The organism is Nannocystis sp. (assembly GCF_016714285.1).
In the GTDB taxonomy this organism is placed as follows: Bacteria; Myxococcota_A; Polyangia; order Nannocystales; family Nannocystaceae; genus Nannocystis.
Genome location: NZ_JADJNN010000039.1, coordinates 1 through 57671, shown reverse-complemented (window position 1 = coordinate 57671; position 57671 = coordinate 1). Strand labels below are relative to the sequence as shown.

At 71.5% G+C, this 57671-nt stretch carries 41 protein-coding genes and 1 riboswitch (1 of these 42 running past the window's edge); of the genes, 17 read left to right on the top strand and 24 right to left on the bottom strand.

All coding sequences use genetic code 11. The features are described from left to right. The 11 genes in view from pilM to IPJ59_RS35755 are tightly spaced (at most 42 nt apart) and all read right to left on the bottom strand, a layout consistent with a single transcriptional unit that may run on beyond the window. On the bottom strand, positions 1-254 hold the 5' end (the start) of the coding sequence (pilM, locus tag IPJ59_RS35805) for a pilus assembly protein PilM (protein ID WP_293260295.1). The gene continues 1507 nt to the left of window position 1, outside the view; only the first 254 of its 1761 coding nucleotides appear in the window; its start codon is at positions 252-254; the stop codon falls past the left edge of the window. 6 nt (positions 255-260) lie between these two features. Beyond that, positions 261-1592 (bottom strand): type II secretion system minor pseudopilin, encoded by a 1332-nt coding sequence (locus IPJ59_RS35800; RefSeq protein WP_293260292.1) that lies wholly within the window; start codon positions 1590-1592, stop codon positions 261-263. Between the two features lie 7 nt (positions 1593-1599). After that, positions 1600-2313 carry a prepilin-type N-terminal cleavage/methylation domain-containing protein gene (locus tag IPJ59_RS35795; protein WP_293275678.1) on the bottom strand — a complete coding sequence of 238 codons (714 nt, stop codon included), beginning with the start codon at positions 2311-2313 and terminating at the stop codon, positions 1600-1602. Further along, positions 2310-3053: a type IV pilus modification PilV family protein gene (locus IPJ59_RS35790; protein WP_293260286.1), complete on the bottom strand. Its 744-nt coding sequence runs from the start codon at positions 3051-3053 to the stop codon at positions 2310-2312. Before IPJ59_RS35790 ends, IPJ59_RS35795 begins: the two co-directional genes overlap by 4 nt. After that, positions 3053-4015, bottom strand: coding sequence for a pilus assembly FimT family protein (locus IPJ59_RS35785; protein ID WP_293260283.1), 963 nt, complete (start codon positions 4013-4015; stop codon positions 3053-3055). Before IPJ59_RS35785 ends, IPJ59_RS35790 begins: the two co-directional genes overlap by 1 nt. Positions 4016-4036: 21 nt before the next feature. Then, positions 4037-4486, bottom strand: a complete 450-nt coding sequence (locus IPJ59_RS35780) for a type II secretion system protein GspG (RefSeq protein WP_293260280.1) — start codon at positions 4484-4486, stop codon at positions 4037-4039. Positions 4487-4515: 29 nt separating this feature from the next. Further along, positions 4516-5760: a type II secretion system inner membrane protein GspF gene (gene gspF / locus IPJ59_RS35775; RefSeq protein WP_293260277.1), complete on the bottom strand. Its 1245-nt coding sequence runs from the start codon at positions 5758-5760 to the stop codon at positions 4516-4518. A gap of 4 nt (positions 5761-5764) precedes the next feature. Further along, entirely contained in the window at positions 5765-7597 is a 1833-nt protein-coding gene (locus IPJ59_RS35770; RefSeq protein WP_293275677.1) for a GspE/PulE family protein, read from the bottom strand. A 42-nt stretch (positions 7598-7639) separates the two neighbouring features. Then, positions 7640-10036, bottom strand: coding sequence for a type II secretion system secretin GspD (gene gspD, locus IPJ59_RS35765; RefSeq protein ID WP_293260271.1), 2397 nt, complete (start codon positions 10034-10036; stop codon positions 7640-7642). Then, positions 10033-11097: a type II secretion system protein GspC gene (gene gspC / locus IPJ59_RS35760; protein ID WP_293260268.1), complete on the bottom strand. Its 1065-nt coding sequence runs from the start codon at positions 11095-11097 to the stop codon at positions 10033-10035. The genes gspD and gspC overlap by 4 nt, the downstream gene beginning before the upstream one ends. 19 nt (positions 11098-11116) lie before the next feature. Continuing rightward, entirely contained in the window at positions 11117-12535 is a 1419-nt protein-coding gene (locus IPJ59_RS35755) for a sigma-54-dependent transcriptional regulator (RefSeq protein WP_293260265.1), read from the bottom strand. Between the two features lie 290 nt (positions 12536-12825). Between IPJ59_RS35755 and IPJ59_RS35750 the strand changes: the two genes are divergently transcribed. Further along, entirely contained in the window at positions 12826-13290 is a 465-nt protein-coding gene (locus tag IPJ59_RS35750; RefSeq protein ID WP_293275676.1) for a hypothetical protein, read from the top strand. 127 nt (positions 13291-13417) lie between these two features. Here IPJ59_RS35750 and IPJ59_RS35745 read toward each other — a convergent pair whose 3' ends face one another. The 3 genes from IPJ59_RS35745 to IPJ59_RS35735 form a co-directional block, all read right to left on the bottom strand. Next, complete coding sequence (locus tag IPJ59_RS35745; protein ID WP_293260259.1) at positions 13418-14311, bottom strand: hypothetical protein; 894 nt, start codon at positions 14309-14311, stop codon at positions 13418-13420. Positions 14312-14313: 2 nt separating this feature from the next. Continuing rightward, positions 14314-16230 (bottom strand): acyl-CoA dehydrogenase family protein, encoded by a 1917-nt coding sequence (locus IPJ59_RS35740; RefSeq protein ID WP_293275675.1) that lies wholly within the window; start codon positions 16228-16230, stop codon positions 14314-14316. Between the two features lie 325 nt (positions 16231-16555). Beyond that, on the bottom strand, positions 16556-17674 hold the full coding sequence (locus IPJ59_RS35735; RefSeq protein ID WP_293275674.1) for an alpha/beta hydrolase: 1119 nt from the start codon (positions 17672-17674) through the stop codon (positions 16556-16558). Positions 17675-17757: 83 nt separating this feature from the next. Here IPJ59_RS35735 and IPJ59_RS35730 point away from each other — a divergent pair, with 83 nt between their 5' ends. Next, positions 17758-19440, top strand: coding sequence for an NAD(P)H-binding protein (locus IPJ59_RS35730; protein ID WP_293275673.1), 1683 nt, complete (start codon positions 17758-17760; stop codon positions 19438-19440). Between the two features lie 127 nt (positions 19441-19567). Here the strand turns inward: IPJ59_RS35730 and IPJ59_RS35725 are convergent, their stop codons facing one another. From IPJ59_RS35725 to IPJ59_RS35715, 3 genes are all read right to left on the bottom strand, one after another. Further along, complete coding sequence (locus IPJ59_RS35725; protein WP_293275672.1) at positions 19568-21535, bottom strand: hypothetical protein; 1968 nt, start codon at positions 21533-21535, stop codon at positions 19568-19570. 37 nt (positions 21536-21572) lie between these two features. Then, entirely contained in the window at positions 21573-22637 is a 1065-nt protein-coding gene (locus tag IPJ59_RS35720; RefSeq protein ID WP_293275671.1) for a hypothetical protein, read from the bottom strand. 229 nt (positions 22638-22866) lie between these two features. Beyond that, positions 22867-25863 carry a WD40 repeat domain-containing serine/threonine protein kinase gene (locus tag IPJ59_RS35715; RefSeq protein ID WP_293275670.1) on the bottom strand — a complete coding sequence of 999 codons (2997 nt, stop codon included), beginning with the start codon at positions 25861-25863 and terminating at the stop codon, positions 22867-22869. A gap of 172 nt (positions 25864-26035) precedes the next feature. On the opposite strand from IPJ59_RS35715, the gene IPJ59_RS35710 reads away from it, so the two are divergent. The 3 genes from IPJ59_RS35710 to rsgA all read left to right on the top strand — a co-directional run bounded on the left by IPJ59_RS35710 (position 26036) and on the right by rsgA (position 29602). After that, positions 26036-26725: an RNA polymerase sigma factor gene (locus IPJ59_RS35710; protein WP_293260234.1), complete on the top strand. Its 690-nt coding sequence runs from the start codon at positions 26036-26038 to the stop codon at positions 26723-26725. Positions 26726-26928: 203 nt separating this feature from the next. Continuing rightward, positions 26929-28419, top strand: coding sequence for a WG repeat-containing protein (locus tag IPJ59_RS35705; RefSeq protein WP_293275669.1), 1491 nt, complete (start codon positions 26929-26931; stop codon positions 28417-28419). Positions 28420-28477: 58 nt separating this feature from the next. Then, positions 28478-29602: a ribosome small subunit-dependent GTPase A gene (rsgA, locus tag IPJ59_RS35700; RefSeq protein WP_293260228.1), complete on the top strand. Its 1125-nt coding sequence runs from the start codon at positions 28478-28480 to the stop codon at positions 29600-29602. A gap of 4 nt (positions 29603-29606) precedes the next feature. On the opposite strand, the gene IPJ59_RS35695 is transcribed toward rsgA, so the two are convergent. Continuing rightward, on the bottom strand, positions 29607-30677 hold the full coding sequence (locus IPJ59_RS35695) for a hypothetical protein (RefSeq protein WP_293275668.1): 1071 nt from the start codon (positions 30675-30677) through the stop codon (positions 29607-29609). A 74-nt stretch (positions 30678-30751) separates the two neighbouring features. Here IPJ59_RS35695 and IPJ59_RS35690 point away from each other — a divergent pair, with 74 nt between their 5' ends. The 3 genes from IPJ59_RS35690 to IPJ59_RS35680 all read left to right on the top strand — a co-directional run bounded on the left by IPJ59_RS35690 (position 30752) and on the right by IPJ59_RS35680 (position 34314). Continuing rightward, positions 30752-31582, top strand: a complete 831-nt coding sequence (locus tag IPJ59_RS35690) for a Uma2 family endonuclease (RefSeq protein WP_293275667.1) — start codon at positions 30752-30754, stop codon at positions 31580-31582. 149 nt (positions 31583-31731) lie between these two features. After that, entirely contained in the window at positions 31732-33624 is a 1893-nt protein-coding gene (locus IPJ59_RS35685) for an AAA family ATPase (RefSeq protein ID WP_293275666.1), read from the top strand. Positions 33625-33684: 60 nt separating this feature from the next. Next, positions 33685-34314, top strand: coding sequence for an RNA polymerase sigma factor (locus IPJ59_RS35680; protein ID WP_293275665.1), 630 nt, complete (start codon positions 33685-33687; stop codon positions 34312-34314). A gap of 112 nt (positions 34315-34426) precedes the next feature. Here the strand turns inward: IPJ59_RS35680 and IPJ59_RS35675 are convergent, their stop codons facing one another. Continuing rightward, positions 34427-35383, bottom strand: coding sequence for a hypothetical protein (locus tag IPJ59_RS35675; protein WP_293275664.1), 957 nt, complete (start codon positions 35381-35383; stop codon positions 34427-34429). Between the two features lie 59 nt (positions 35384-35442). On the opposite strand from IPJ59_RS35675, the gene IPJ59_RS35670 reads away from it, so the two are divergent. Further along, positions 35443-39012, top strand: a complete 3570-nt coding sequence (locus IPJ59_RS35670) for a WD40 repeat domain-containing serine/threonine protein kinase (protein WP_293275663.1) — start codon at positions 35443-35445, stop codon at positions 39010-39012. Positions 39013-39110: 98 nt separating this feature from the next. Here the strand turns inward: IPJ59_RS35670 and IPJ59_RS35665 are convergent, their stop codons facing one another. Next, positions 39111-39950 (bottom strand): hypothetical protein, encoded by an 840-nt coding sequence (locus IPJ59_RS35665; RefSeq protein ID WP_293275662.1) that lies wholly within the window; start codon positions 39948-39950, stop codon positions 39111-39113. A 143-nt stretch (positions 39951-40093) separates the two neighbouring features. On the opposite strand from IPJ59_RS35665, the gene IPJ59_RS35660 reads away from it, so the two are divergent. Together IPJ59_RS35660 and IPJ59_RS35655 are read left to right on the top strand one after the other, a co-directional pair. After that, the gene (locus tag IPJ59_RS35660) at positions 40094-41179 is read left to right on the top strand and encodes a hypothetical protein (RefSeq protein WP_293275661.1); all 1086 of its coding nucleotides are present in this window, start codon (positions 40094-40096) and stop codon (positions 41177-41179) included. Between the two features lie 50 nt (positions 41180-41229). Further along, the gene (locus IPJ59_RS35655; RefSeq protein ID WP_293275660.1) at positions 41230-42549 is read left to right on the top strand and encodes a vWA domain-containing protein; all 1320 of its coding nucleotides are present in this window, start codon (positions 41230-41232) and stop codon (positions 42547-42549) included. A gap of 78 nt (positions 42550-42627) precedes the next feature. Here the strand turns inward: IPJ59_RS35655 and IPJ59_RS35650 are convergent, their stop codons facing one another. The 3 genes from IPJ59_RS35650 to IPJ59_RS35640 all read right to left on the bottom strand — a co-directional run bounded on the left by IPJ59_RS35650 (position 42628) and on the right by IPJ59_RS35640 (position 45964). Beyond that, positions 42628-44397, bottom strand: a complete 1770-nt coding sequence (locus tag IPJ59_RS35650; protein ID WP_293275659.1) for an ATP-binding protein — start codon at positions 44395-44397, stop codon at positions 42628-42630. Between the two features lies 1 nt (position 44398). Further along, positions 44399-45109 (bottom strand): response regulator, encoded by a 711-nt coding sequence (locus IPJ59_RS35645; RefSeq protein ID WP_293260189.1) that lies wholly within the window; start codon positions 45107-45109, stop codon positions 44399-44401. A 192-nt stretch (positions 45110-45301) separates the two neighbouring features. Next, positions 45302-45964, bottom strand: coding sequence for a hypothetical protein (locus tag IPJ59_RS35640; RefSeq protein ID WP_293275658.1), 663 nt, complete (start codon positions 45962-45964; stop codon positions 45302-45304). Between the two features lie 67 nt (positions 45965-46031). Here IPJ59_RS35640 and IPJ59_RS35635 point away from each other — a divergent pair, with 67 nt between their 5' ends. Continuing rightward, on the top strand, positions 46032-46262 hold the full coding sequence (locus tag IPJ59_RS35635; RefSeq protein ID WP_293275657.1) for a hypothetical protein: 231 nt from the start codon (positions 46032-46034) through the stop codon (positions 46260-46262). A 140-nt stretch (positions 46263-46402) separates the two neighbouring features. Further along, positions 46403-47677 carry a sigma 54-interacting transcriptional regulator gene (locus IPJ59_RS35630; protein ID WP_293275656.1) on the top strand — a complete coding sequence of 425 codons (1275 nt, stop codon included), beginning with the start codon at positions 46403-46405 and terminating at the stop codon, positions 47675-47677. A 105-nt stretch (positions 47678-47782) separates the two neighbouring features. Here IPJ59_RS35630 and IPJ59_RS35625 read toward each other — a convergent pair whose 3' ends face one another. Next, positions 47783-49336 carry a DUF4215 domain-containing protein gene (locus IPJ59_RS35625; RefSeq protein WP_293260177.1) on the bottom strand — a complete coding sequence of 518 codons (1554 nt, stop codon included), beginning with the start codon at positions 49334-49336 and terminating at the stop codon, positions 47783-47785. A gap of 377 nt (positions 49337-49713) precedes the next feature. Then, positions 49714-49810: riboswitch (TPP riboswitch) on the top strand. Between IPJ59_RS35625 and thiC the strand changes: the two genes are divergently transcribed. The 4 genes from thiC to IPJ59_RS35605 all read left to right on the top strand — a co-directional run bounded on the left by thiC (position 49799) and on the right by IPJ59_RS35605 (position 57248). Then, on the top strand, positions 49799-51568 hold the full coding sequence (gene thiC, locus IPJ59_RS35620) for a phosphomethylpyrimidine synthase ThiC (protein WP_293275655.1): 1770 nt from the start codon (positions 49799-49801) through the stop codon (positions 51566-51568). It overlaps the preceding riboswitch by 12 nt. Before the next feature lie 71 nt (positions 51569-51639). Continuing rightward, positions 51640-54021: a sulfatase-like hydrolase/transferase gene (locus tag IPJ59_RS35615; protein ID WP_293275654.1), complete on the top strand. Its 2382-nt coding sequence runs from the start codon at positions 51640-51642 to the stop codon at positions 54019-54021. Between the two features lie 340 nt (positions 54022-54361). Further along, positions 54362-55528 (top strand): hypothetical protein, encoded by a 1167-nt coding sequence (locus IPJ59_RS35610; RefSeq protein WP_293275653.1) that lies wholly within the window; start codon positions 54362-54364, stop codon positions 55526-55528. 535 nt (positions 55529-56063) lie between these two features. After that, the gene (locus tag IPJ59_RS35605; RefSeq protein ID WP_293275652.1) at positions 56064-57248 is read left to right on the top strand and encodes a glycine-rich protein; all 1185 of its coding nucleotides are present in this window, start codon (positions 56064-56066) and stop codon (positions 57246-57248) included. Positions 57249-57671: the final 423 nt, after the last annotated feature.

The following is a 57671-nucleotide window of genomic DNA, read 5'->3' as shown; positions in this document are numbered from 1 at the left end:
GGGAACTTCAGCACGCGGAAGCTGGCCGCCGAGCCCGGCAGCACCACGCCGACGCGATAGTGGTTCCAGCCGCGCCGGCGCAGCAGGGCCAGCCCCTGCTCGAGCGCCGCGCTCACGCCGTCATCGCCGGCCGCCCGCGCGGGCACCGGCTCGACGGCGACCTCGAGCACCTGCGTCGCGCGCAAGCCAGCGCTGACGAGCACTGCTTTGACCTCATGTGTGCCGAGGTCGAGACCGACGTACTTCTGGGCCATGGGCTGCTAGTCCTCGCGGTAGTAGATCCACGCGCCCGTGCCCTTGGACTGGCTGCGCGCGTACTGCATGTCGTAAACGGTGGTGAGGCGCTTCTTGACCGCGCCGGCCTCGGCGATGATCTCGACGCGGTAGACCCGCTCGGGAGCGACGCTGGCGATGTCCTGCACGCCGCCCAGGGTCTCACCCTCCTTCTCCTCGCTGTTGAGGCGGATCTGGATGCCCTCGGGGATCTTCGGCATGTTGGCGTTGCGCAGCGAGGCGGCGTTGGTCGCCCCGCCCATCGCCGCAAGCGGGCTGATGAACTTGTCCGGCTTCTCGACCAGCTCCTCGAAAGCCTTGAGGTCGGCGAACAGCGCGAACTCCCGCTGGTCGACCACGTAGCGGGCCAGGGGCAGCGTCTTCATCAGGAAATTCTCGCCCTCGGTCTTCCACTTGTCGGCGGCGTCGACCGAGTAGCGCAGCACGAGCGCGATCTGATCGGCGCTGGCGAAGTTGATGTTGACCTTGCAGCTGCCGTACACCGTGAGGTCGGCGCCGAAGGCCATCATGATGTCGTCGTCGACGCCCTCGACCAGGTTCAGCTCCTCGACCGAGTCGAGCCGGGCGTCGCGCGGCTGGTACGGGTCGTAGATCTCGGTGTAGCGGTAGCGTTCCTGCGTGGAGCTTGTGGCCAGCTTGATGACGTCGTAGTTCTTGCGGTCATCGTCGATGTAATCGACCATCGCCTGCAGGATCTGCTTGCGACTGTAGCGCTGGCCGTCGCCCTTCTCTTCGTCGAAGAGAGGATCGTAGAGCGTGGGCATCAGCATCGACTCGAGGGTCTGCACCGTGCGGGCCTGCGAGCTGTCCTTGCCCTGACCGGCCTGCGCGAGGCAATTGATGTTGACCTTCCCGCTCTCGGCCTCCATCCGGATCTCGAAGCTGCCGCTGTCGATCGCCAGGTCCTTGAAGGTGCTGTTGTCGAGACCGGCGAGTCCGGCGATGCCCTCGTGGCCGTCCTTCGACCCGAACGCCGACATCAAGTAGGGCGCGACCTGGGTGATGTCCCAGGTGCCGAGCATCTGGCGAAACTGCTTCTGGTTGAAGACCATCCGCTGCAGCTCGAAGAGCAGCAGCGAGAGGCGCATGCCGCCGCGCTCGAGGTTACGGGCGGCGACCTCGTCGCGCAGGTTGATCGCGGCCTGCCAGTCGACTCGGGTCGTGTAGCTGAAGGCCGCCGTGAAGGGCATCAGCACCGCGAGGCAGGCGAGCACCATCAAGATGGCGATGCCATGCTCGCGGCTGCTGCCGCGTCGCTTGCGCTTGCCATCGGTCTTGGTGGTAACGGTGCTGCTCATGGTCGGCTCACTTGGAGAAGTCGAGCTTCTCCTGCATGAACAGCAGGGTCTGGACGGTGTACTTGATCTCGCGCTCGCTGGTCGCGTCCCAGATGCCGAGCGTGATCTTGACGCGCTCGGGCAGGCGATCGGGCTGCATGTCCTGCTTTACGGTGCGCCACTCGTCGACCCAGTCGTTCTTCTTGTTGTCCCAGTACTTCAGGTCGAAGGACTTGATGTCCTCGCAGAAGATGTAGGCCGGGAACAGCTCGATCATCTTGTCCGGCGTGTCGCCCGTGAGGCGACGGGTCTCGCGGCGAAACAGGTGGGTGCGACCGGGGTTTTGCGGATCGCGATCGACGAAGTACTGGATCACCGACTGGTCGCTCTCGTTGGCGTCCTTGCGCATGCGGACGTGTGAGAAGGAAGAGAAGGTGACGCTGTCGAGCGTGAACTGGTCGCGGCCGTCGAACAGCGTGAAGTGGCGGTCCTCGTCGGGCGGGCGGTTGAACGACAGATAGGCCATCGAGAGCTCGGCGGACATGCGGCTCATGCTGTTGCGAATGAGCGCGTAGCGGACCTGCAGCTGCTCCGCGTGCCGCATGCTCTGGGCCGTCGAGCGGAAGCTGGTCCACACCGACGCGGTCATCATCGTCATCACCGCGACCGCGACCAGGATCTCGATCAAGGTCAGGCCGCGACTCCGACGACGACTGCGGAGGGCGCGAGCGGACGACGTCATCGCTGCACCCCCATCGCCCCGCCCCGGCCTGCCGCGCCGCCCATGCTCGGCGGGCTCATCGGGCCGCCAGCTGAGCTGCCGCCGGTCGCATCCTGCTTCCCCGCGGCGCCACCCTTGCCGTCGCCGCCCTTACCGTCCCCGCCCTCATCGCCCTCTTTTGCCTCGCCGCCGAGGCCGGGCAAGGTCTTGAGCTTCTCGGGGTCGGCCCAGAAGGTGTAGATCGTGTACTCGTTCTGCAGGCTGCCGTCCTTCCAGAACACGGTGCACTTGACCTTGCGGATCGATCGCTCGATCGCCTGCTTGATCATCGGCCAGACCATGGCCAGCGCGCCGAAGGCCTTGTCGCCCGCGGACTTGTAGTAGACGCTGCTCTCGCCCTGCTTGGCGCGATCGGAGTCGTCCTTGGCCGCGCGCAGCTTGCTGTAGTCGGGGATCTCGAGGAAGTCGACCACGCACTTGTAGCGGATCTCGCCCCAGCCCTGCTGGGCGAAGTTCCCCTCGTAGATCTTGTCCTCGAGCACCCAGCCGCCCTCCTTGCGCATCACGTACTCGACCTCGATCAGCTGGTACTCGGCCAGGAAGGCGATCGCGGTGACGTGTTGCGCGTAGCGGGTAGCGCGGATGCTGGCCATCTGCGAGGCCATCAGCGACGTCATCGACAGCGCCAGGATCGCCATCGCCACCATCACCTCGAGCAGGGTGAGCCCGCGATCCCTGTGGCGACCGTACACAACGGGCATCAGAAGCTCCTCCGCGACTGCCGGCGCCCGAGGTCGTCCTTAATCGCGGTGGGGTCGTCGGCGAGGGTCAAGTTGACCTTGCCCTCCTTGACCTCCACGCGGCCGGTCAACGGCTTCACGACGATGGTGAACGCGTTCGTCGGATTGTCGATCTCCTCGATCTGGATATGGGCGAGTTGCGTGTGGCCCTGCGGGAAGAAGTAGATGCTCGCCTCGCCCTTGACGATCGGCTTCACGTCATCGGCAGTCTGAACGCTGACGACCTTGATCTGCTTGGGCAGCTTGAACGGCTTCTTCAGATCGGAGAGGCTGTTGTCATCGTCGAACGCGCCGAAGATCGGCGGCTTGCGCCGCGGCACAGCCTTGGTCTGCACCGCGTACTTGTCGATGATGCCACCGGCCGCCGGCTTGCTCGGCGTGCCCGCCTTGGTCGGCGCGGCGCCAGCTGGCCCAGCCCCGGGTGCTCCCGGTGCGGCCTTCTGTGCCCCTGACGGCGCACCGATCGGCGTGGCCGTGTTCTTGCCGCCAGAGGGCCCCTTGACCGCCGCGAGCACGCGCGCCTGGATCGAACGGTTGTAGTTCTCCTCGGCCCGGCGGTCGCGCTCGTCCCTCTCCTTCTCGCGCGAGGGATCGACGACCTTGATACGACCGTAACGATCGGTCGCAGGCAGGTACATGCGATCGGCGCCCCGCTGCATGGAGAACGCGCCGTCATCGAGGTTAATAAGGAGGCGGTAGTAGCTGCCGGTGACACGAGCCTTGTTGAAGGCGAAGCGGATCGTGTTGGCGAGCTGGTTGGTCGCGCGTGACACCTCGGCCTGGCGCCCGGCGCCGAGGCCGGTCGCCACGCCGCCGATCAGCAGGGCGCTGATGGCGAGCACGATCAGCACCTCGACGAGCGTCATGCCGCGGCTGCGGCGACGACGTTCGGAGATGAGCTGATGGGCGCAAAGTGAGAGCATGCGGACCTACGATCTAGCGAATCACTTGCCGTCCTTCTTCTTGTCTTCCTTGTCCTTGGCCGACTCCCAGCTGACGATGTCGTCGCCACCGCCAGGCTTCTTGTCAGGGCCGTTGGAGCTGACGTCGACCGGCCCGTGCTCGCCCGGGCAGGTGATGATGAACTCTTCGCCCCACGGGTCCTTCTGGACGCGTGCGACCACACCGGCGGCCTTGAGGTCCTGCATGCTCTTCGGGCACTTGTCGTTCTTCTGCAGCAGGTACTGCTCGGAAGCCTTCTGCACGCCGATCACGTCGTTCGCAGCGGTGTCGACCTTGGCGCCCTTGAAGGCGTTGAAGGCGACGACGCTGACACCGCCGACGATGAGCCCGATGATCGCCAGCACGACGAGGATCTCGATGAGGGTCATGCCGCGGCTGCGGCGGCGGCGCGCGAGCGCCTGGAGGAGTTGAGTGCGGGTGAGGGTGGTCATGGTCTGTTCCTGCTTGCTGCGAGGGCGTCCTACTGCTGCCCAGCCATCTCGTTGAGCATCATGATCGGCTGCATAATGGAGAATACGATGAAGCCGACGCTGCCGCCCATGGCGACGATCATCAGGGGCTCGAGCATCGCTGTCATGCGCGTGAGCGCGGTGTTGACCTCGCGGTCGTAGGCGTTGGCGACGTCGACGAGCATCTGCTCGAGCTGACCCGAGCGCTCGCCGACGGCGATCATGTGGGTCACGAGGGTTGGGAACTCGCCGCTGCGCTTGAGCGCCGGGGCGATGCCCTCGCCCTCGCGGATGTTGTCACGCGCCGTGCCGACCACCTTCTCGAGCACGTAGTTGCCGAGCAGGGAGCGGACGATGTCGAGGGCCTGGAGCAGCTGTACGCCGCTGGCGAGCATCGTGGCCAGAGTGCGGGCGAAGCGGGCGATCGCAAGCTTGCGCGCGAGGTCGCCGACGATCGGGATCTTGAGGATGACGGTGTCGAAGGTGGCACGCCCGATCTCGGTGGCGCGCCAGCGACGAAACAGCCACACCAGGCCCGACCCAGCCGCCAGGAACAGGAACCAATAGTCAGCCAGGAGGTTGCTGATCCAGATCAGGAACTTGGTGTTCCACGGCAGCTCGGCGTTCATGCCGTCGAACATGTCCGTGATCTGCGGGACCACGTTGATCATGAGCATCATGACGATGCCGCCCGACAGCACGGTCATGATGATGGGATAGATCATCGCCGAGGTGACCTTGCCCTTGAGCTCCTCCTGCTGATCCATGAAGTCGGCGATGCGCAGCAGCACCGTCTCCAGCGAGCCCGAGGCCTCGCCGGCGCGGACCATGTTGACAAAGAGCGGGAGGAAGACCTCCGGGTAGCGTGCGACCGCGTCGGCCAGCGAGCTACCCTCGTTGACGCGGTTGGCGACGTCGCTCAGCACGCCCTTGAAGCGGCGGCTCTCGACCTGCTCGGTGAGGGCCTGTAGCGCCTCCGGCAGGGTGACACCGGCGCACAACAGAGTCGCCAGCAGGCGGGTGTTGCGGGCGACCAGCTTCTGGCTGATGCGGTCGAAGATCGCGGTGAGGTCGACCTCGCGGTTCATGCCCGCCCCGGCGGCCGCGGGCGTGTTCACGTTGGTCTCGCTGACGGCCGTCAGGAAGATGCCGATGCGCTTGAGGTTGCCCTTGAGCGCGGCGACGTTGTCGGCGTTCTCGATGCCCTTGACGGTCTTTCCCGACTTGCTGAGGCCCGTGTACGCGTACGCTGGCATCGGCCTAGCTCTCCTCTGCCGTCACGGCGATGACTTCCTCGAGGGTGGTGACGCCGCACAGCACCTTGTGGGCGCCGTCATCACGCAGCGTGCGCATGCCCTGGGCCAGCGCCGCCGCCTTGATCTGACCGGAATCGGCGTTGCGGATGGCGAGTCGGCGGATATCCTCGGTGATCATCAGGACCTCGTAGAGCCCGGTGCGGCCGGCGTAGCCAGTGCCGTGACACTTCTCGCAGCCGACGGTGCGATAGACGTGGCCCCGCGGGGGCAGGGTGCGGCCCGCCGGCGCCACGAGCGGGATGACCGTGCCGTCCTCCTCGCGCACCGGCACCTTCAGCGCCTCCTGGCCGAGGAAGAAGCGGTCGGCGTCGATGCCGACATCCTCGAGCTCGGCCGCGGTGGGGCGATAGGCCTCGCAGCAGTGCACGCAGACGCGCCGCACCAGGCGCTGCGCCTGCAATGCGACCAACGAGGAGGCGACCAGGAACGGCTGCACGCCCATATCGACGAGGCGTGTGATGCCGGTGGCCGAATCGTTGGTGTGGATGGTGGAGAGCACGAGGTGGCCGGTCAGCGAGGCCTGAATCGCAATCTCCGCTGTCTCCACATCGCGGATCTCGCCGACCATGATGACATCAGGGTCGTGGCGGAGGAAGGAGCGCAGGCCGGCGGCGAAGGTCAGGTTGATCTTGCTCTGCACCTGGACCTGCGAGATGCCGGCGAGCTGGTACTCGACCGGATCCTCGACAGTCAGGATGTTGAGGTCTGGCGTGTTGATCTCGGACAACGCTGAATAGAGCGTGGTGGTCTTGCCCGAACCGGTGGGGCCGGTGACGAGGAAGATGCCGTGCGGACGATGAATAACGCTGCGGATGAGCCGCAGGTGGTCGGGGGCGATGCCGATGCTATCGAGGTTCAGCATGACCGCCGACTTGTCGAGGAGGCGGATCGTGACGCGCTCGCCGTGCGCCGTGGGCACGGTGGCGACGCGCATGTCGACCTCCTTGCCGGCGATCTTGCGGCGAATACGGCCGTCCTGTGGCAGGCGCTTCTCGGCGATGTTGAGGCCGGCCATGATCTTGACGCGGGCGATGATGCTGGGGAGGTGGGCCTTGGGCGCCTTCTTGACCTCGTGCAGCTGGCCGTCGACGCGGTTACGGACGATGATCTCCTTGTCGCCGGGCTCGATGTGGATGTCGCTCGCCTTCTCCTTGGCCGCGTTGAAGATCAGGCTGTTGACGAAGCGGATGATCGGCGCGTCCTCGGCGGAGGCGTGCAGGATGTCCTCGTCCTCCTCGGCGTACTCCTCGTCTTTCTTCTCGAGGTCGACGTCCTTGGTGCGGCGGGCGTACACGCGGTTGATGAGGTCGAGCACGGTCGACTTCGGCATCAGCGTGATCTCGAGGTCGAGCGCCTCGTAGACGCCGCAGAGGTCGTCGAGGTCGAGGATCTTCAGCGGATCGGCCGCGAGCGCCCGGATGACGCCGAACTGGCGGTCCAGCTGCCAGGGCAGCACGGTGCTGCCGCGGGCGTACTGAATCGGCAGGCGCTCCACCAACTCGTCCTCGATCTCGGAGAGCTCGATGCTCTCGCGCGCAGGCAGGCCGAACTGCTGGGCGAGCGCGCGGCACACGTCCCACTCGCTGCAGTGCTTGAGGCGGACCAGGGTCTCGCCGATGCGCTCGCCCTCGAGGTGCTGGGCCGCGAGGCCCTCGGCCAGCGCCTCGGCGTTCAGCGCCCGCATCGCGATCAACAGCTCGCCGAGCGGGCGCGCCTGCGGGCGCACGCCGACGGCGGCGAAGCTCGGGGCTGCGGAGACTTGCTGCTGTGTGTTCATCGGCTGGCCCATCTCAGAGTTTGACGACCTCTCAGCATGACCTCAGGGCTCGCGTCGGACCGCCGGCGGCGGCGTGGGTGTGGTCACGGCCGGCTGCGAACCGCCACCGCCGTCATCGCTGTCGTCGCCGCCGCCGAGGCGCGGACTCATACCCAGCACGCCCGTGATGATCTCGCGGCGCATCTCCTCCTCGGCGCGACGCAGCTGAATCTCCTCCTGTTCCATGCGGCGGGCCTCCTTGTCGATCGAGGCGAGCAGGCCGGCCTTCTTGCGGTAGTTGACGTTGCTCGGCAGCTCGCGGCGCTTGAAGTTGGTCTCGCGCTCGATGAACTCGAGGCGCTCCTTGTCGCGACGCTCATGGATCCGTCGCACGTCGTCGGGCGAGTCGATGATGTGCGGGACCATGACGAGCAGCAGGTTGACCTTCTCCTTGGCCTTCTGCCGGCTCTTGAACAGCCAGCCGAGCAGGGGGATCGAGCCGAGCCCGGGGACCTGGTTGACGGTCTCACTCTCGCGGTCACGGATGAGGCCGCCGAGCACGAAGGGCTGGCCGTCACGGCCGACGATCTTGTCGAGCTTGAAGCGACGCTTCGTGGTCGTGACGCCGAGGGTCGGGCTGGTGTCGGCGATGTCGCGGTCCTCGACCTCGACGTCCATCGTCACGTTGCGTTCGTCGTTGATGTAGGGCTTGACCTTGATGCGCAGGGTGACGTCCTGGCGCTCGATCGACTGCAGCGGGACCAGGCCGCTGCCACCGCCGGCACCGCCGAAGGACAGGGCGCCCTGGGTGGGGACGTTGCGACCGACCTCAATGGTGGCCTCCTGATTGTCGGCCGCGTACATGTGCGGCTCGGACACAACGTTCACATCGGAGCTGCTCTGGAGCGCCTGGATGACGGCGCCGAAGCCGGGGATGTCGCGGCCGGTGCCGAGCAGCTGGCCAGTGCCCGGAATGAGCGGACCGACCAGGCCGCCGGCGAGGCCCTTGAAGGCCTCGGGCGAGAGGATCAGCGAGTTGAGGGCCGAGGTCGGGGCGCTGCCGACGAGCGCGACCGCCGTCTGGCCGCTGACGTCGAAACCCGCGCCGAAGTGGGCGCCGGCGCCGACGTCGGTGCTGTGCTTGATGCTGATCTCCAGCATATAGATCTCGATGTAGAGCTGGCGCCGCTCCATGTCGAGCTTGTCGATCACGGGCTCGAGATTCTTGTAGTCGGAGGCCGAGGCGATGATGACGAGGGAGCGAGTGGCCTGATCGGGCGTGATCTTGACGTCCCCAGAGAACAGATCGGCCGAGACCGGGCCGGCGGCGGCCTTGTTCTTGTCGCCACCGGCCTGGGCGGCCTGCTTGGCGCCGGTGGCCAGCGCAGACAGCACAGTGGCGACCTCCTGGGCGTCGGCGTTCCTGAGCTTGCGGACGTGGATGCGACCGCCACCGCCCGGCAGCTTGACGTCGAGGCGCTCGATCAGCTTGCGGATGATGACGTAATCGGCCTCATTGGTGATGACAATGAGAGTGCCGGAGCGCTCGTCGACGATGACGCGGTTGATCGCGGAGCTGGTCGGCGAGCCCCCGCGGCTGCCCTTGCCCTTGGCCGGGGCCGCCTCGCCCTTGCTGCCCTCGCCGAAGATGTCGCGGATGATCTGCGCGACCTCCTCGGCCTTGGCGAACTGCAGCTGGTAGAAGAAGATCTTCTCGCTGGCGGTCGGGGTGTCGAGCTCGACGACGATCTGCTCGAGGCGGCGAATGCTCGATCCCTTGTCGGTGAGGATGATGAGGTTGCCGATGACGTCGACGCTGCCCTGCTTGCTCTTGAGCTGGTTGAGTACGTCGCTGATATCCTTGGTGGCGCCGTGCTTGATGCGGATCAGCTGGGTGACGAAGCGATCGCTGTTGGGGGCGTTGGCGTCCTCGCCGTAGAGCGGGAGGGTGCGGTTCTTGGCGTCGGTGGTCTCGACGATCTTGAAGTACTTGCCGGAGGGCTCAACGGTGAGGCCCATGGTCTCCAGGGCGGCGTAGAAGGCCGCGTAGGCCTCGTCCACGGTGACTGGCTCGGGCGACATGATCGTGACCTTGCCGCTGCGCACCTTGCGGTCCCAGATGAACTTCTGACAGGTGATCGTCATCATCCAGTTGATGAGATCCTCGAGCTCCGTCTCCTTGGGTAGGGTGACGGTGAAGCGGGTCCCGCGGGGCGCCTTGCGGCAGGTGTTGTGCGGCAGCGGGCCACTGCCGACGCCGCCGGCGTTCTCGTCGCCGACGAGCTCGCCGCCGCCGGGCGTGCTGCCTCGCATGGCGGTGCCGACGGTGGACGGCACGGTCGACGATCCATCGGGCGCCTGCACGCGGGCGTAGGCTGGAATCGGAGCGCCGAGCAGGAGCATGGACAATGCGGGCAGGGCAGCGAGGCCGCGGGTGCGGAGGGGCAGACGCGTGGTCATTGGATGGTGATTTCCTTGTTGATCGTCTCGCCCTTGCGCTCGATCGTGATCTGCAGGTTCGAGGCCCGACGCAGCTTGGTGTACAGGGACATGGCGCCGTCGACCGACTTGAGGTCGGTGCCATTGACCGAGGTGATCAGGTCGCCGTTCTTGATGTTGAGGAGCTTGGGGAGGCTGCCAGGACGGATGCCGTAGAACTTGAAGCCGCGGGTCTCGCCGTCCTTGACCGAGGGCATCATGCGGGCCTGCTTCGTGAGCGCCAGCGGGTTGGACAGCACGCCCTCGAGCCAGGTGCGATCGATGGTGCAGGAGTTCTCGCTGTCACACTTGATCGCGTTCTCGGCGCCATCGATGGCGCTGCCCGACTTGGGCGCGTCGTCCTCGTCCTTCTTCTTGACCTTCTCGGCGACCGGCTTGGCGGCGCCCTTGGGCGGCTCCACGCCGAGCTCGATGTATTGCAGCTGGCTGCCGTTGCGCACGTGCACGAGGCGACGTTCGACGGAGACGAGGACGGCGCCGGCGTAGATCCGGTCGCCAGGCCAGTAGGGGCCCGCGCCGCCCGTCTCCTCGTCGCGCAGCGTGGCCCACGAGAACTGGCGGTCGCTGGCCTCCATGGTCGCAACCAGGCGCAGCGGCAGCGTGCTCGGGACCTCGCCGGGCTGCGGCCCGCCGCTGATGTTCTCGGGCTGGCCGGTGATCGGGTCGATGGTGGGACCGGCGGAGGTGTCGGGGGGGGCCTCGACCTTGGCGCAGGTCGGGCAGAACAGGTTGCGCGAGAGCACGGTGCTGATGAGCTTGCTGCGGTCGCCACCGCCGGAGCTGCGGGTCGTGGACTGGCTGCCGGCGCCGCCGAAATTGCTGACGAGCGGCTTGTCCTCGTCGTCCTCGTCGTCGCCCTCGCTGTCGCCGGTGTCGCCGGTGGCCTCGGCGTCGGCGGCCTGGTCCTCGTAGATGTACGAGGTGCCGACGTAGGTGGTGATGACGGAGGCGGCGAGGGCCGCGGTGATGCCGAGACCCAGCCCCTTGACGATCCAGAAGTATTGTTTGAAGAGGGCTTCCATCGTCGCTCGGGTGCGTTCGTCAGTGCAGGATCTCGTCGTCGACCGCCGGGGCCTGGGGCACCGCCGATGCTTCGGGCGGGGCGCTGCCGGACTCGAGCTTGCGGTAGATGGTGCGAGTGGCGATGCCGAGGAGGTCGGCGGCCAAGCGCTTGTCGCCGCGGGTGAACTTTAGCGTCTCGGAGATCATCCGACGCTCGACTTCTTCGAGGGGCGTGCCGACGGAGAATGTGATCTGACGCCCATGCCCGGCCTGGGGGTCGCGCAGCTCGGGGGGGAGGTCGAGCTCGTCGACCAGCTCGCCGCGGCAGAGGACGACGGCGCGCTCGACGGCGTTCTCGAACTCACGGACGTTGCCGGGCCAGCCGTAGTTGCCCATGCGGTGGAGGGCGGCCTCGGTGAAGCCCGACACGCGCTTGCCGTGCTTGACCGCGTAGATGCGGAGGAAGTGGTCGGCGAGCAGCGGGACGTCCTCGAGGCGGTCGCGCAGGGGCGGGACGCGGATCGGGATGACGTTGATGCGGTAGAACAGATCTTCGCGGAAGCGGCCGGCCTTGACCTCGTCGCTGAGGTCGCGGTTGGTGGCGCAGATGAGGCGGAAGTCGACCTTGGTCATGCGGCCGCCGACCGGCTCGATCTCCCCTTCCTGGACGGCGCGCAGCAGCTTGACCTGGATGTGCAGCGGGATCTCGCCGATCTCGTCGAGGAAGAGGGTGCCGGTGTTGGCCTCGACGAAGCGACCCTCGCGCGTGCGCGTGGCGCCGGTGAAGGCGCCCTTCTCGTGGCCGAAGAGCTCGCTCTCGAGGATCGACTCGGGCAGGGCGGCGCAGTTGGTGGGCACGAGCGGGCGTGAGGCGCGGCCGCTGTGCTGGTGGATGTAGCGGGCGAACAGCTCCTTGCCGGTGCCGCTCTCGCCGAGCAGGAGCACGGTCGCGGAGGAGCTGGCGGCCTGCTTCGCCATCTCGAGGGCGGCGCGCATGACCTGGCTGTTGCCGACGATCGGCTTGTGGGTGGCGGCGGCGAGCTGGGCCCGCAGCTCGCGGTTTTCGGCGACCAGCGCGTGCTTGTCGAGCGCCTTCTGCACGGCGGCGACGATGGCGGCGCGCTTGAGCGGCTTGCTGATGAAGTCATAGGCGCCGAGCTTCATGGCAGCGACGGCGTTCTCGACGGTGCCGTAGGCCGTCATCACCAGGACCTCGACCTCGGGGGTGATCGCCTTGGCGGCCTTGAGCAGGTCCTCGCCGGTCATGCCGGGCATGCGCAGGTCGGTGATCATCACCTGGACCGGGTGGAGGCGCAGGACCTCGAGCGCCTGCTGGCCGCTCTGGGCGATCCGCACGTGCATGTTCTCCTTGGTCAGCACCTTCTGCAGGGCGTCGAGGATGCTGGGCTCGTCGTCGACGATGAGCACGGTGGGCACGGGCTTGGGCGGCAAGGTCATGGCGGCTCCGGCGGGAAGCAATTGTCGCTCCCAGGACATTCTTGAATAATTCTGGAGATCGGGTTGGGGTTTGGGACGGCCTGTCCCGCGCACTTGTCACTCCGTCGGGGGGCGGGTGACATTTTGACATGAGGCCGTCTGGGCGCCTCGTTTCTGCTGGGTCGTTGACACCGTGGCACACGCGAGCTCGAGGGACGGCCAGGCCCTGCGGTCGCGGCGATGGTGCACGCGGAGAAGTCGTGCGAGGTCGCGGTGCGCAGCGTGGCATGGGCGTTGCTCTGCGGCGCGGCATGCGAAGCATCCGACTCTCTGCACTCCTCCTCTCCTCCATCCTCGCGTTCGCGCCGGGCGTGCACGCGGCGAAGCCGTCCGCGCCAGCGGTGGTCGTGGCGGCCAGTCAGCTCGAGCTCGAGATCAGCGAGCTGACGCGGGACGGCGCGCGGCGGACGATGACGCTGACGCTGCTGCTGGCCGACAACAGTGGTCGGGTCGGCGCACCGCAGTCGGAGCTCAAGACGCGGGCGCAGCACAGCGAGCGCGAGGCGAGCTACTACTGGGCCCGCGTGCAGCCGGAGTCGACGCCAAGCGGGATGCGCTACGCGATCGACGTGCGGCGGGCGAGCGACGGACAGTACAACAACACGGACATGCGCATCGAGGTGACGCGGGTGCTGCCGATCGGTGTGGCCACGCAGCTCGGGAAGGTGGCGCGGCCGGACGGCAGTGCGCTGGTCGTGACCGCGACGCTGCGCTGATCCTCGCGCAGCGCGGCTCACAGCCGGTGCCTCCGAACGACCCTCGTGCGGCGCGGCTCAGGTGAAGCTGCGGGCGGGCAAGCCGAAGCTGCCGGGATGCCTGCGAACGACCCGCGGGCGGCGCGGCTCAGGCGAAGCTGCGGGTGCTGGGGTGCCGGGCCCGCCGCTTGTCGAACACGAGGAAGTAGCTGTGGTTCTTGCGCGCGTGGACCTGGGTCTTGAGGCGCGACACGGCGGGGCTGTTGGCGCGGACCAGGACGAAGAGGTCCTTGCAGTAGAAGCCGAGCGACTCGTAGCCGGTGATGAGCTCGACGTGGGTGAGGCGCTGGGTGTTGGCGCTAACCTCGTCCTGACACTTGACGATGAGGGTGCCGCCGGGGCGGAGGACGCGGGCCGCCTCGCGACCGGCGCGGGCGTAGAGGTCGACGACGGCGTCGTGCCAGCGCGGGCCCGGTTCGGTGGTCGGGGCGCTGGCGCTGTACGCCCGGCGGAACGCGGCGTGGCTGCCGGAGCCGGCCATGTGCTCGACCTCGCGGCGGTACATGCCTTCCATGTATGGTGGGTCGAGGACGACGGCGTCGAGGCTGGCGGCCGCGTAGGGGAGCGCGCGGCAGTCGACCTCGCTCTGGAGGGTGAAGCCGGGCGGGCTCGGGAGCGCGGGCTTGAGGGCGATGTCGGAGGCGAGGACGCGGTAGCGGTTCGCGGGGACCTTCTTCCAGAAGGCGCCGAGGCCGTAGGTGACGTCGGCGATGAGGCTCCCGGGCGGGACGTGGAGCGCGAGGATCTGGGCGAAGAGCTCGGCGTTCTCGCCGACCCGGGCCGACACCGTGAGCTCGGTGGTGGCGACGCCGCCCTGGACGCGGCGCGGCGCGGCGACCGGAGGCGCGGCGACAGGCTCCGGCACCTCGACGCGAGGCGGGGTGGCGACCGGGCTCGTCAACTCGAGCTGCGGGGTCTCGGCCTGGCCGTCTCGACCTGTCCTCACGGACAGGTCGACGGGTTCGCTGGGAGCGCGGGGCATGCTCAGGCGCGGGCGGCCGTGTCGTCGGCGGGCCCACTGGCGAGGCTGGCGAGCAGGCGGTCGCCGCGGGTGGTGATCTCGTCGTGGAGGAAGTTGCAGCGGGGCTCGGCGCGGTCGAGGTAGCGCTCGAGCAGCTCGCGGCGCTCGGGGAACTGGCGGGCCTGCTCGAGCAAGATCTCGCAGATCGCGACGTCGGCGAGCAGCCGGGTGAGGCGCTCGGCGTGGAGCATGGCGTAGGCGAAGTCCCGCTTGGGCTCCCAGTTCTGGAAGAACTCGCGCGACCACTCGCGGATGTTGTGCTTGCCGAGGCTGCGCAGCTTGTCAGTGGCGGTGCGCTGGATGAGGTGCTGCTGGGCGGAGAGCGAGACGGCGGTGAGGCGGGCGACGCGGCGCTCGAGCGGGTCGAGGGCGGAGAGGCTGCGCCAGCGCGACTGAGCGATGCGGGTGAGGAACTTCTGCGGGTTGCGCATGATGTTGGACATCGCGTCCTTCATGGCCATGAGCGACTGGATCTGGCTGGTGCCCTCGTAGATCGGCATGACCATCGCGTCGCGCAGGAGCTTCTCGGCGCCGTACTCGGTGATGTAGCCGCAGCCGCCGTGGATCTGGACGCAGCGGCGGGCCATCTCGACGGCCTTCTCGGCGGCGAGGTACTTGAGGAGGGGGGTGACCTTGCGGGTCTTGTGGCTGTGGCGGCGCGACTGCTTGAGCAGGCGAGCGCGCTCGAGCGTGCCGTCCTCGGTGGTGAGCATGGCCTGCATCTTGAGGCGCTGGGCCAGCTCCTCGTGCACGGAGCCGTGCATGGCGAGGGCGCGCAGGCCCTGGATGTCGGTGCGCATCTCGTCGAGGTAGTCGGCGATCATCTCGTGGCGGTCGATGGTCTTGCCCATGCTGCGGCGCTCGGCCGCGTAGTCGCGGGCGAGCCGGTAGGCGGCCTCGCACAGGCCGATCGACTCGAAGCCGACGCCGAGGCGGGCGTTGTTCATGAGCAGGAGCATCAGCTTGAAGCCGTCGCCGCGGCCGCCGATGAGCTGGGCGGGGCTGCGGTCGAAGGTGATCGCGGCGGTGGCGGAGCCCTCGTGGCCGAGCTTCTCCTCGACGCGGTCGAGGGTGGCGTGGCGCTTGCGGGTGCCGTCCGGGAGATCCTCGTAGGCGGGGACCAGGAACAGGGAGAGGCCGTCGAGGCCGAGCTTGCCAGGAGTGGCAGGCTCCGTGCGGGCGATGACGATGTGGTACTTGCCGTGGCCCGAGGTGATGAAGATCTTCTGGCCGCTGACGAACCAGTTGCCGTGCTCGTCCCGCTCGCCCTTCGACTTGAGCGCGCCCATGTCGCTGCCGGCGTCGGGTTCGGTGATGTCCATGCTGCCGAAGGCGTCGCCGCGGAGGATCTCCGCGATCTCGGCGGAGAAGCGGGTGGCGGCGATGCTGCGGGTGCTACGGTCGAAGCGGGTCGTGCCCTCCTGCACCGAGTACATGAGCAGGCTGAGGGCGATGCCGCTGTGGAAGTTGTAGTGGGCCATGACCGAGACGTCGCCGCGGGCGAGCAGCTCGGTGACCATGAAGTGGACGATCATCGGGCAGTTGACGCCGCCGAGCTCGCGCGGGAGCGAGAGGGCGTGGAGGTCGAGCTTCTTGATCTCGGCGAAGATGGCGTCCATCTCGGGCGGGAGCACGGCCTCGCCGTCCTGCATTTTGACGCCCTTGCGGTCGATCGCGGCGGCGTGCGGGGCGACCTCCTCGGCGGCGAAGGTGCCGACCATCTGCAGGATGTCGGTGTAGGCCGAGACGGCCTCGTCGCGCGAGGCGTAGCCGCCGGGGGACTGGTAGTCCTGCTCGACGACCGCTGTGATCGGCGACCAGTCGATGCCGCGCTCGAGATAGAAGAGGAGGTCGTCGTTGTCTGCGAGGTAGTTGGCCAAGGCTGCACCTGAGATCCACGCCGGACGGTCATGGAGCGCTGGAAACGAGGTTCTACAACGGGCTTGGGGGCGACCGAGCCGCGGATTGCCGGCCAGGGTAGCAAAGGGGCGATCCGCGGCGCAAGCGCAGTTTGCCAGTGCGACGAGGCGGAGCGCTGTCCGGGGGGCGGACAGGTGTGATCGGCGCTGGCCTGCTGTCGTGGCGATGCGGACGAGGCGGACGGCTGTGCGAGGCGCTGGCCGCCATGATCGGCGACTGGGCGCTGGCACGGCGACGTCGGTGTCGGGGCCGTGATCGGGCTTGCACGCTGCGGCGACTGGCTCGTCAGCTGCGCGTGCGCGGGGGCAGGAGATGGAGGTCGGTGAGGAAGCGGGCGAGCTCGCGGATGTAGGCGCGGCGGCCGACCTGCAGGATGTGGCCGCCGGTGAAGGTGAAGCGGCGGGGTCGCTGCCAGTGGTGCCAGAGGACGTCGACGTCGGCGGGGGTGACGAGGACATCGTGGGCGGCGCCGATGATGAGGCGGCGGGCCCAGGGGACCTTGGGCTGGTGGGTGAGCGGCGAGTGCAGGGCCCAGGCGTGGTGGAAGCGCTCGCGGGTCATGCCGGCCTGCTCGGCGGTGCGGCGGAAGGGGTCGCCCTCGCCGTGGTCCCACATGAGCTGGGCCATCGACGCGGGGGCCATGATCGGGACGACGAAGTCGAGGCGGGGGTCGAGCGAGGCGATGAGGGCGGAGGTGTAGCCGCCGAGGCTCGAGCCCATCATGCCGACCGGGGCGCCGCGGCGCTCGACGATCGCGGAGAGGAGGGCGCGCAGGTCGTGGCAGGTCTGGATGAAGGCCTCGTTGGTGCGCACGAGGTCGGTGGAGGGGTGGAGCTGGCCGCTGAAGCGGGCCTGCGAGGGCTTGCGCTCGCCGTGGAAGGGCTGGACGAAGAAGTACACGTCGAGGCCGAGGTCGCGATAGAGGGCGCCGATGCTGAACTCGAGCTCGTGCAGGCGGCGGGCGCCGACGGCCCAGCCGTGGACCAGGACGAGCGAGGCGGGGGCCGGGCGGGCGTGCTCCCAGGCGTGGACGTGGACGTCGCCGACGCGGTCGTAGGCGGCGTACTCGCGGGCGTAGGTCGGCGAGACGGGGCGGTAGGGCGAGGCGAAGCGGTAGTGGCTGGTGCGGCCGCCGGCGATGGCGCGGCGCTCGAGGGTGGTGAGGGCCGGGGTGCCGGGCGGCGGGGCGAGCAGGCGGTCGGGGTCGGCGAGGATGTCGGGGGCGTTGTAGCGGGCGAGCTCGACGAAGAGGGCGTCGAGCTCGTCGGGGTGCACCGGGCCGAGGCCCTGGCCCATCATCATGCGGCGCAGGGCGGCGCGCATGAGGTGGTCGGCGCCGGCCAGTACGCGCGCGACCATGCGGAGCGGCAGCGGGGGCTTGGCGGGGACGGGGAGCGCGTGCACGGGCCGATCTTCGCTATACCTCGCCGGGCGGGCGCCGCCAAGCGGCTTGGCAGGGACGGGCCAGGGTGCGAGCATGACGGCGCGTGCGGGTGGCGATCGCGGGCGGCAGCGGCTTTGTCGGGCGACACCTCGGCGAACGCCTGCGCGCAGACGGGTGCGCGGTGCGGGTGCTGGCGCGGAGCTGTCCGCAGGGACAGGTGGACGCGGGCGATGCCGACTGTCTGAAGGGACAGGTGAACGCGGGCGCCGCGGGCTGTCCGCAGGGACAGGTGGACGCGGGCGCGGCGGGCTGTCCTGAGGGACAGGTGGACGCGGGCTGTCCGCAGGGACAGGTGGAGTGCTGGCGGGTCGATCTGGTCGGCGATCCGGCGCGGCTGGTCGCGGCGCTGCGCGGGTGCGACGCGGTGGTCAACCTCGTGGGGGTGAAGACGGCGCGCGGGCAGGGCTTCGCGGCGGCGCACGTCGAGGGAGTGACGCGCTTGATCGCGGCCTGCGAGGCGGCGGGGGTGCGGCGGCTGGTGCACGTGAGCGTGGCGGGGGCGCGGGCGGATCGGCGGCCGTATCTGGACAGCAAGTGGCGCGGCGAGCAGGCGGTGATGGGCTCGGGGCTGGCGTGGACGATCGTCAGGCCGGGGGTCATCCACGGGGTCGGCGACGACTTCGTGACTCAGCTAGTCGCTATGCTGCGGCACGCGGCGGTGTTCCCTGCGCCGGGCGGCGGGACGGCGTTGCTGCAGCCGGTGGCCGTCGAGGATGTCGCGCTGGCGATCGCGGCGGCGCTGCGGCGGCCCGAGACCGCGGGTCAGGGCTTCGACGTGGTCGGGCCGGAGGCGCTGCCGATGCGGGCGTGGGTGCGGCGGGTGGCGGAGGCGCTGGGGCTGCGGGTGTGGCTGGTGGCGCTGCCGACGGCCGCGCTGGCGCCGGTGGTGCGGCTGCTCGAGCGGGTGCTGGCGACGCCGCCGCTGACGCGGGCGCAGCTCGGGCTGCTGTCGGAGGGGGTGGTCGGGTCGCTGGCGGAGACGCGGGCGCTGCTCGGGGCGGAGCCGCGGGCGTTGACGCCGGGGCGCGTCGCGGCGCTGGCGGAGGGGGTGGGGCCGTGGCTCGGGGTGTCGCTGCGGCTGGTGGCGGACGAACGGGGACGGGAGTTCTTGCGCGGGTGTGGGGCCAGCGCGGGGCGCTTGCTGTGGCTGGTGCCGCTGGCGGCGCTGCTGATCGCGGGGCTGCGAGCGGTGACGCCGGACATCTGGCGCTGCATGTTGCTCGCCAACCTGGTGTTGATCCCGGCGGCGCTATTCGGGCTGCGATTGCCGTGGCGGGCGCTGCTGCGACCTGGCCTTTCGTACATGCTCGTGGGGACAGCCGCGGCGGCGCTGCTGTACGGGCTGGCGTGGCTCGCAGCGCTGGGGCTGCGGGCGGTGCCGGGCGCGGCGGGGCAGCTGGCGGCGCTGAACCTGTGGGGCGAGCTGCTGCCGCTGTGGCAGGCGCTGCCGATCTTGCTGCTGGTGGTGTTCGGGGAGGAGCTGTTCTGGCGGGCGGGGGTGGCGTTGCCGGTGGCGGCGCGGCTGGGGCCGTGGTGGGGCTGCGCCGCGTCGGCGCTGGCGTTCACGCTGGCGCACCTGCGGGTCGGGCCGCCGCTGCTGTGGCTGGCGGCGTTCGGGTGCGGCTTCGTGTGGGCGTGGATGGTCGTGCGCTGGCGGAGCGTGGTGCCGGGGCTCGTGTGTCACGCCCTGTGGGACGTGGCGGTGGTGTTCGTGGCGCCGCTGTAAGAAGCCGCGGATGCGTGGGCGCGATGGCACGACCACAGACGTCGCGGTGGTGTTCGTGGCGCCGCTGCAAAAAAACCGCCCGGGCAGGTCGCCAGATCTGCCCGGGCGGTGGCCATGCGCCAGGGAATTAGGGCTGGTCGCCGATGCCGTCGTTGTCGGTGTCGGTGAACAGGCAGACGCGCTCGGCCTCGGCGCCCTTGCCGGGGCAGGCGCGGGTGCAGCCGATCTTGAGCGTGCAGGCGCCTTCGCTGTAGCCCGCGGTGAAGTCCTTGCGGTGGATCGTCGCGCCCTCGGCGAGGTCGCTGAAGTCGTCGCCGAGCAGGGCGAGCTTCTTCAGCATGTCGCCCTCGCTGCGGTCGTACTCGGCGCCGACGCGGCGCAGGGTGACATCCTCGTCGAAGGAGAGGAAGGTGGTGATGATCGGCTCCTTGGCGCTGCCGACCGTGACCTCGGCGATGCCGAGGCTGAAGTTGAAGCGGTCGGTGTCCTGCTGCTGCAGCTTGTCGAAGTCCTCGCGCTTCGGGTAGAGCTTCTTGATTGCGTCGAGCTCCTTGTCGTCGAAGACCCCGCCCAGGGTGCCGGCGTCGAGGCCGTAGCGGATGTCGTCGTTGACCTTGATCATGCCGGCGCTGTGGCAGCCCATGCACGACACGCCGTTGCGGACGACCTGATCGATCTGGCTCGGGTCCTGGACGATCTCGAGGGGGCCGTTGTTGAGGCGATTGCCGAGCTTGTCGGTGAGCATGTAGCCCTGGAGGCCGTTCTCCAGGGTGAAGATGATCTCGCCGCCGTCGAACTTGAAGTCGAGCGGGTGGGCGAGGATGTTCTGATCGCCCTTCTGGCCCTTGAAGTCGTAGCTGATCCAGAACACGCGGTTGTTGGCGTTGCCGAAGCGGTGGCGCTCGACGACCCGGTTGAACTCCGACACGTCCGACTTCTTGAAGCCGGCGCGGCCGACGATGTTGTTGTCCTCGAGGATCTCCTTCTCGATGTTGTCGAGGACCCGGATGCCGAGCTGGGACTCGAGGCAGGTCTCCGGGGTGCAGTCGTCCTTCGTTCCGGGCAGGAAGACGCTGCGCTTGGGGATCCCGAGGATGTCGTAGTAGAGCGGCGAGCGCGAGGTGGCGTCGATGAAGGCGGCGCCGGGGAGCACCGGGAAGTTGGTGCCGGTGGTCTTCTTGATGTTGATCGCTACGTCGCCGATGTACTCGACGGTGTAGGGGTTCTGGTCGGCCATCATCTCCCACACATCGCGGAAGGCCCGGCCGGGCTCGTCGTCGGGGAAGTAGAACGAGGGCTCGCTCAGGCGAAACTGCTTGCCGGGCACCTCCTCCCAGGCGTAGTCGCCGATGTCGACGCGGAAGATGAGGCGCTGCTTGTCGATCGCCACCGGGGCGATGATCTCGGTGTTGCGCGACAGGCTGTTGACCAGCTTCGAGAGGGCCTCGCGGAACAGGTCGATCTCGGCGTCGCACCAGCCGGCGTTGTAGAGGTCGACGAAGCTGAAGTAGCGGGTGAAGGGCTGGGTCTGGAGGGCGATGGTGCCGAGGTCCTGGTTGATCGCCTGCAGCATCTGCTCGCGCGGGATGAAGGGCTGGTCGGCGCAGCTCTGGACGCCGGCGCACTCGTCGATCCACTTGCCGACGATCTCGATGTCGGTCGGGTTCGGCCGCTGCATCTCGGTGGGCGGCGGCATCGGGGTCATCGCCGAGGTCATGCGGGCGTAGATCCGCGAGGCCGCGGAGTCGCCCGGGGTGACCTTGTTCTGGACGATGAGCTCGTTGAGGTCGAGGATGTAGTTGATGCCGCCCTGGGCGGCGCTGCCGGCCCCGTGACACTTGGCGCAGTTGGTCTCGAGGATGCCCTTGACGCGCGGGACGAGGTCGACGCAGGCGGCCGGGACGGTGCCCTCGTTGCCGCCCTCGCCGCCGCCGGTGGCGCTGTCGGTCTCGGCGTCGGAGCTGCCGCCGCTGCTGGCGCTGTCGGTGCCGGAGCTGCCGGAGTCGGTGTCCTCCGGCAGGACCACGGGAGAACATGCCCCGAGGGACAGGCTGATGACGGCGGCGGCGGAGATGTGGATGAAGCTGGTGCGCATGCTGAAGTACTCCCTGGGTCGCAATGGAAAATCGGTGTCAGAAGCAACCGGCGATCACGAGGCCGCCGAAGGTCGGGGCGATGCGCAGTCGCGTCGCCAGTTTTTCGCGGCGGGTGGCCTTGAGGTCGCGCGCGCCGATCGCCACGAGGGCGATGCCGAGGGCGAGGCCGACGGCGCCAGCGATCGCGCCGGCGGCGATCATGGTCTCGGCGCGGCGCTGCTGGTCGTGCAGCGGGGCGAGCTCCTCGTCGGGGCGGCCGGCGCCCTTGTCGAGCTCGCGCTCGGAGACGGCGTTGAGGTAGAGGCCGCGGGACATGACGCCGACGCTGGCGAGGCCCGCGGTGGTGAGCACGGCCCCGGCGGCGATCTCGGCGTGGCCGCTGCGGCGGGCCGACATGCGCTGCTTGTGGCGCTCGGCCTTCTTGATGAGGTCGTCGCCCCAGGCGATGAGCGCGGGGTGCTCCTCGGGGTCGACGCGCGGGGCCTCGGCGGAGGCGCCCTGCAGGAGGGTCTGGGCGGTGCGCACGTGCTCGATGCAGCGGTCGTCGTCGGCGACGCCGGCCCGGCCCTTGCGGTCGCCGCGTGCGAGGGTGGCCTCGGCGGCGGCGAGGTAGAGGACGGGGTCGTGGTAGGCCTCGGCGCCGACCAAGAGGCTCTGGAGCGCCTCGTCGGGCTTGCCGGCATCGACGAGCTTGTTCGCGTGGTCCTGGATCGGTGCGCGCTCGGAGGCGGCGCGCGCGAGGGCGGCCTTCACGGCCTTGCTGCGCGGCTTGCTGCGCGCGGCCCGGGCGACCTTCGCGGCGTTTCGGGCCTTGCGCGAGCGGGCCGGGGCGGGCTCCGAATCGGTGAGGACGATGTCGTCGTCGGCGGCGGCAGGCGGTGGTGCTGCGGCCGCGGGTGCTGCCGGGGGTGCGGCTGGCGCTTCGGCTGCGGGCGTTGGTGCGGGCGCCGGAGCTGGCGCTGCGGCCTTTGGTTTTTCGGCCACGCCCCAGTCGGGCAGGGGCGAGGGATCTGCGGAGGCGGGCGCGGGCAGGGCCAGCGCGAGACATGTCCCGAGAGACAGGAGTCCCCGATGCGGGGAACCCCGGGCGGCGAGCGGCATGGCGGTTCTTCTTTCGGCGCGCTTCGTGGCCTGGAATCGAGGGTGAGCTCGAGACCTGGCGACAGGCCGTGGAGGCGCGGTTCGGGGTGGATTTCTTGGCTGGCCGAAAGGCCAGGTCAACGTGGGCGATCCGCCGCGGAGCGGAGGGCGGGTCGTGGTCTCAAGTAACGGGGCGCCGGCGATCGATCACGTGGGTCGAGAAATAAATTGTCGCGGCGATCGAGGGTGATCACAGGTGGATCGCGGCGCGCAGTCGATCGGCGATCGCGGCGTCGGACCACGGCCAGAGGTAGAGGTGGCCGGCACCGTCGGCGCTGGCGAGGGTCTCGCCGTCGGGGCTGAAGGCGAGGACGTCGACGGCGTGATGGTGGCCGCTGCGGGTGTCGAGGTCGCTACCCTGGTGCGACCAGCCGCGGATGCGACCGTCGGCGAGGCCGGCCACGAGGTCCGGCCCGCAGGCGACGCTGAGGATCGGGGCGTCGGTGCGACGGAGCTGATCGGCGCCCGCGGGGACCCACAGATCGATGCGGCGGTCGGCGCGGGCCAGGGCGAGCCGGCCGTCGTCACACCAGGCGAGGCCCTCGACCTCGCCGAGGCGGCCGGCCTCGCGGAAGGTGGGTGTCCCTTGGGACAGGTCGAGGAGCCAGCGGCGGGCGGGGCTGCCGCTGGCGTCGCTGGCCAGCTCGAGCGGGCCGCCGCCCGAGCCGACGCCCGAGCCGACGCCCGAGCCGACGCCCGAGCCGACGCCCGAGCCGACGCCCGAGCCGACGACCGAGCCGCCACCTGAGCCGACGCCCGGGCCGACGACCGGTCGCACGGCGAGCTCGCTGAGGCTGACGCGCGGCGCCTCGACCGGGCGCGCGGGGCCCTCGGCGCGCGCCCAGAACAGCAGGCGATCGTCGATGCTGGCGGCCAGCAGATCGCCCGCAGGGGTCCATGTGACAGCGATGACGGCGCCGCCGACGGGCAATTCGTGCATGCTGCCGTCGCGGCTCCAGACCCGCACGCTGCTGCTGGCGCCGCTGGCGAGGCGCTCGCCGTCGGGGCTCCAGGCGATCGCGCGGACGCTGCCGGGGTGCGCGAGGATCTGCGGCGGGGCGAGGCCGTCGCGCTGGAACACCCGGACCTCGCCGTCGTCGCAGGCGGTCGCCAGCTGGGCGCTGTTGGGCCGCCAGGCGATGGCTTGCACGGGTCCGGGGTGGTCGAGGCGGACGCTCGCCGCTGGCACCAGAGACCACACGCGCACGCTGTCGTCAGCCGCGGCGGTGGCGACTAGATCGCCGCCTGGGTGCCAGGCGAGGCCGGTGATCGCGGCCGTGTGGCCGCGCAGGACCTGGGTCTGCGACGCGGGGCCAGACAGCGCCGGGCCAGTCACCTGCAGGATGCGGACCTGGCCATCGTCGCCGCCGACGAGCAGGCGGTCGCCCTCGGGGCTCCAGCGCAGCGATCGGACCGCGCCCTCATGACCAGGGAAGCTGCGACGCAGCTCGCCGCGGCGATCCCACACGAGGAGCTGCGCGCCGGCGACGGCGACGAGCCGACCGTCGGGGCGCCACGCGATCGCGGTGAGCTCACCGTCGTGCTCGCGCAGGCGGTGGCGGCCGAGATACAGGCGATCGAGCTCGCGGCGCAGCAGCGGGCCGCCGTCGGGGGCGGGCCAGCGATCGACGCCAGAATCGGGGTCAACAGCGCGACCATGGAGGGTGGCACCGGGGCCAACGTCGGGATTGCGGCTGGCATCGAGGGTGACATGGGGACCCCCGAGAGCCGGGCGATCGCCGGGTTCGCGGTGCAGCTGGCCGTCGGGGTCGAGGCGGCGGGTGCCGCTGGCGTCGGCGATCCACAGGTCGCCGGCGGGGGTGAACCACAGCGCGTGCAGGTCGTCGACGCGGACGCGGTCGCGGGTGAGCGGGTGCGCGAGGGCCTGCCGGCGCATCGCGGCGAGGCCCTCGCTGGTGTCCGGGAGCTCGCGCAGGAGCAGAGCGGCGGCGCTGGGGTCGGTGGGGAGGAGGGCCTGGAATTCGGCGGCGCGGCGCAGGTGCTGCTCACGCGGGCCGATCGGGGGCTCGGCCGCGGGCGCTGCGGCGATCGGGGCGCAGGGCTCACTGGCGCGGTGGACCAGAGATCCGAGATCGAGGCCGCCCTGGCCTCCCGCGGGCTGCCGCAGCGATGCGCCGGCCCAGGCCCCGAGGAATGCGCCGAGCGCCACGAGCAGGGTGGCGAGGGCGAGGGCCCGCTGCGGGCCAGCCGGGCGCGGCAGCGGCGGGCCGAGGGCGGCGAGCAGGGCGTCCATGTCGGGCCAGCGATCGCCCGGCGCCTCGGCGAGGCCACGCAAGAGGACGCGGCGGAGCCCGGCGGGGACGCGGCTGTCCTTCGGGACATGTGTGACCGCGACCGGGGCGAAGCGGGCGACCGCGGCGAAAGGGCGGTGGTCGTAGAGCGCCTCGTAGAGGGCGACACAGAAGCTGAACTGGTCGGCGCGGGCGTCGGTGGGCGCGCCGCGGAGCTGCTCCGGGGCCATGTATGCGGGGGTGCCGAGGACGCTGCCGGTGCGGGTCAGGGGGGTTGCGAGCGAATTGGCCAGCGAATTGGCCAGTGAGTCGGCGAGGTGGTCGTCGGGGTGGGTGTCGGCGTCGCTGAGGGCGCGGGCGAGGCCGAAGTCGAGGACGCGGACGCGGCCGGCGGGGTCGACGAGCACGTTCTCGGGCTTGAAGTCGCGGTGGAGCACGCCAGCGCGGTGGGCGGCCGCGAGGGCGCGGCCGGCCTGCAGGAAGCAGGCGAGCACGGCGTCGGGGCTGCGGGGCGCCTCGCGCAGCCAGCGATCGAGGGTGCGGCCCTCGACCAATTCCATGGCGATGAAGACCTGCTCGTCGCCGCCGCCGCCGTGGCTGGAGTGGCTGGCGTGGGTGCCGACGTCGTAGACGAGGACCACGTTGTCGTGGCGCAGGCGGGCCATGGCCTGGGCCTCGCGCAGGAGGCGAGCGCGGCCGGTGGGGTCGCCGGCGAAGGACTCGTGGAGCAGCTTGATCGCCAGCCTGCGGCCGAGGCGCTCGTCGACGGCGGCATAGACCACGCCCATGGCGCCCGCGCCGAGCCGGCCCTCGACGCGATAGCGGCCGATCCGCACCGGCGCGCTGGGCTCGCCGAACAGGCGTTCGGTGACCTTCGCGTACATGCGGCGCGCCTCGAGGTCGCCGTGTATCTGTGCCTCCGCCGAGCCGATCACCAGAGCCGGACCATAGCAATTTCGCGACGGCCATCACCGGGTTCGTCGTGGCACTACATATCGAACAAACAAGAAGTGTGGTGAAATTTTCGTAACACGGATCACTCTCGATACAGTCGCGGCGAAGATGCGTGCGTGATGCGGGTGGTGCGAGGCGCTGTATGCTGGAGCGATGGATCTGCCGGAGGATGACTGGACGCTGTTGACCGCGTGGCGCGCGGGGGATCGCCTCGCAGGGGGGCGGCTGGTGCAGCGGCATTTCGGCGCGGTGAGCCGCTTCTTTCGCAACAAGGTCTCTTGCGCCGACGATGCGGCGGAGCTGGTCAGCGAGACCTTCCTCGGCTGCACGCGCGCGCGCGATGGGTTTCGCGGTGACACCAGCTTTCGTCGCTACGTGTTTGCGATCGCGTTGAACGTGCTGCGCAACTACATCCGCCAGAAGCACAAGCGTCAGGGGGAGGCGATCGACTTCGGGGTGGTGTGTGCGAAGGACGTGACGCCGTCGACGATGAGCTCGGTGATCATGCGTCGACGCGAGGCGCAGCTGCTGGTGCTCGCGCTGCGGGAGATCCCGCTGGATTATCAGATCGCGATCGAGCTCAACATCTTCGAGGAGCTCTCCGGGCGCGAAATAGCCGAGCTGCTGTCGATCCCCGAGGGCACGGTGCGCGGGCGCCTGCGCCTCGGCAAGGAGCAGCTGCGGGTCCAGCTGGCGCGGCTGGCCCAGACGCCGGCCGAGCTGCAGGCGACGATCACCGACCTCGAGGGCTGGGCGCGCAAGATCCGTCGCGTGCTCGACCGCGACGACGAGCCCGAGCCGGACCTGGCGAGCGGCGCGGCCAAGCTCGGTGGTCCGCTGTGAAGGCCCGAGTCGCCGCGAGAATCCGCGGGCGTGCGCGCCTGCGCACGTAGGCCGCGGGGGCGCTGGCGGGGCGCTGACGGGGCACGTTGGGTGTGCCGGCCGGGCCCGGGGGATCACGCGGGATCACGGGAGACTCACGAGATTCGCCGGCCCGCTGGACGCGGGGACAGGGGTATAGTCACGCGGCCCTCATCGGAGCAGCCATGAACGGGACCCTCAGCCGCGCCACGCAGATCGTGTACCGCGTCAACCCGCGGACCTCGAGCGAGGTCGACACCCTCACGCTCGAGCTCACCGGTCAGGCGCGCTGGGCCGGACACGGACGCGAGGCGACCGGCACGCTGCCAGCGGGGCTGTTCGCCGAGCTGGTCGGTCGGCTCGAGCAGTACAGCTTCAAGAGCGTGACCGGCGTGCACGGCGACGCGATGGCCGACTACCAGCACGAGATCGAGGTGCACGAGGGGCCGAAGAAGCGCTCGCGGTGCACGCTGCGGGTCAACCACGAGTCGGGCACGCTGCTCGGCGCGGCGCCGACGGGCATCAAGGAGATGGTCAAGCTGCTCGACCTGATCGTCGCCCGCGTCCAGCTCGGGATCCTCAACGACGAGAGCGCGGAGCAGGTGATCGCGGCGCTGCTGCGGCAGGTCGACTTCCCCTACGTCAACCCGCACGGTGATCCCGGGGCCTTCGCGCTGATCGACCGCCGCGGCGAGCTGCTGCCGGTGTCGAACCAGCGCTTCACGATGCCGTTTAGCAGCGGGCTGCTGCCGGTCCGCGTCGACGACAAGATGGGCTTCGTGCGCCCGAGCGGCGAGCTGGTGATCCCGGCGGCGTTCCTGCTCACGCTCGGCTTCTCGGAGGGGCTGGCGGCGGTCAAGGTGGCCGAGGGTTGGGGCTACATCGACGTGAAGGGGGTCATGGTGATCCCGCCGCAGTTCGTCTCGGCCGGCAACTTCGCCGACGGCCTGGCCCACGTGCACCGCGGCGGGCACGGCGGCTTCATCGACAAGAGCGGCCGCTTCTTCGCCGACCCGCCGCACGCCAGCCAGGTCGGGCGCTTCGCCGGCGGCTTCGCCCCGTACCGCGCGCTCAGCCGCATCGGCGTGCCGGCCTGGGGCTACGTCGACCGCCACGGCGCGGTCGCGCTGCCGCCGACCCACGACTTCGCCGGCGAGTTCAGCGAGGGCCTGGCGGCGGCCCAGCAGGACGACCTGTACGGCTACCTCGGGACCAACATGGAGTTCGTGATCCAGCCGCAGTTCAGCGTCGCGGGCGAGTTCCACGGCGGGCTGGCGGCGGTCGCCGTCGACGCGCTGACCGGCTACTGCGACCGCAGCGGCACGATGGTGATCGAGCCGCGCTTCATCCGCGGCGGGGCCTTCGCGGAGGAGCTGGCGCCCGTGGTGCTGGGGACCCGGACCGGCTTCATCGACACCAAGGGGAAGCTGGTGATCGAGCCGAGCTTCGACACCGCCCTGCCCTTCAGCGAGGGCCTCGCGGCGGTGCGGATCAACCACCGCTGGGGTTACATCGACCGCAGCGGGCGCCGCGTCGTCGAGCCGCTCTACGAGAGCGCCCTGCCCTTCGCGGGCGGCCTCGCCTGCGTGCGTCGCTTCGCCGATCCGAAGCCGGTGGTGCACACCGGCTCGAAGAAGGTGATCGTCAACCTCGGCCCGAAGTCGCGGCCCGGGTGAGCCTGCTCCCGCGCGCAGCGCTCACCGGTGCTCCGCTGCGCGGGCTATGGTGACGGCCGTGGACGACGTCCTGCAGCGGCTCGGGCTCACGCCGGCGATCGCCGCGGCCTTCGTCGCGGCGCGGGCGGCCGGCATGCGCCTGGCCCGGGTCGCGGCGCAGCACCGCGGCGGACACGTGCTGATCAGCAGCGGGGCGCAGCTCGGCGGCGACGCGGACGCGCTGGTCGAGCTGCGCGCCGACACCTCGGGCCGCCTGCGCCGGGCGGTCGCGCAGGACCCCGCGGCCGGCCCGGCGGTGGGCGACTGGGTCGCGGTCACCGTCGCCGGCGAGCGCCCGACCGCGACGATCCACGAGGTCCTGCCGCGGCACACCAAGCTGTCGCGCCGCGCCGCCGGACGCGGGGCCAGCGAGCAGATGGTCGCCGCCAACGTCGACACTGTGTTCCTGGTGTGCCCGCTCGACCAGCCGCTGAACCTGCGCCGCATCGAGCGGCTGCTGACGATCGCCCTCGAGAGCGGCGCGAGCGCGGCGGTGGTGCTGACCAAGGCCGACCTGTGTGGCGATCCCGCGGCCGCGCGCGCGACCCTCGGCGCCCACACGGACCGCGACGGCGCCGCGATCCCCGTGCACGTGATCAGCAGCGTCAGCGGGGTCGGCCTCGGCGAGCTCGACATCTACACCAGCACCCCGCGCACTTCGGCGTTGATCGGCGCCTCCGGGGTCGGCAAGTCGACGCTGATCAACCGCTGGCTCGGGCACGATCGCCAGGCGGTCAACGCGGTCCGCGACGACGGCAAGGGCCGGCACACCACGACGCACCGCGAGCTGCTCGTGCTGCCGCAGGGGGGCCTCGTGATCGATACGCCGGGCATGCGTGAGCTCGGCCTGTGGCGCAGCGACGAGGGCCTGCAGGGCGCCTTCGCCGATGTCTCGGCGCTGGCCGAACGCTGCCGCTTCCGCGACTGCAGCCACGCGGGCGCGCCGGGCTGCGCGGTCGAGGCGGCGGTCGCCGACGGCAGCCTGCCGCCCGAGCGCGCGGCCAGCTTCGCCAAGCTGCAGCGCGAGCAGGAGCAGCTGGTGCGCGAACGCGACGTGCTCGGCCGGGTCCGTTCGCGGCAAGCCGACAAGCGGACCCAACGCGCGCTGCGCCGGCACTACAAGGATGAGGGTCAGCGCGAGTGAGTCGTCAGTCGCGCAGGCGGATCGTCCGCGAGTGCTTCACGCCGCCGCGCTGATAGCTGATGTTGTAGCTGCGCGTGCTGTCGAGGCCGGCGTAGAGGCCGAGGAGGCCGAGCTGATCGTCGAGGCGCGTGCCGTTGACCGACAGCAGCACGTCGCCGTTGCGAAACCCGAGCTGACTGACCTGACTGCCGGCGCGGATGCCCAGCAGGCGGTAGCCGGCGCCGGACGGCGTCACCTGGACCTGGCGCGCGAGCTGGTCGGGGTCGGCCACCATCGCGTCGAAGTCGCGGCGGGCCACCGTGCAAGATCCGTCGCCGGCGCACTGCACGGCGCCGGGGGACCCTGACGACGACGCTGGCGACGACGCTGGCGACGACGGGCTCGCGCCGGTGGATGGCCGGTAGGCCGCGTCGCCCGGGCGCCGCGAGCTCGCTACCACCGGCGGATCGCCCTTGCCCGCGGGCGCGACCGGCATGTCCTCGAGGACAGGTAGCTCGAAGCCCGGCCTCGGCGCCGGTGGGGCGACCCCGCCCTGGCCGCTCGCGTCGAGGCGCGCGAGCACCTGCGACCACGCGAGCCCGCCGACGATCCGCAGCTCGCGGGTCATGCCCACGCCGGCGCGACTGATCTGCAGCTGGACCCCGCGCTCGCTGCCCGCCAGCGCCGCGAGCCCGCGCTCGGGCGCGTCGAGCGGGGCGCCGTTGATCGCCTCGATCACGTCGCCGTCCAGCAGCCCGAGCGCCGCGTACACCGAGCCCTCGCGCACCCCGCTGATCGCGTAGCCGATCGGCCCGCCCGCGGGCGTGGGGCTCAGGTTCAGGCTGGGGCGACCGGACGCGAGGTCCTCCACGGCCAGCGCGACGAGGAAGGCGTCGACCTCGTACAAGCCCTGGTTGGGGTCGGGCTGACGGACCCCGGCTCGCACCGCCGCCGCGAACACGGCCGGGTCGATCGGCGAGCCCGCGCTGGGCGCCGTGACCACGCGGGCCGGCACGCTCGCGGGCGAGGGCTCGCGGGTCTGCAGCTCGCACGCCAGCACGCACAGAGCACCCGAGAGCCACAGACTGCGTCGCACAGCCGGCAGCCTAACGCGACCTCCGCACCCCGCCAAGCCGCCCGCCCTCCCTGCGGCGTGCTACCTTCGCGCGCATGCACCTGTCCCAGGCCTGCAACGATCATCCCCGTGTGGTCGACAACTCGCCGCGCCTGCGCCCGCCCGAGGGCGGCTGGGCCGCGTGGTACCTGCGAGACGAAGACGACGTGGGCGAGGGCACCGAACAGGGCATCACCGTGCGCACGCTGCTGTCGGCGCTGCGCGAGCTGGCCCGCGAGCGCGGCTGGGCCCGCACCCTCGTCGCCGGCGACCAGTTCTTCGCCTGGGTCGAGCACGAGCCGCTGGTCCGCATCTCGCCGGACGTGTACCTCCTCGACGACCCGCCGGCCCAGCCCTACCCCGGCATGTGGCGGACCTGGCTCCCGGGACAGGCCGCGCCGCGCTTCGCCGTCGAGGTCGTGTCCGAGGACTGGGCCAAGGACTACGTCCACGCGCCCCGCAAGTACGAGCAACTCGGCACCCGTGAGCTCGTCGTGTTCGACCCGGAGGCCGGCCGGCGCCGAGGTCGGGTCGCGCTCCAGCTGTTTCGTCGCAACCCTGACGGCGCCCTGGTCCGCCTCGCCGCCGGCGACGCCCCGGTTCACAGCCGCGAGCTCGACGCCTGGCTCGTGGTCCAGCGCGAGCCCGGCGGCGCCCGCCTCCGCATCGCCCGCGACCCCGCCGGCCGCGAGCTCGTCCCCACAACCGAGGAGCGGGCCCTGGCGCTGGAAGCCCAGCTGCGGGCCCAGGCCCAGCTGCGTGAGCAGGCCAGCGCCGTCCTCCAGGCCCGCGAAGCCACCATCCAGGCCCGCGACGCCACCATCGATGAGCTCCGGGCCACCATCGCCGCCCTGAACGCGACCCTCCAGGCCCGCGAATCCACCTAGCGCCGGCAGGCCCTGGCCGGACCTGGCTCGCGGGCCGCCGAACCCGCCTTATCTGCTTCAGATCACGCGCCAATTGCCCCCTGGACGGATCCGCGCGCGCCGCCTAAGGTGATGCCGGACCGGCGCTCGCCGGGTCCCCGGAGGTTCACGTGGGTCATCACAAGCTTCGACGTCTTCGCGTCTACGGCGGCTTTCTCGACAAGCTCGACATCTCCTTCGTCGACGGCCTGTGCTGCGTCATCGGCGGCCGCGGCAGCGGCAAGACGACCGTCCTCGAGTTCATCCGCCACGCCCTCGACCGCGCCCCGAAGGCCACCGGCCCCGGCAGCAAGCAGGCCGACGAGCGCCTGCGCGGGCTGCTGGCGGCCAACCTCGGCGCCAGCGGCTGCATCGAACTCGAGTTCGAGAGCCAGGAGGGCCTCGTCTACAACATCCGCCGCACCGCCCACGAGCCGCCGGTGATCACCGACGCCGCCGGCAAGCAGCTCAAGGCCGAGATGCTCGGCTCGAGCGTGCTCGTCGACGCCGCGATCTTCAGCCACAACCAGATCGAGGACATCGCCCAGAACCCCGCGGCCCAGCGCGAGCTCATCGACCGCCTCTCGAGCCAGTCGCTGCAGACCCTCGAGGCGCGCATGGCCCAGACCACCTCGCTGCTGCGGGAGAACGCCCAGCGCATCGTCCAGCTGCAGGTCCGGATCGCGGGCGCCACCCGCAACCTGGTCGACCTCTCGAGCTGGGAGAGCAAGCTCGCCGCGGCCACGGTGGCGCTCGGCGGCGAGGCCTCACCCGCCTTCAAGGCCGCCGCCGATCACAAGGCCCTGCGCGAGCAGGAGAAGGCCGCACTCGTGCGCGCGCACGAGGCCGTCGCCCGTCTGCGCCACAGCCTCGGCGAGGCCGTCCCGGCCCAGATCCGCGGCCTCGGCGGCCTGCTCCCCGATCCGCTGTTCGCCGGTCCGAACGGCAAGGTCTTCGCCGACCTCTCGCGCGAGCTCGTGCGCAAGCAGACCGAGCTCGAGGTGCTGCTGTCCTCGCCGCTCGAGCGCCTCGGTGGCGTCGAGCGGGCCCTCGCCAGCGCCAGCGAGCAGCTGGCCGCCGCCCACCGCCCGCAGGACGCCGAGTACGCCGCGCTCACCGCCCGCGCCGAGCAGAGCAGCGCCCGCCTGGCGGCCCGCGACGAGGCCGCCCGCGAGGTCGCCCGCCTCGGCGCCAGCAAGCTCGAGGTCGTCGAGCTCGAGACGGCGCTCGCCGAGGCGCGGGCGGCCCGCACTCGCCTGCGCCAGGACTTCGCGCAGACCCGCCGCGACCGCTCGGACCGCCGCGCCGCGATCGCCGAGCAGGTCAGCGATCGCCTCGGCGGCAAGGTCCGCGTCATCGTCGCCCGCGACGCCGAGCTCACGCCCTACCGCGAGTTCCTCGCCGGTCTGATGCGGCGCTCGGGCAAGCAGTACACCGCGCCGATCGAGCGGCTCACCGCGGCGCTCGCGCCCGACAAGCTCGGCGCCCTCGCCGATCGCGAGGACGCCGCCGCCCTGGCCGCCAGCGCCGACCTCAACCCCGAGTTCGCCGAGACCCTGATCCGGGCCCTGCGCGAGCAGCCCGAGCGCCGCTTCGAGCTCGACGTGCTCGACCTCGAGGACGTCCCGCGCATCGAGCTGCAGGTCCACGGCGAGTGGCGCAGCGCCGACCGCCTCTCCACCGGCCAGAAGAGCTCGGCGATCCTGCCGATCTTGCTGATGGACAGCGAGGCCCCGCTGCTCATCGACCAGCCCGAGGACAACCTCGACAACAGCTTCATCTCCGACGCCGTCATCCCCCAGCTCAAGGCGATCCGCGGCAAGCGCCAGCTCGTGCTCATCACCCACAACCCGAACCTCCCGGTGCTCGGCGAGGCCGGGCAGGTGGTCGTGCTCGAGGCCGACGGCCGCCACAGCAAGGTCATCGCCCAGGGCGACGTCGAGGCCGTCAAGCAGCACATCGTCCGCCTGATGGAGGGCGGGCGCGAGGCCTTCCACCAGCGAGCGCTGCGCTACGGCGAATGAGCGCCAGCACCCGCCGGAACGCCGTCCACGCCGCCGCCGCGTGGTGTATCCTCGCCGGCGATGGAGGACAGCGACGAGGCGAAGTTCGCCGCCTGGCGCGCGGGTGATGCCCGCGCCGGCGCCGAGCTGTTCGAGCGCCACTACGACGCCATCGCCCGCTTCTTCCGCAACAAGGTCGACGTCGACGCCCCCGACCTGATCCAGAAGACCTTCCTCGGCTGCCTCGAGTCGCGCGAGCGCGTGCGCGGCGACTCGAGCTTTCGCACCTACCTGTTCGCCGTGGCCCACAACGTGCTCTACAAGCACTTCCGCAGCCGCTCGCGCAGCCCCCTCGACTTCGGCGTCACCTCGGTCCACGACCTGCGACCCAGCGCCACCGCCCTGCTGGCCCGCCGCGGCGAGGAGCAGGCGCTGCTGCAGGCGCTGCGCCAGATCCCCCTCGAGCACCAGGTCACGCTCGAGCTGTACTTCTGGGAGAAGCTCGGCGCCCGCGAGATGGCCGAGATCCAGGGCGTCCCCGAGGGCACGATCCGGACCCGCCTGCGCCGCGCCAAGCAGCTGCTCGAGCAGGCCCTCGCCCGCGTCGCCCGCAGCCCCGCCGAGCTCCACGACACCCTCGCCAACCTCGACGCCTGGGCCAGCTCGGTCCGCGCCCAGGTCGCCGGCCGCAGCGACCGCCCGGCGACCTGAGCGGCTGTCCCTCGGGACATGTCAACATGTCCCCGGGGACATGTCCACAGCCGCGGCGATCGCCAGTCGACCTGCCCCGGGGACAGGTCGACTGCCCCCGGGGACAGCCTGTCTAGAACCTCCAGCGCAGCCCGCCCGCAGCCCGCTGCGGGGTCCAGGCGCTGCGCTGCACCCGGCGGGTCGCCCCGACCACGAGCAGCGTCACCCCGAGCACCAGCATCACCCCGCCGACCGCTGCGCTGGCGATCGCCAGGCGGTCGGCCCGCAACCCGCGGGCGAGCGCGTCCTGCTTGTCCGGCTCGCGCTGCGGATCGTCACCGGGTCGCGCCACAGCGGCGGCGAGCGCCTCATCCGCCCGTCGCCCCGCCACCAGGCTGGCCGCGAGCGTGGCGACCCCGATCCCGGCCAGCCCGATCGCCCCCCCGCCCGCGATCATCAGCCGGCGATCAGGACGACGCCCTGGCGTCGGCGTGGTCGACGTGACCGGCGTCCGCTCGCGCGGCGGCGGGGCGAGCCGAGTCGCCAGCTCGGCCCGCCGCTGCTCGACCGCGACGCGGTGCTCGTCGTCGGTCGGGTCGAGCCCCGCGAGATACGCGTCGAGCACCGCGAGCGCCACCTGCAGCCGTCCCGGCACCCCGCGCGCCGCCAGCTCGGCGTGAGCCCCCGCGATCGCCAGCGCCAGCCCGGCCCGCCGGTGCGCTGTCGCCTGCGTCGCCGGAAGGACGGCGAGCGCCCGCTGCCAGCCGACGATCGCCCCGTCCAGGTCGCCCTGCGCCTGACGCCGCTGCGCCTCCGCGCTCCAGCGCGTCGCCTCGCTCGTGTCTTCACCTGTCCCTTCAGACATCCCATCGGTACCTGTCCCTACGGACAGCTGTCCTGGCGCCCCCGCGGGCGTCGCTAACTCACCTGTCCCTGCGGACAGCCGCACCGCCGGCCCCACCTCCTCGCTCGCGCGCGCTCCCCCCGGCGCCAGCGCCAGCGCCACCAGCACGGCCAGGCCCCCGCGCCAGCGGCCGCTCCACCCGGTCCGGGCGACCGCGCGCGGCGCAGCGTGGCAGGTGCAGAGCATCGAGCGCCGGCATGGTAGACCAGGCTTGCGGGCGCCGACAGCCCGCGGAGCCCGCCCGTGTGACCCCCGAGCAGCACAGCCGCGACGACACCGAGCCGGACCTCGGCCGGGACCCGTCGCCGAGGCCCGCGCCGGTCGACAGCGACGACCACCGCCAGCTGCTCAAGGACGTCATCAAGGCCCAGCTGTTCCCGAGCGAGGCCGTGCCGGTCACGATCGGCCGCTTCCGCGTGCTCTCGCCGCTCGGCGCCGGCGGCATGAGCGTCGTCTACGGCGCCTACGACGAGCAGCTCGATCGCCGGGTCGCCGTCAAGCTCCTGAAGGGCAGCGGCTCACCCGACAGCCAGGCCCGCCTGCTGCGCGAGGCCCAGGCCATGGCCCGCCTCGCCCATCCCAACGTCGTCGCCGTGCACGAGGCCGGCCTGTGGGGCGCGCAGGTCTACATCGCCATGGAGTTCGTCAAGGGCGTCGACCTGCGCGCCTGGCTGGCCCTGGCCCCGCGCGCCTGGCCCGAGGTCGTCGAGGTGTTCACCGCCGCCGGCCACGGCCTCGCCGCCGCCCACCAGGCCGGCCTGGTCCACCGCGACTTCAAGCCCGCCAACGTGCTGCTCGGCGACGACGGCCGCGCCCGCGTCGTCGACTTCGGCCTCGTGCGCCAGAGCGACGAGCCCAGCGCGGCTGTCCCTTCGGACAGGCCGATCGTCGGCGCCGCCGCGCTGCACGCCACCCTCACCGCCACCGGGGCGATCCTCGGCACCCCCGCGTACATGTCGCCCGAGCAGCACCAGGGCCGCCCCGCCGACGCCCGCAGCGACCAGTTCAGCTTCTGCGTCGCGCTCTACGAGGGCCTCCACGGCGCCCTCCCCTTCGCGGGTGACAGCCTGCCCGCGCTCGCCGACGCCGTGCTCGCAGGCCGCGTCCGACCTGTCCCCGAGGACAGCCGCGTGCCCGCCTGGCTGCGCCGCGTGGTCCTGCGCGGCCTCGCCGTCGACCCCGCCGCCCGCTGGCCGAGCATGGACGAGCTCCTCGATGAGCTCGGCCGCGATCCCGACCGCCTGCGCCGCGCCCGGCTGCGCCTCGCCGTGATCGTCGGCCTCGTCGCCGCCCTGGTCCTAAGCTTCGCCTGGCTGGCCCGCTCGCAGGCCGACGTCGCCCGCGTCGCCCAGCGGGCCGAGGCCGCCGCCGAGCGCCAGCGCCGGCTCGCCGAGGACAACCAGGAGGCCGCCGAGGCCCAGCGCGACCAGGCCAACCAGGACCTCCGCAAGCAGCTCGCCGCCACCGAGACCGCCCTCGCCGACCTGGGGCGCGCCCTCAAGGCCGCCAGCGCCGAGCGTCAGCGGGCCGAGGACGAGAGCACCGCCGCCGACGCCGCCCGCGCCCGCGCCGAGTCGCAGCGCAAGGCCGCCGACGCCGCCCGCCGCGAGTCCGAGCTGCAGACCACCCGCGCCGTGAAGGAGGCCCGCCGGGCCCGCGACGCGACCCGCCTGGCCCAGTCCCTCGGCGCCGCCGAGGGCGACCCCACCACCGTGCTCGCGCTCCTGCGCGAGACCGAGGACCCCGCCGCGACCCCCGGATGGATCCCCGCCGCCGTCGCCACCCTCCTGCAACCCGTCAGCCGCGCCGTCCTCCGCCTCCACCGCGGCAGCGTGCACGCGGCCGCCTTCAGCCCCGATGGCCGCCACGTCGTCAGCGCCGGCGACGACCACCTCGCCGCCCGCTGGCGCTGGGACAGCGGCGAGGCGCCGCTGCTGCGCGAGCACGCCGCCCCCGTCAAGTTCCTGGCCTTCGGGACAGGTGACACCTGGGCCAGCGGCGACGCCGACGGCGAGGTCCTGGTCGGCGCCGCCGGCACCCCGCGCCGCATCGCCCACGGCGGCGAGCTCCGGGCCATGGCCCTCAGCGGCGACGGCCAGCGCCTCGTCACCGCCGGCGCCGACGGCCGCGTGCGCCTGTGGTCGCTCGCCGACGACCGCCCGCCCCGCGAGCTCCGCGGCCACACCGGAGCTGTCCTTTCAGCCATGTTCGACCGCAGCGGCGATCGCCTCGTCACCGCCGGCGCCGACGCCAGCGCCCGCGTGTGGTCGCTGACCGGCGACGCCCCGCCGCGCGTGCTGCAGCACCCCGGCGCCGTGCGCCTCGCCGTGCTGCGCCCCGACGGCCGCCGCGTCGCCACCGGCGGCCAGGACGGCGAGGTCCGCGAGTGGCCGCTGACCGACGGCGCCCCACCACTCGCCCCACCACTCGCCGCCCCGATCGTCCACCGCGGCCACACCGGCGAGGTCGTCGCCCTCGCCTACCGCCCCGACGGCGGGGCCCTGCTGTCCGCCTCGCTCGACGGCAGCGCCCGCGTGTGGTCGCTGCAACCTGGCCAAAAGGACAGGCTCCTGCGCGGCCACACCGGCAAGATCTACAGCGCCCAGTGGAGCCCCGACGGCGACCGCGTCGTCACCGCCTCGCAGGACGGCAGCGCCCGCGTGTGGCCAGCCGACGGCCGCCCGCCGATCGTCCTGCGCGGCCACGCCGAGGAGCTCAGCGCCGCCGCCTTCAGCCAGGGCGGCGACCACGTCGTCACCGCCGGTCGCGACGGTAGCGTGCGCGTGTGGCAGGTCCGCGGCACCGCCGAGGCCGTGCCCGCCCTGCGCCCCGGCGGCCGCGTCACCCTGCTCGCGTGGTCGCCCGACAGCGCGCGCCTGCTGTCCGCCCGCAGCGACGGCGCCGTCGCCCTGTGGCGCCCGGACACCGCCCGCAGCAGCCCGCTCGCCGAGCCCGGCCCGACCCCGCTGTGGCTCGCCGCCACCGCCACCGAGCTCCACGCGATCCGCGACGACGGCATACTCCTGCGCTGGCCCGCCGACGGCGGCACCGTCACCCGCCAGACCCTCGCCCCCGCCACCCCCGCGCTGCTCGCCGCCGGCCTCGACCCCAGCACCACCCGCGTCGCCCTCGCCACCGCCGACGCCCTCTGGCTGCTGTCCCCGGGGACAGGTGAGCGTCGCCCCCTGCGCGGCCACGAGGGCACCCTGCTCGCCCTCGCCTGGAGCCCCGACGGCCGCACCCTGCTCACCGGCGCCAGCGACCGCAGCGCCCGCCTGTGGCCCACCGACCTGTCCGAAGGGACAGGTGAATCGAGGATCCTCGGCCCCCACTCCGGCGGCGTCACGGCCGTCGCCTTCCGCCCCGACGGCGCCGCCGTGGCCACCGCGAGCTGGGACAAGCGCGCCCGCGTGTGGCCGCTCGTCGGCGGCGACCCGCAGATCCTGGTCGGTCACACCGGCCCGGTCTGGGCCGTCGCCTTCAGCCCCGACGGCGCCCGCGTGGCCACCGGCGCCGACGACCGCAGCGTCCGCGTGTGGCCGCGAGCCGGCGACGACCCGGCCGTGCTCACCGGCCACAGCGCCCCCGTGCGCGCCGTCGCCTTCCGCCCCGACGGCGCCGTCCTCGCTAGCGCCGGCGACGACGGCACGATCCGCCTGTGGAACGCCGACTTCAGCCCCGAGGGCCTGCAAGCCCGCCTGCGCGCCGCCTCCCCCGTGTGCCTCTCGGCGCGCCAGCGCGTCCAGCTGCTCGCCGAGGACCGCAGCAGCGCCGAGGCCACCGCCGCCGCCTGCACCGCCGCCGCCCAGCCGTGACCTGTCCCTGCAGACAGCCCGCCACCGCGAAGCCATGACCTGTCCCTTCAGACAGCCCGCCACCGCCGCCCCAACACCTGTCCCTTCGGGCAGCCCGCCTAGAAGCGCAGCGCCGCCCCGCCTGCCCCGATCGCCAGCGTCGCCCGCACCCGCTGGTCGGCGACGATGATCAGCGGGAAGGCCCCGACGAACAGCGCCGTCCCGCTGACCAGCAGCCCGCCCTGCAGCAGGTCGCGCCGCGGCAGCCGCTCCGCCGCCCCGACCGCGATCCCACCGCCGAGCACCATCAACCCCACCGCCATCATCACCACCCCGCCGCGCTTCGCCGCCTGCCACTGGCGCCCCGACGGCCGCGGCGGCCGACGATCGCGGGTCGCCGCCAGCAGCTCCCCGGGCCGCAGCAACCTGTCCCCCGAGACAGACATGCGCAGGACCTGACGCCGCGCCAGCGTCACCATCCCCGGATCGATCGTCGGGCAGTACTCCCACTCGCGCAGGTGCGCGTGCAGCAGCGTCCGCACCCGCGCGATCGCCTGCTCGAAGCTCACCGTCGTCGCCTCGATCCCGCGCACGTAGTCGCGATGCCGCAGCACCAACTCGTCGGCCCGGCAGATCAGCGTCCGCTCGCGCGTCTCCCGGTGCGCCGCCACGTACAGGTTCACCGCGTCCCCGAGCAGCGCGTGCAGGCCCTCGATCCGCCGCTGCGGATCGACGAGCAACGCGCGATACACCGTCGCAACCCGATCCGCCGCCACCCCGCAGCGCAGCTCCGGGCCCCACGCGGCCTCCAGCAGCCCCGCCAGCGCCTCCGGCACCGACCACCCCGAGCTCGCCGCGCTGCGCGGCCAGCCCGGACAGCCCGGCTGCGACGCCGACCCACCGCCGCCCGGCGACAACGCCAGCGACCACGCCAGCAGCAACCCCGAGAGCCCCACCACCCCTCGACCATACCCCCCGCGACCCGCCCCGCAAAGCGCTACCCTCCCCGACGATGCATCGCATGCGTCCCCCGGGCCTCGCTCGCATGACTGGCATCGCTCCCGTCGCGCGCCTCACTCGTCCCAGGCGCCGCATCGGGTTCATGAGCTCCCTCGCCGCGGCCAGCCTCCTCGCCTGCTTCACCGGCGAGGCCCTCCAGGGCGAACCCTGCAGCGCCGACGCCGACTGCGGCCCCAACCTGCGCTGCGCCGAGGGCGGCCTGTGCGGCGAGTTTCGCTGCCCCGCCACCCCGCTGGTCCTGCCGACCTTCGCCCCCGACCTCACCCTCATCGTCACCTCCACCGCGTCGATGGGCAAGTCGCTCGCCGACGACCCGAACACCACCCGCTGGCAACAGGTCCTCACCCTCGTCGACCAGATCGGCGCCGCGCTCGGCGACCGCGTCAACCTCGGCCTCCAGGTCGTGCCCACCCTCAGCCCGCAGACCAACCTGAACCCCTGCGACACCGACGCCCGCTCGCGGATCCTCCCCGGCCCCGACCAGGGCCCGCTGCTCAACGAGTCGCTCCCGCAGAGCCCGCCCGGACTCGGCGAGCACGCCCTGCGCGCCGGCCTCGACCTCAGCCTCGCCGGCTTCGCCCTCACCGACCCCGACGACCTGCGCCCGCACGCGATCGTCCTCATCAGCGACCGCCCGCTCAACTGCAGCGACGCCGCCGTCACCAGCCAGGACATCGTCGAGCTCTTCGACAACGAGCTCACCCCTCGCGTCGCCGAGCTCGCCGCCGCCGGCGTCCCCGTGTTCGTCGTCGGCATCGACATCCAGCCCGGCGACGGCGTCGCCCCCTTCCCCGGCGCCAAGTACGAGGAGGTCGACCCGCAGCTGGCCTTCAACGCCCTCGCCGACGCCGGCGGCCGCCCGCGCAGCGGCGCCACCCGCTTCTACCGCCCCGAGGACGCCGCCGCCCTGATCGCCGACCTCGCCGCGATCCCCCCGGCCTTCGCCGACTGCCGCGTCCACCTCGACGCCGCCCCCGCCTACCCGCAGCGCCTCGTCCTCCGCATCGCCGAGCACAACCATCGCGCCCAGCCCGACTGCAGCAGCGGCCACGGCTGGCGCTACCCCGACCCCAAAAGCCCCACCACCCTCGAACTCTGCCCCGTCACCTGCGCCGACTTCCGCGCGACCCGGGCGCTCACGATCGAGCAGCGCTGCCCCAGCGAATGATCGCCTGATCTCGCCGCAATTGTTTTTCCGGGCCCGGGTACTGCCCCGGCATGTCGCGTCTCCTTCCCTCGCAGCGCATCGCCACCCTCGCCCTCCTCCTCGCCGCCTGTCCCGGCGGCTCCGCCGACACCGACGGCGCCAGCGAATCCGCCGGCCAGAGCACCGGGGGCATCGACTCCTTCCCCACCAGCGAGACCACCGGCGCCACCGGCGACGCCAGCACCGGCGAGCCCGCGCCCACGACCTCCGGCGACGACGCCAGCGCCGGCTCGAGCACCGGCGACTTCGTCTGCCTCGCCGACGACATCGTCGCCGACGTCAAGATCCCCCGCGTCATGCTCGTGCTCGACAAGTCCGGCTCGATGGTCTCCAAGGGCACCGGCTTCTGGGACGCCGACGGCGACGACGCTGACGGCGACGGCTTCGTCGACGGCGACCCCAACATGACCCCCGCCACCCCCGAGGTCACCCGCTGGAGCAGCCTCTACAGCGTCGTCGACTTCATCGTCACCGGCTTCGAGCCGCGCATGGACTTCGGCGCCGTCCTGTTCCCCTCGACCAAGGCCACCAAGGGCTACGACGTCGGCGCCTGCCCGGTCAACGCCGCCCCCGAGGTCCCCGTCGGCACCGACCAGAGCGCCACGATCCTCGCCACCATCCCCGGCGCCAGCGACACCTCCCTGCTCGGCGGCACCCCGGCCGCCGCCGGCATCATGACCGCCGTCGACGCCCTCCCGCGCGACTTGCAGCTCACCCCGGAGAACGACCTCCGCTACATCGTCCTCGTCACCGACGGCGCCGCCAACTGCCGCAGCGACGCCGCCGACAACAAGCAGCGCTTCGAGGAGTACGACATCCAGCTGCCCGCCAACGTCTCCGCCGCCCTCGCCGACGGCATCCCCACCTTCGTCGTCGGCATCGACATCCAGGACCAGGACAGCCCCGTCATCGCCGACGGCAACCCCGACGCCACCAACACCTTCCTCAAGCTCAACGAGGTCGCCGAGCTCGGCGGCCAGGCGCGCCCCGGCCCGGAGAAGTTCTACAACGCCAGCAACCAGCTGGAGCTCCAGGCCGCCCTCGAGGCGATCAGCGAGGCCATCACCTCTTGCACCTTCGAGCTCAACGTCGACCTCGACGAGTACACCTACGTCAAGCAGCTGCAAGTCGAGACCGACAAGGACCCGCAGACCGAGCCGAACAGCGACCCGCTCGTCTACGGCAAGTCCGAGGTCAAGGACTGCGCCAGCGAGTCCGGCTGGCACTTCACCGACGACACCCGCAAGTTCATCGAGCTGTGCGGCGACGCCTGCACCGCCTACAAGTCCACCGGCCAGGTCGACATCACCTTCGACTGCAACGCCCCCTGAGAGCTCGACACCCTGGGCCGTGAACGATCGGCGGCGCGCAGGACGTCGCACGGACCTCCGCGCCACCGATCGTTTCGCTCACTCCGGCTCGGCCGCCCCGCCGAGCAAGACCCAGAAGATCGACCCATGCGGCGTCGCCGGCTCGACCCCGACGCTGCCGTCCATCGCCTCGGCCAGGTGCTTGACGATCGCCAGGCCGAGCCCCGTCCCGCCGACCTCGCGCGAGCGACCCTTGTCGACCCGGTAGAAACGCTCGAAGATGCGGGCCCGGTGGCGCGGCTCGATGCCGGGCCCGTTGTCCTCGACCTCGATCCGCACCCGCTCACCCTCCGCCCGCACCCGCACCGCGATCTTCCCCTCCGGCGGCGTGTACTTCACCGCGTTGTCGACCAGGTTCAGCAGCACGTGCTCGAGCGCCTCCGCGTCGGCCCAGGCCGAGATGTCCGGCGGCACCTCGCAGCGGACCGTCATGTGCTTCTCGTCCGCGATCTGCTGCACCGAGTCGACGATGCGCTCCACGATCGGCGCGACGCGGATGAAGTCGCAGTGGATCTCGTAGGTGCCCGCCTCGATGCGCGAGATCTCGAGCAGGTCGCTGACCAGCGCCGCCAGGCGGTCGGCGTTGCGCATCTGCGCCTCGAGGAACTTGCGGGCCACCTCCGGCCGCTCGAGCGCCCCGTCCAGCAGCGTCTCCGCGTTCAGGCGGATGATGCTCACCGGCGTGCGCAGCTCGTGCGACACGTTGGCCACGAAGTCGCGGCGGATCCGCTCGAGCCGGCGGATCTCCGTCACGTCGTGCAGCACCACCACCGCCCCCTGCAGGTTCCGCAGCGGGCTCGCCGAGGCCAGGATCTGCCGCGGCGGCGTGGTCAGCGTCTCGAACTCGCGGCGCTCCGGCTGACCCGCCAGCGCGTGCACCACCAGCTCGTGCAGCGTCGGGATCGGGATGCGCTCCGCCAGGGTGTCGCCGTCGTGCTCGGTCGACAGGCTCAGCAGCCCCAGCGCCGCCCGGTTGATCATCGTCAGCTGCTGGTGCTGGTTCAGCGCCAGCACCCCCTCGTCCATGCTCTCCAGCACCGCCTCGAAGCGCGTGCGCTCGACCGACAGCGTCGCCACCGCCCCCTCGAGCTCGTCCGCCATCCGATTCAGCGACCCCGCGAGCCCGCCGATCTCGTCCTGCGAGCCGACCAGCAGCTTCGACTTGTCGCCCGTCTCCACCATCCGCCGCGCGTCCTGCACCAGCCCCCGCAGCGTCCGCGACAGGTAGTGCGAGGCCAGCGCGCTCAGCAGCACCGCGCCGCCGATCGCGAACACCCCCGCCACCGCGAACGCCAACCACAGCCGGCGCACCGCCGCGTCGACCTCGCGCAGCGGCCGGGCCACCCGCACCACCCCCTCCAGCCCCTCGCCCGGCCGCTTGAACGGCAGCGCCACATACAACATCTCGGTCGTCAGCGACGCCGAGGTCCGCCGCGCCACCCCCTGCCCGTCACGCAGCGCGCTGATCACCTCCGGTCGGTCGCCGTGCGGCTCCAGCCCGCGCAGCCCGGCGCCCGCGAACTCCGAGTCGCCGAGCACCCGCCCGTCGGCGCCGATGATCGTCACCCGCGCGTCGATCGGCGCCGCCACCCGATCGGCCAGCGCGTCGAGGTCGTCGTCGCCGTCCTGCTGGTGCTCGAGCAGCACCCGCACCAACCGCGCGTGCCCCTGCAGCTCCACCTCCGCCCGCGTCTGCGCCCACTCGACCAGCTGCCCCTCGAGGTAGACCCCGGCGAGGAACACCACCGCCAGCACCAGCGCGACCGAGACCAGGAACAGCTTGCCGCGGACGCCCATCCGCAGCGGCACGCTACAGATCCTCCTCGCGCTCGCGCAGATCGGTCGTGAAGCGGTACCCGACCCCGCGCAGCGTCTGCACGTAGTCGGCCACCTCGCCCAGCTTCTTGCGCAGGCGCCGGACGTGGGTGTCGACCGTGCGCGTCGTCAGCCCCGGCTGCACCCCCCACACGTCCCCCAGCAGCGCGTCGCGGGTCTGGACCCGCCCGCGCCTCGCGATCAGCGTCGTCAGCAGGCGAAACTCGAGCGCCGTCAACACCACCTCCGCGTCGTCGACCCACACCCGATGCCCGTCCATGTCGACGCGCAGGCGCCCGTAGCTGCTCGGCACCGCCGCGGTCTCATTCGGCGCCTTGCGCCGCAGCACCGCCCGGATGCGCAGCATCAGCTCGCGCAGGCTAAACGGCTTGACCACATAGTCGTCGGCCCCGACCTCGAAGCCGACCACGCGATCGACCTCCTCCGACTTGGCCGTCATCATGATCACCGGCAAGTTCTTGGTCCGCTCCCCGGTGCGGAGCCCCTGACACACCTGGGTGCCCGACATGTCCGGCAGCATCAGATCCAGCAGCACCAGCTCCGGCCCCGGCTCGCTCGCCGCGATCTCGAGCGCCTGCCGACCCGTGTACGCCGAGCGGGTCCGGAAGCCCTCCTTCTCGAGCGCGTACTCGAGGGTCGCCACCAGGTCGCGCTCGTCTTCGACGATGAGGATCAGTCCGTTCATGGCCCGCGCCGCTCGGGCGCGCGCGCATCATACACCACGGCCATGGCCCGCCCGCCACCGAAGCGCGACCCCCCCGTGACACACCCGAGGCCGCCCTCCCGTGACCATCCTGTCGCCTCCCCGTGACGCGGACAGCCACGCCGCCGCATCCGCTGGCCCAGGCCGCCACGCGGACAGCCGGACGCCGCCGCATCAGTTGCAGTCAGGCCAGCCGTCGCCGCCCGCGTCCGGCGGCTTGGCGCAGTTCATGTACCCGACCGGGATGCACGCGCTCGGCAGCTGATACTTGTTCATGCCCTTGCACGCGTAGGTCTCGACCGCCGCGCACGGCGCCGGATCGCCGCAGCCCAGGAAGCTCGGCGGGTCGAGGCAGAGATCCGCGTCGTTGGTCACGAACAGGCGACCGATGAACGCCAGACACCCGGCCTGCACGCAATCCGCCTCGTTCTCGATGTCGCCGCAGATCACCGGCGGCTCGCCCGTGGTTCCGGTCGTCTCGCCGCCGCCGCTGACCATCCCCGTGGTCCCGCTGGTGCTCCCCGAAACGCTCTCCGACTCCACCCCCGAGCCGTTGGTCCCGCTCAGGCTCTCGCTCATGCTGCCGTCCGCCGCGGTCGTCCCGCTCAGGCTCTCGCTCATCGAGCCCTCGGCTCCGGTGGTGCTCGCGCTCATCGAGTCCGACCCGGTCGGCGCCGTGGCGGTCCCCGTCCCGGTGCTCCCGTCGCTGCCGCTCTGGCTCTCGCTGGCGGACTGCGACGCACTGCCCCCGCCGCTGTCACCACAGCCCACGCAAAGCCCCACCCACACCGCGGCGATCACCCCGCCAACCCCATCCACCCGCCGAATCAATGCCATACGCGCAGCATAGGAGCCCGCCGCGAAGCTTGTCAAAGCGCCGGATCGCGCCGACCATCGCGCCGCGATGACCACGATCTACGCCTGGGACTTCTTCGGCCCCCACGCCGAGGGCACCGCGCAACACTTCCTGCGCCACCTCCACGAGTTCTGGGCCCGCGACGCCGTGATCGGCTGCGAGGCAGGCCTCGAGTCGAAGGGCCCCGGCCACCACGCCGTGTGGTGCAGGACCCCCGCCGCCGCCGACGCCGCGATCCTCGCGCTACGGCCCCGGCGGCGCCGCCCCGCCGACCCCTGACCCCGCGCTTCGCTGCAGCTGCAACGACCGCCGACCCCACCCGCGAGCCCTCTCGCTGCTGCTGCCGCGACCGCCGAACTCACCCGCGAGTTTTTTCGCTGCAGCTGCAACGGTCGCGCGCGCACGCACGACCACCGCGCGTGCCCTCGCCTCCCCGCATCGACCGCGACCCCACCATCCAGCTCGCCGGCCCCGCCTCGCCCGGCCGCCTCGCCCTCGTCCACGCCGCCGGCCGCGTCGCGCTCGAGCCCGGCCGCCCGCTGCTGCTCGGCAGCGGCCCGCTCGCCGACCTCCAGCTCGCCGACCGCTACGCCTCCGCCCGCCACGCCCGCATCTTCGCCGACGGCGACCGCCACGTGATCGAGGACGAGGGCTCCACCAACGGCACCTACGTCGACGGCGTCCGCGTCGCCCGGGCCTACCTCGGCCCCGGCGCCCACGTCCAGCTCGGCGGCTGGCGAGCCAGCGTGGTCGCCCAGCACCCGCGCCCGCGCCCGCAGCCCGGCCCGCTCGGCATGGTCGGCGCCTCCCCGGCCTTCTGCGCGCTCGAGCGGGCCCTCCTCCGCCTCGCCCCGCTCCCGCAACCCGTGCTCGTCCGCGGCGAGACCGGCACCGGCAAGGAGCTCGCCGCCCGCGCCCTCCACCAGCACAGCCCCCGCGCCGCCGGCCCCTTCGTCGCCCTCAACTGCGGCGCCATCCCCGAGGGCCTGTGTGAGAGCGAGCTGTTCGGCCACGTCCGCGGCGCCTTCACCGGGGCCGTGCGCGCCCACCACGGCGCCTTCGCCCGCGCCAGCGGCGGCACCCTCTTCCTCGACGAGGTCGCCGAGCTCCCGCTCCCGCTGCAGGCCAAGCTCCTGCGCGTGTTAGAGACCCGCCGCGTCGTCCCAGTCGGCGGCGAGGGCGAGCAAGCGGTCGAGGTCCGGGTCGTCGCCGCCACCCACCAGCCGCTCGAGGCCCTGGTCGCCGCCCAGCGCTTCCGCGGCGACCTGTTCCACCGCCTCGGCGCCCTCCAGGTCGAGCTCCCTGCCCTGCGCGACCGCAGCGCGGACATCCCGGCCCTGCTCGAGCACTTCGCCGCCGGCCTCGCCAGCGAGCTCGGCCGCCCGATCTGCCTCACCCCCGCGGCCGTCGCCGCCGCCACCGCCCACGCCTGGCCCGGCAACATCCGCGAGCTGCACAACGCCCTCCTGCGCGCCGCCGCCACCGTCGACGGCCCGCTCACCGCCGCCGACCTCGTGCCCGCCGCCAGCGCCCAGGCCCCGCCCGCCATCGCCGTCCCGCGCGGCACCTACGCCGAGATGCACCGCGCCCTGCTCCACCGCGTCGTCGACGACGCCGGCTCGATCCGCAAGGCCGCCCTCCAGCTCGCCATCCCGCGCAGCACCCTCGCCGCCTGGCTGCACGGCGCCCCCTGAGCCTGCCCCCAAGGACATGTCCCACCGGACATGTCCGGCCCAGCGCCTCACCGCGACATGCCCACCGGACACGCCCCACCGGACATGTCCCAAGAGGCCATCTCCTCAGCGCAGATAGATCACGTAGCGCCAGCCGATCTCGGTGATCTGCGGCGTGTTCCCGGCCTTGCAGCACGGCCCCTCGTCGTCCCAGTTGCCCCAATTGCTGCCGTTCTGCGCGTTGCGGTCGTAGCCCCACACGATGATCTGGTCGTCGAAGCCGAGCCCCACGTGCGGCTGATCGGTCGGCTTGCCGGTGAAGAGCACCCGCGTGTTCCCGGTCGGCACGATGTCGAACTCGCCGACCTCCTTGCCCGCCCCGCAGAAGCCGTCGAGGTAACACACGCCCACGAAGCCGTCGTTCTTCGTCAGCTTGCCGTAGCGGGTCACGTCGCCGGTCAGCGTCGGGGCCCAGCCGAACAGCGCCTCGGTGAACTGCGACAGCTCGAGGCCCTCCGTCAGGATCGCCGGGCTGTTCGAGCCCGGCAGCACCACCTCGTGCGGCCCGTTCTTGCTGATCGCGGCCAGCATCGCCGCCGCCGAGGCCTCGCCGACCGGCTTCTCGCGCATGTTGAACACCGCCGTCCACCCGCCCCCGTTGAAGCTCATCTCGCAGTAGGTGAACAGCGGCTTGTCGCCGACCCCCGGCCCGTCCGGGTCGACCAGGTACATCCCGTCCGCGTCGGCCAGCCCGAGGTCGCGGATGTCCCGGCAGTGCTTCGGCGTCACGCACACGTGCTGGTCGCAGAAGGTCGACTCGCAGTCGCTCCCGGCCAGGCACTTCTCGCCGTCCTCGCAGCCCGCGCACACCGGCCCGCCGCAGTCGATGTCCGACTCCATCCCGTTCTCCTGCTCGTCGTCGCAGGTCGCCGGCTGCGCGCACAGGTTGTTGCAGCCGTCGTCGTCGATGTCATTGCCGTCGTCGCAGGCCTCGATCCCCTCGTTGACGTAGCCGTCGCCGCAGCTGGCGATCACGCAGCCCTCGAGGCACGCGTCGCTGTTGTCCGCGTTGCTGTCGTCGCACTGCTCCTCGCCCTCGCGCACGTAGCCGTCGCCGCACTTCGCCAGCTTGCAGCTGCTCAGGCACGCGTCGCTGTTGTCGCTGTTGGCGTCGTCGCAGCTCTCGGTCTCCTCGCGCACGTAGCCGTCGCCGCACTTCGCCAGCACGCAAGTCGACAGGCAGATGTCGCTGTTGTCGCGGTTGCCGTCGTCGCACTCCTCCGCGCCCGCCAGGAGCACCCCGTCGCCGCAGCTCGGCGCCCGGCACTCGTTCGTGCACTCGTCGTTGTCGTCCGCGTCGCCGTCGTCGCAGGCCTCCCCCGGGCCGACAAAGCCGTCCCCGCAGCTCGCCGCCTGGCACAGCGGCGTGCAGCTCGCGGTCTCCCCGTTGCCCGCCCCCTCGTCGCAGCCCTCGCCCGGGTCGACCACGCCGTCGCCGCAGCTCCCCGGCTCGCCCGTGGTCGCCACGTCGCCGGTGCTCCCTGTCACCCCCGTCGAGCCCTCGCTCGCGTCGCTCAGGCTGCCCGGACCGTCGTCGCCACCGCACGCGGCGACGACCAGCACCAGGGCGCTCATGAGGGTCCGGAGTTGTGCTTGCATCTGCATGGTCGCCTTCTTCATGGCCGCCGCGCGGCGGTCGGTGAGTGCCGTCAGCCCCGAGGCTGGATCACGCGGTCCGCGAGGAACGCGAGAGACGGCGATCGGGGGTGCCAGAACCGAAAACCCGCCCAAAGGACGGAGAGAATTACACCGACGGAAAACTTTGTAATAAAACCCGCAAGATCTTGGGCAAGCAACGCTCCGAGACAAGCCCGCGAGCTCGCCTCTCCTGCCTGGATCTCTCACACGTGACCCACGCTCCGCGACCTCGCAAAACGCGGGGCTTTGGGCCCCCAGGGTGGTCTTGGCGCGTGTTCATCGACGGAGCGGCAGTGTACTCCCGATGCCTGTTCCGCGCCGGATCACGTGGCCCGTGCCGCGGATTTGCCGTATCGTCCGCCGCACGCTGGGGGTGGCCCGCACGCGCGGGCCTGAGACATACCCCTTGAACCTGATCCGGGTCGTACCGGCGGAGGAAAGCGCATGAACCCCAAGCACCCAGACTCGCCGCCGGCCACCCCGACGGCCACCCCCTCCTCGCAGCCAGGCTCCGCCCGCCCTCGCACCGGCCTGCCGCTCGCCGACCCCGACACCACCCCCGTGCGCGCGGTCCCACCGCTCGCCGACAGCTTCCCCAACTCGAGCAAGATCAGCGTCGGCGAGCTCGCCGTCCCCTTCCGCAAGATCCAGCAGAGCGGCGACAACCCGGACCTCGTCGTCTACGACACCACCGGACCGCAAGGCCACGACCCCCGCGGCGGCATCCCGCGCCGCCGCCAGCCCTGGATCGACGCCCGCCTCGCTGGCCTCGTTGGCCTCGGATCCGGCGCCGGCCGCAACCTCAGCCAGATGCACTACGCCCGCCGCGGCGTCATCACCGAGGAGATGCGCTTCTGCGCCATCCGCGAGAACGTCGCCCCCGAGTTCGTGCGCAGCGAGGTCGCGATCGGCCGCGCGATCATCCCGGCCAACATCAAGCACCCGGAGCTCGAGCCGATGATCATCGGCCGCAATTTCCTGGTCAAGATCAACGCCAACATCGGCAACTCCGCCGTGCGCAGCTCGATCGAGGAGGAGGTCGAGAAGCTGCAGTGGTCGACGCGCTGGGGCGCCGACACCGTGATGGACCTGTCCACCGGCAAGCAGATCCACACCACCCGCGAGTGGATCCTCCGCAACAGCCCGGTCCCGATCGGCACCGTCCCGATCTACCAGGCGCTGGAGAAGGTCAAGGGCAAGGCCGAGGATCTGAACATCGACATCTTCCTCGAGACCCTCGAGGAGCAGGCCGAGCAGGGCGTCGACTACTTCACGATCCACGCCGGCGTGCTCCTGCGCTACATCCCGCTGACTGCCCGGCGCGTCACCGGCATCGTCTCGCGCGGCGGCAGCATCATGGCCAAGTGGTGCCTGTTTCACCACAAGGAGAACTTCCTCTACACCGAGTTCGAACGCATCTGCGCCCTGATGCAGCGCTACGACATCAGCTTCTCCCTCGGCGACGGCCTGCGCCCCGGCTGCATCGCCGACGCCAACGACGAGGCCCAGTTCGGCGAGCTGCGCACCCTCGGCGAGCTCACCACGATCGCGTGGAAGCACGACGTCCAGGTGATGATCGAGGGCCCCGGCCACGTGCCGATGCACAAGATCAAGGAGAACATGGACGAGCAGCTGCGCCTGTGCCACGAGGCGCCCTTCTACACGCTCGGCCCGCTCACCACCGACATCGCCCCGGGCTACGACCACATCACCTCGGCGATCGGCGCCGCGATGATCGGCAGCTTCGGCACCGCGATGCTCTGCTACGTCACCCCCAAGGAGCACCTCGGCCTCCCCGACAAGCAGGACGTCAAGGACGGCGTCATCGCCTACAAGATCGCCGCCCACGCCGCCGACCTCGCCAAGGGCCACCCCGGCGCCCAGGACCGCGACAACGCCCTCTCCAAGGCCCGCTTCGAGTTCCGCTGGCACGACCAATTCAACCTCTCCCTCGACCCCGAGACCGCCAAGGACTTCCACGACGAGACCCTCCCCGCCGAGCCCGCCAAGGAGGCCCACTTCTGCTCGATGTGCGGCCCCCACTTCTGCTCGATGAAGCTCACCCAGGACGTCCGCGACCTCGCCGCCGCCGAGGCACTCGAGCAGGGCATGGCCGCCAAGGCCGCCGAGTTCCGCGCCGGCGGCGGCGAGCTCTATGTCCCAAAGGACAGGCTCGCCCCACCCGCCGACGCGTTGGAAGGCGCCGCCGAGTGAGTCAGGAGCGCGACACGGACAACCCCCCCGCGGGAACACCACCCCCGCCGGGCCTGTCCGAACGCGCCTCCATGCTGCCTGGCGAGGCACCGGCCGCGCCGCAGGACGCCGACATCCGGGCCACCTCGCCCGACCAGCCCGGCCTCGGCGCCAGCCTCCGCGGCCGCGATCGCGTGAAGCCCTCGCGCGGCGTCATCGCCGGCCTGCTCGTCGGCCTCACGGGCGCCGTCCTGCTCGCCCCCTTCGAGCTGCTCGCCCTCGGCACCGACGACCCCCAGGTCGTGTGGGTCTGGCTCTCGCTGGTCGCGGCCCTCGGCGCCGCCGTCGGCTCCACCATCGCGATCAGCGAGTGGCTGGTCGCCCGCCTGCGCCCGCGCCCGCTGCGAGCCGCCGCGATCCGGGCCGCCACCTGCCTGCCCGTGCTCATCCCGCTCGCGCGCCACCTGTTCGACGGCGCCTTCGCCCAGACCCTCCCGGGCGCCAGCCTGGCCCCCGTGCTCGTCCCGCTGCTCGGCTGGCTCGGCCTCACCCTGACCTTTTGGCCAGGTAGCCGCCTGCTGCAGTACCCGCGCCCCGAGACCGGCCTCACCCCGCTCGGCCCCGGCAAGCTGCCGACCTTCGTGCTGCGCCGGCGCCTGATCGCCGTCGCCACCCTCGCCTGCGCCCTCGGCCTCGAGTGGGCCAACCGCCGCTTCCTGCGCGGCGTGTACCCCGATATCCACACCGCCCTCATGGTCGCCACCCTGGTCGGCCTCGGCCTCGGCGTGTGGCTCGGCCTGACCCGCCCATGGCGCTACGACTCCCGCGTCGAGCGTCGCCTCGCCGTCGCCCAGTCGCGGGCGATCATCCTCGCCCTCCTGATCTCCGCCCAGCTGGTCGTCGTCGCCAACCTCGTCGCCTGCCTCGTGCTCGGCCTGCGCGCCCCCGCCTCGCGCGAGGTCGTCGCCCTCCAGGGCATGCACACCCGCCTGCTCGTCATGGTCGCCCGCGCCCTCATCGACCAGGACAACGACGGCCACTCCGCCGCGGTCGGTGGCGCCGACTGCGACGACCAGAACCCCGAGATCCACCCCGGCGCCCGCGAGGTCCCCGGCAACACCATCGACGAGGACTGCGACGGCTACATCCCCGCCGACGACCTCGCCGACACCGTCGCCCGCGCCGAGCTCGTGCAGCAGGCCGAGACCACCACGTGGAGCGAGACCCCCGCGGTCCAGGCCGCCCTCGCCAGCGCCCGCGACTTCGACGTCCTCCTCGTCTCCGTCGACGCCCTGCGCGCCGACCTGCTCGCGCCCGACGACGCCAACCAGGCCGCCTACCCGCGCCTGTTCCAGCTGCTCGCCGAGTCGACCGTGTTCACCCGCGCCTTCGCCCCGTCGGCCGGCACCGACCTCTCGCTCTCCGGCATCCTCACCGGCCGCCTCGACCCCTTCGCCCGCGTCGACCAGACCCTCGCCGAGGCCCTGCGCGCCAGCGGTCGCAGCGGCCACGCCGTGATCCCCAGCGAGGTCCTGCGCTACGTCGGCAAGACCCTGATCACCCGCGGCCTCGACAGCCACGACCGCCTCGTCAACGACCTCGGCCAGCGCGACGTCGGCAGCTACAGCACCAGCGCCCGCACCACCGACCTGGGCCTGGCCTTCCTCGAGCAGCGGGTCAACGCCGCCGACGGCCGCCCGGTCGCCCCCTTCTTCCTGTGGCTGCACTACTTCGACGTCCACGAGCACGACGAGCTCAAGGACAGCGACCGCGAGCTGCGTCAGCTGGCCGTCCGCGCCGGCGAGCCCGATCGCCGCCTCGGCCGCCGCGACAAGTACCGCGCCACCCTGCAATTGGTCGACGCCCAGGTCGGCCGCCTCATCGACGCGCTCCAGAGCCGCGGGCTGTGGGAGCGAACGATCGTGGTATTCGTCAGCGACCACGGCGAGGGCCTCGGCGAGGATCCCCGCCTGCCCGAGAACCACGGCCGCGTGCTCTACAACGAGCTGATCCACGTCCCGCTGGCGATCCACCTCCCCGGCCAGCCTGGGCGGCAGATCGACGACCCGGTCAGCGTCCTCGATATCACGCCCACGGTCCTCCAGCTGGTCGGCGCGAAGATCCCAGCCGGCGTGCACGGGCACAGCCTCGTGCCATATCTCCTGGCGGACCTCCTGGGTGGCTCGCCCCCGGGGCTACGCAGCCTGACCCGACCGCTCGTGCTCAACGAGAGCGAACAATATGGCGTCATCGTATGGCCCTACAAGCTGCTCGTCCGCCCGACCGATAACCTCACCGAGCTTTATGACCTGAGTGACGATTTCGCGGAGCGGCATAACCTCGCTGGCACGACCGGCCACCGCGTCGGCGAGCTCATGCAGCACTACCACGCCGCCCCGCCCGTGAACCTCGACCGCAGCAGCCGCGGGCGAAGGCTCCGCGAGCGCAGCGCTGTTGTGGATGACGAGCCCTGAGGCAGGGTCTCCCGCTGCTTCCCACGTCCTCCGGCCTTGCTCCCCGGACGAGCATCGTCGGCGCCCCGCTCGTCTATGGGAGCGAGACGTCGCGCGAGCATGGATAGGCGGGCAAGCTCCACGCGAACAACGTTCTCGGGCGAAGACTCGTAAGCCCGACGCCCCGTGCACGCCGGCATGTGCACAGGACTCCAGCGATTGAGCAGCAACGTCGGTCTGGAGCTTTCGAGGAGCGCGGCGCCGAAGCGCGCTTCGTGACCGCGTCACCGTATCCATGGACCGGTCCTCGACGCCACGAAGAAGATGATAGGCTCGCCGAGGCCGTTCAAAGGAGCTCGAGATGCATGCCCTTCAACCCGTGAGCTTGTGGTCGGCGCTGACGCTGGCAGTGATGGTGACGAGCGCCTGTGGCGACGACACCACGACCGAAGAGCCGATGTGCCAGCAAGGCGAGGTCGTCGCGTGCTACCCCGGGCCCGAGGGCAGCGCGGACGTCGGGAGCTGTGTATCCGGCACCCAGACCTGCGAGGTCACGGACGGCATCGCCATGTGGGGCGCGTGCGCAGGGTTCGTCCTGCCAGCCGGCGACGATATCTGCAACGACGGGATCGACAACGACTGCGACGGGCACGTCGACGTCCAGCCGCCGAGCCTCGGCATCTGCGCCGCCGACCCGAGCACACCGCCGCCGATCTGCACCGCCGACCAGCTCAAGCCCGACCTCACCGGCCTCACCAAGGCGACCTTCAAGTTCACCGGAGACGACCAGGTCTTCATCGTCCCCGACGGGGTCCAGTCGATCTGGGTGAAGCTCTGGGGAGGCGGCGGCTTCGGAGTAGGCAGCGAGAACGGCGGCGGCGGCTTCGCCCTCGCCGAGCTCGACGTGATCGCTGGAGACCGGCTGACGGTGATCGTCGGCGCGTTTGGCCAGCTCGGCGGCGAGCCAAGTTATGGCGGCGGCGGCGGCGGCGGCCGGCGGCGGCGGCGGCGGCGGCCGCTCGGCGCTGCGGCGCGGCCCTATCGAGCTCGTCACGGCGGCCGGAGGAGGGGGGGGGGCGGTCTTTGTCCGACGGGCGTCTGCCAGGGCGGTGCCGGCGGCGGGGCGATCGGCGAGGACGGCACTGATTATCCGATCGACGAGGGATACGGGACCCGGGGCTTCGGCGCGACGCCGAACTGCGGCGGGGACGGTGGGAGGAGCACCTGTGGCTGCACCTCGGGCGACCCACATGGCGGCGGCGGTTTACAATTCCAGGGTGGTTCCCCATTCGGCGAAGGTCAGTGGGGCGGTGGCGGCGGCGGCGGCGGCGGGTGGTTCGGCGGTGGCGCCGGCTCCCCCGACTGTGGCGGCGGCGGCGGCGGCGGCGGCGGCGGCAGCAGCCACGTCAACCCGGAGGACGGCTGTGTCGTCGCCGGCGCTGGGCGATTCACGGCCAACACCGTCGATATTGACTACGAAGTCAACCCTGAGTACAGCGGTTTCGGCCTCATTGTCGTCTATTACTGAGTTGCGCCCGCGCGACCCGATCGCTCGTCGCGTCGTCGCTACGCGCCTGCCGCGAGCAGGCGCATATGCGTGGAGCCACTGCGCGCCGACTCGGCCGCCGCGAGAACTATCGTGCCACCCTGCCATAACCTGACCGATCTGTATGACCTGAGCGACGATTCGCGGAGCGCAATAACCTCGCTGGCACGACCGGCCACCGCGTCGGGCTCATGCAGCACTGGGCCGGGGAGCATCGTCGGCGCCCCGCTCGTCTCCGGGAGCGAGACGTCGCGCGAGCATGGATAGGCGGGCAAGCTCTACGCGAACAACCCTCTCGGGCGAAGACTCGTCAGCCCGGCGCCCCCGTGCACGCCGGCATCTGCACAGGACTCCAGCGATTGAGCAGCGACGTGTCTGGAGCTTTCGAGGAGCGCGGCGCCGAAGCGCGCTTCGTGACCGCGTGCCCGTATCCATGGACCGGTCCTCAAGGCCACGAAGAAGATGATAGGCTCGCCGAGGCCGTTCAAAGGAGCTCGAGATGCATGCGCTTCAACCCGTGAGCTTGTGGTCGGCGCTGACGCTGGCAGTGATGGTGACGGGCGCCTGTAGCGACGACATGCTCGCGTCGACCGCGACCGCGACCACGACCACGACCGAAGAGCCGATGTGCCAGCAAGGCGAGGTCGTCGCGTGCTACCCCGGGCCCGAGGGCACCGCGGACGTCGGGACCTGCGTCTCCGGCACCCAGACCTGCGAGGTCGCGGACGGCGTCGCCATGTGGAGCGCGTGCGCAGGGTTCGTCCTGCCGGCCGACGACGATATCTGCAACGACGGGATCGACAACGACTGCGACGGGCACGTCGACGTCCAGCCGCCGAGCCTCGGCACCTGCGCCGCCGACCCGAGCACACCGCCGCCGATCTGCACCGCCGACCAGCTCAAGCCGGACCTCACCGGCCTCACCAAGGCGACCGCCAAAGTCACGGGATACGACCAGGTCTTGATCGTCCCCAACGGGGTCCAGTCGATCTGGGTGAAGCTCTGGGGGGCCCACGGCGGCCGTTCCGGCGGCGGCGGCGGCTTCGCCCTCGCCAAGCTCGATGTGATCCCTGGAGAGCGGCTGACGGTGATCGTCGGCCAGGCCGGCCAGGTGGGCGGCATTCCACGTTATGGCGGGGGCGGCGGGGGCGGCGAGGCCAAAGGCTACGCCGGCGGGAGCGGTGGCGGCCGCTCGGCGCTGCGGCGCGGCCCTATCGAGCTCGTCACGGCGGCCGGGGGGGGCGGGGACAGTCTTTGTTCGGGGATGGGCTGCCAGGGCGGTGCCGGCGGCGGGGCGATCGGCGAGGACGGCGCCGATTATCCGACCGACGAGGGATACGGGACTCGGGGCTTCGGCGCGACGCCGAACTGCGGCGGGGACGGTGGAAGGAGCACCTGCGGTTGCCCGGGCGACCCACATGGCGGCGGCGGTTTGCAATTCCAGGGTGGTTCCCCATCCGGCCAGGGTCTGGGCGGCGGTGGTGGCGGTGGCGGGTGGTTCGGGGGGGGCGCCGGCTCCCCCCGCTGTGACAATGGCTTTGGCATCATGCTCGGCGGCGGCGGCGGCGGCGGCGGCAGCAGCCACGTCAACCCGGAGGACGGCTGTGTCGTCGCCGGCGCCGGGAGTCTCACCGCCAACACGGTCGATATTGACTACGACCCTGAGTACGACGGTTCCGGCCGCGTTGTCGTCTATTACTGAATCACGCCCGCGCGACCCGATCGCTCGTCGCCTCGTCGTTACGCGCCTACCGCGAGCAGGCGCATCTGCGTGGAGCCGCTGCGCGCCGGTCTGTGCACAGGATTCCAGCGACGACCTCGGCCACCGCGACGGCGGCAGCTACAACACCAGCGCCCGCACTACCACGACGAGCTCAAGGACAGCGACCGCGAACTGCGTCAGCTGGCCGTCCGCGGCGGCGAGCCCGAGCGCCGACTCGGCCGCCGCGCAAAGTATCGTGCCACCCTGCCATATCACCTGACCGAGCTGTATGACCTGAGCGATGATTCGCGGAGCGCAATAACCTCGCTGGCACGACCGGCCACCGCGTCGGGCTCATGCAGCACTGGGCCGGGGAGCATCGTCGGCGCCCCGCCTGCCGGGAGCGAGACGTCGCGCGAGCAT

Excerpts from the sequence above, each read along its gene's own strand:
- IPJ59_RS35800 (WP_293260292.1), bottom strand. The coding sequence starts at position 1,592 with ATGAGCAGCACCGTTACCACCAAGACCGATGGCAAGCGCAAGCGACGC.
- IPJ59_RS35795 (WP_293275678.1), bottom strand. The coding sequence starts at position 2,313 with ATGACGTCGTCCGCTCGCGCCCTCCGCAGTCGTCGTCGGAGTCGCGGC.
- IPJ59_RS35790 (WP_293260286.1), bottom strand. The coding sequence starts at position 3,053 with ATGCCCGTTGTGTACGGTCGCCACAGGGATCGCGGGCTCACCCTGCTC.
- IPJ59_RS35785 (WP_293260283.1), bottom strand. The coding sequence starts at position 4,015 with ATGCTCTCACTTTGCGCCCATCAGCTCATCTCCGAACGTCGTCGCCGC.
- IPJ59_RS35780 (WP_293260280.1), bottom strand. The coding sequence starts at position 4,486 with ATGACCACCCTCACCCGCACTCAACTCCTCCAGGCGCTCGCGCGCCGC.
- gspF (WP_293260277.1), bottom strand. The coding sequence starts at position 5,760 with ATGCCAGCGTACGCGTACACGGGCCTCAGCAAGTCGGGAAAGACCGTC.
- IPJ59_RS35770 (WP_293275677.1), bottom strand. The coding sequence starts at position 7,597 with ATGAACACACAGCAGCAAGTCTCCGCAGCCCCGAGCTTCGCCGCCGTC.
- gspD (WP_293260271.1), bottom strand. The coding sequence starts at position 10,036 with ATGACCACGCGTCTGCCCCTCCGCACCCGCGGCCTCGCTGCCCTGCCC.
- gspC (WP_293260268.1), bottom strand. The coding sequence starts at position 11,097 with ATGGAAGCCCTCTTCAAACAATACTTCTGGATCGTCAAGGGGCTGGGT.
- IPJ59_RS35755 (WP_293260265.1), bottom strand. The coding sequence starts at position 12,535 with ATGACCTTGCCGCCCAAGCCCGTGCCCACCGTGCTCATCGTCGACGAC.
- IPJ59_RS35750 (WP_293275676.1), top strand. The coding sequence starts at position 12,826 with ATGCGAAGCATCCGACTCTCTGCACTCCTCCTCTCCTCCATCCTCGCG.
- IPJ59_RS35745 (WP_293260259.1), bottom strand. The coding sequence starts at position 14,311 with ATGCCCCGCGCTCCCAGCGAACCCGTCGACCTGTCCGTGAGGACAGGT.
- IPJ59_RS35725 (WP_293275672.1), bottom strand. The coding sequence starts at position 21,535 with ATGCGCACCAGCTTCATCCACATCTCCGCCGCCGCCGTCATCAGCCTG.
- IPJ59_RS35720 (WP_293275671.1), bottom strand. The coding sequence starts at position 22,637 with ATGCCGCTCGCCGCCCGGGGTTCCCCGCATCGGGGACTCCTGTCTCTC.
- IPJ59_RS35710 (WP_293260234.1), top strand. The coding sequence starts at position 26,036 with ATGGATCTGCCGGAGGATGACTGGACGCTGTTGACCGCGTGGCGCGCG.
- IPJ59_RS35705 (WP_293275669.1), top strand. The coding sequence starts at position 26,929 with ATGAACGGGACCCTCAGCCGCGCCACGCAGATCGTGTACCGCGTCAAC.
- IPJ59_RS35690 (WP_293275667.1), top strand. The coding sequence starts at position 30,752 with ATGCACCTGTCCCAGGCCTGCAACGATCATCCCCGTGTGGTCGACAAC.
- IPJ59_RS35680 (WP_293275665.1), top strand. The coding sequence starts at position 33,685 with ATGGAGGACAGCGACGAGGCGAAGTTCGCCGCCTGGCGCGCGGGTGAT.
- IPJ59_RS35675 (WP_293275664.1), bottom strand. The coding sequence starts at position 35,383 with ATGCTCTGCACCTGCCACGCTGCGCCGCGCGCGGTCGCCCGGACCGGG.
- IPJ59_RS35660 (WP_293275661.1), top strand. The coding sequence starts at position 40,094 with ATGAGCTCCCTCGCCGCGGCCAGCCTCCTCGCCTGCTTCACCGGCGAG.
- IPJ59_RS35655 (WP_293275660.1), top strand. The coding sequence starts at position 41,230 with ATGTCGCGTCTCCTTCCCTCGCAGCGCATCGCCACCCTCGCCCTCCTC.
- IPJ59_RS35645 (WP_293260189.1), bottom strand. The coding sequence starts at position 45,109 with ATGAACGGACTGATCCTCATCGTCGAAGACGAGCGCGACCTGGTGGCG.
- IPJ59_RS35640 (WP_293275658.1), bottom strand. The coding sequence starts at position 45,964 with ATGGCATTGATTCGGCGGGTGGATGGGGTTGGCGGGGTGATCGCCGCG.
- IPJ59_RS35635 (WP_293275657.1), top strand. The coding sequence starts at position 46,032 with ATGACCACGATCTACGCCTGGGACTTCTTCGGCCCCCACGCCGAGGGC.
- IPJ59_RS35625 (WP_293260177.1), bottom strand. The coding sequence starts at position 49,336 with ATGAAGAAGGCGACCATGCAGATGCAAGCACAACTCCGGACCCTCATG.
- thiC (WP_293275655.1), top strand. The coding sequence starts at position 49,799 with ATGAACCCCAAGCACCCAGACTCGCCGCCGGCCACCCCGACGGCCACC.
- IPJ59_RS35615 (WP_293275654.1), top strand. The coding sequence starts at position 51,640 with ATGCTGCCTGGCGAGGCACCGGCCGCGCCGCAGGACGCCGACATCCGG.
- IPJ59_RS35610 (WP_293275653.1), top strand. The coding sequence starts at position 54,362 with ATGCATGCCCTTCAACCCGTGAGCTTGTGGTCGGCGCTGACGCTGGCA.